Origin of the sequence: Inquilinus sp. KBS0705, assembly GCA_005938025.2 — a bacterium.
Lineage (GTDB): Bacteria > Bacteroidota > Bacteroidia > Sphingobacteriales > Sphingobacteriaceae > Mucilaginibacter.
Genome location: VCCI02000004.1, coordinates 173,015 through 230,685 on the forward strand (window position 1 = coordinate 173,015; position 57,671 = coordinate 230,685).

At 42.0% G+C, this 57,671-nt stretch carries 67 protein-coding genes and 1 pseudogene (2 of these 68 running past the window's edge); 18 read left to right on the forward strand and 50 right to left on the reverse strand.

From position 1 onward, the window contains the following. From hemL to hemC, 3 genes are all read right to left on the reverse strand, one after another. A protein-coding gene (gene hemL, locus FFF34_017385; protein TSD63368.1) for a glutamate-1-semialdehyde-2,1-aminomutase crosses the window boundary here: on the reverse strand, positions 1–428 show its 5' portion. 883 nt of this gene lie to the left of the window's left edge; the window shows 428 of its 1,311 coding nt (coding positions 1–428); its start codon is at positions 426–428; its stop codon lies beyond the left edge, outside the window. 126 nt (positions 429–554) lie between these two features. Then, positions 555–1,526: a porphobilinogen synthase gene (gene hemB, locus FFF34_017390; protein TSD63369.1), complete on the reverse strand. Its 972-nt coding sequence runs from the start codon at positions 1,524–1,526 to the stop codon at positions 555–557. A gap of 99 nt (positions 1,527–1,625) precedes the next feature. Beyond that, complete coding sequence (hemC, locus tag FFF34_017395) at positions 1,626–3,200, reverse strand: hydroxymethylbilane synthase (GenBank protein TSD63370.1); 1,575 nt, start codon at positions 3,198–3,200, stop codon at positions 1,626–1,628. Between the two features lie 197 nt (positions 3,201–3,397). On the opposite strand from hemC, the gene FFF34_017400 reads away from it, so the two are divergent. After that, positions 3,398–3,946: a transposase gene (locus FFF34_017400; protein ID TSD63371.1), complete on the forward strand. Its 549-nt coding sequence runs from the start codon at positions 3,398–3,400 to the stop codon at positions 3,944–3,946. A gap of 90 nt (positions 3,947–4,036) precedes the next feature. Here the strand turns inward: FFF34_017400 and hemA are convergent, their stop codons facing one another. Continuing rightward, positions 4,037–5,263: a glutamyl-tRNA reductase gene (gene hemA / locus FFF34_017405; protein ID TSD63372.1), complete on the reverse strand. Its 1,227-nt coding sequence runs from the start codon at positions 5,261–5,263 to the stop codon at positions 4,037–4,039. 167 nt (positions 5,264–5,430) lie between these two features. Here hemA and FFF34_017410 point away from each other — a divergent pair, with 167 nt between their 5' ends. The 7 genes and pseudogenes from FFF34_017410 to trxA all read left to right on the forward strand — a co-directional run bounded on the left by FFF34_017410 (position 5,431) and on the right by trxA (position 11,271). Beyond that, positions 5,431–5,802: a DoxX family protein gene (locus tag FFF34_017410; GenBank protein TSD63373.1), complete on the forward strand. Its 372-nt coding sequence runs from the start codon at positions 5,431–5,433 to the stop codon at positions 5,800–5,802. A gap of 117 nt (positions 5,803–5,919) precedes the next feature. Continuing rightward, positions 5,920–7,446, forward strand: coding sequence for a GNAT family N-acetyltransferase (locus FFF34_017415; protein TSD63526.1), 1,527 nt, complete (start codon positions 5,920–5,922; stop codon positions 7,444–7,446). A gap of 35 nt (positions 7,447–7,481) precedes the next feature. Continuing rightward, a complete protein-coding gene (locus FFF34_017420; GenBank protein TSD63374.1) occupies positions 7,482–7,934 on the forward strand; it encodes an RDD family protein in 453 nt (150 codons plus the stop codon). 2 nt (positions 7,935–7,936) lie between these two features. After that, positions 7,937–8,767, forward strand: coding sequence for an alpha/beta hydrolase (locus FFF34_017425; protein ID TSD63375.1), 831 nt, complete (start codon positions 7,937–7,939; stop codon positions 8,765–8,767). A gap of 76 nt (positions 8,768–8,843) precedes the next feature. Then, positions 8,844–9,838, forward strand: a pseudogene (locus tag FFF34_017430) (MBL fold metallo-hydrolase). Positions 9,839–9,866: 28 nt separating this feature from the next. Then, the gene (locus FFF34_017435; GenBank protein TSD63376.1) at positions 9,867–10,742 is read left to right on the forward strand and encodes an alpha/beta hydrolase; all 876 of its coding nucleotides are present in this window, start codon (positions 9,867–9,869) and stop codon (positions 10,740–10,742) included. A 232-nt stretch (positions 10,743–10,974) separates the two neighbouring features. Continuing rightward, positions 10,975–11,271 (forward strand): thioredoxin, encoded by a 297-nt coding sequence (gene trxA / locus FFF34_017440; protein TSD63377.1) that lies wholly within the window; start codon positions 10,975–10,977, stop codon positions 11,269–11,271. On the opposite strand, the gene FFF34_017445 is transcribed toward trxA, so the two are convergent. The 32 genes from FFF34_017445 to FFF34_017600 form a co-directional block, all read right to left on the reverse strand. Further along, entirely contained in the window at positions 11,268–11,933 is a 666-nt protein-coding gene (locus FFF34_017445) for a phosphatase PAP2 family protein (protein ID TSD63378.1), read from the reverse strand. The genes trxA and FFF34_017445 overlap by 4 nt on opposite strands. 3 nt (positions 11,934–11,936) lie before the next feature. Beyond that, on the reverse strand, positions 11,937–13,676 hold the full coding sequence (locus FFF34_017450) for a ubiquinone-dependent pyruvate dehydrogenase (GenBank protein ID TSD63379.1): 1,740 nt from the start codon (positions 13,674–13,676) through the stop codon (positions 11,937–11,939). 950 nt (positions 13,677–14,626) lie between these two features. Then, the gene (locus FFF34_017455) at positions 14,627–15,220 is read right to left on the reverse strand and encodes a 50S ribosomal protein L17 (GenBank protein TSD63380.1); all 594 of its coding nucleotides are present in this window, start codon (positions 15,218–15,220) and stop codon (positions 14,627–14,629) included. Between the two features lie 87 nt (positions 15,221–15,307). Then, positions 15,308–16,300: a DNA-directed RNA polymerase subunit alpha gene (locus FFF34_017460; GenBank protein ID TSD63381.1), complete on the reverse strand. Its 993-nt coding sequence runs from the start codon at positions 16,298–16,300 to the stop codon at positions 15,308–15,310. Positions 16,301–16,396: 96 nt separating this feature from the next. Then, complete coding sequence (rpsD, locus tag FFF34_017465; protein TSD63382.1) at positions 16,397–17,005, reverse strand: 30S ribosomal protein S4; 609 nt, start codon at positions 17,003–17,005, stop codon at positions 16,397–16,399. A gap of 65 nt (positions 17,006–17,070) precedes the next feature. Then, the gene (rpsK, locus tag FFF34_017470) at positions 17,071–17,460 is read right to left on the reverse strand and encodes a 30S ribosomal protein S11 (protein ID TSD63383.1); all 390 of its coding nucleotides are present in this window, start codon (positions 17,458–17,460) and stop codon (positions 17,071–17,073) included. 136 nt (positions 17,461–17,596) lie between these two features. After that, complete coding sequence (gene rpsM, locus FFF34_017475) at positions 17,597–17,974, reverse strand: 30S ribosomal protein S13 (GenBank protein TSD63384.1); 378 nt, start codon at positions 17,972–17,974, stop codon at positions 17,597–17,599. A gap of 72 nt (positions 17,975–18,046) precedes the next feature. Then, a complete protein-coding gene (locus FFF34_017480) occupies positions 18,047–18,163 on the reverse strand; it encodes a 50S ribosomal protein L36 (GenBank protein TSD63385.1) in 117 nt (38 codons plus the stop codon). Between the two features lie 8 nt (positions 18,164–18,171). Next, positions 18,172–18,390, reverse strand: a complete 219-nt coding sequence (infA, locus tag FFF34_017485; protein TSD63386.1) for a translation initiation factor IF-1 — start codon at positions 18,388–18,390, stop codon at positions 18,172–18,174. Between the two features lie 63 nt (positions 18,391–18,453). Beyond that, positions 18,454–19,245 (reverse strand): type I methionyl aminopeptidase, encoded by a 792-nt coding sequence (map, locus tag FFF34_017490; GenBank protein ID TSD63387.1) that lies wholly within the window; start codon positions 19,243–19,245, stop codon positions 18,454–18,456. Positions 19,246–19,254: 9 nt separating this feature from the next. Then, entirely contained in the window at positions 19,255–20,598 is a 1,344-nt protein-coding gene (secY, locus tag FFF34_017495; GenBank protein TSD63388.1) for a preprotein translocase subunit SecY, read from the reverse strand. A 6-nt stretch (positions 20,599–20,604) separates the two neighbouring features. Continuing rightward, positions 20,605–21,051 (reverse strand): 50S ribosomal protein L15, encoded by a 447-nt coding sequence (locus tag FFF34_017500; GenBank protein TSD63389.1) that lies wholly within the window; start codon positions 21,049–21,051, stop codon positions 20,605–20,607. A gap of 4 nt (positions 21,052–21,055) precedes the next feature. After that, a complete protein-coding gene (gene rpmD / locus FFF34_017505) occupies positions 21,056–21,235 on the reverse strand; it encodes a 50S ribosomal protein L30 (GenBank protein ID TSD63390.1) in 180 nt (59 codons plus the stop codon). Between the two features lie 6 nt (positions 21,236–21,241). Then, a complete protein-coding gene (locus FFF34_017510) occupies positions 21,242–21,760 on the reverse strand; it encodes a 30S ribosomal protein S5 (GenBank protein TSD63391.1) in 519 nt (172 codons plus the stop codon). Positions 21,761–21,772: 12 nt separating this feature from the next. After that, a complete protein-coding gene (locus tag FFF34_017515) occupies positions 21,773–22,117 on the reverse strand; it encodes a 50S ribosomal protein L18 (protein TSD63392.1) in 345 nt (114 codons plus the stop codon). Between the two features lie 5 nt (positions 22,118–22,122). Then, positions 22,123–22,680 (reverse strand): 50S ribosomal protein L6, encoded by a 558-nt coding sequence (locus tag FFF34_017520; GenBank protein ID TSD63393.1) that lies wholly within the window; start codon positions 22,678–22,680, stop codon positions 22,123–22,125. A gap of 16 nt (positions 22,681–22,696) precedes the next feature. Then, entirely contained in the window at positions 22,697–23,095 is a 399-nt protein-coding gene (rpsH, locus tag FFF34_017525) for a 30S ribosomal protein S8 (GenBank protein ID TSD63394.1), read from the reverse strand. Positions 23,096–23,248: 153 nt separating this feature from the next. Next, complete coding sequence (gene rpsN, locus FFF34_017530; GenBank protein ID TSD63527.1) at positions 23,249–23,518, reverse strand: 30S ribosomal protein S14; 270 nt, start codon at positions 23,516–23,518, stop codon at positions 23,249–23,251. Next, positions 23,511–24,080, reverse strand: a complete 570-nt coding sequence (gene rplE / locus FFF34_017535; GenBank protein TSD63395.1) for a 50S ribosomal protein L5 — start codon at positions 24,078–24,080, stop codon at positions 23,511–23,513. Before rplE ends, rpsN begins: the two co-directional genes overlap by 8 nt. Beyond that, entirely contained in the window at positions 24,080–24,424 is a 345-nt protein-coding gene (locus tag FFF34_017540) for a 50S ribosomal protein L24 (protein TSD63396.1), read from the reverse strand. Before FFF34_017540 ends, rplE begins: the two co-directional genes overlap by 1 nt. Before the next feature lies 1 nt (position 24,425). Beyond that, positions 24,426–24,794 (reverse strand): 50S ribosomal protein L14, encoded by a 369-nt coding sequence (rplN, locus tag FFF34_017545; GenBank protein ID TSD63397.1) that lies wholly within the window; start codon positions 24,792–24,794, stop codon positions 24,426–24,428. A gap of 1 nt (position 24,795) precedes the next feature. Continuing rightward, positions 24,796–25,050, reverse strand: a complete 255-nt coding sequence (rpsQ, locus tag FFF34_017550) for a 30S ribosomal protein S17 (GenBank protein TSD63398.1) — start codon at positions 25,048–25,050, stop codon at positions 24,796–24,798. A gap of 18 nt (positions 25,051–25,068) precedes the next feature. Further along, positions 25,069–25,272, reverse strand: coding sequence for a 50S ribosomal protein L29 (locus FFF34_017555; protein ID TSD63399.1), 204 nt, complete (start codon positions 25,270–25,272; stop codon positions 25,069–25,071). 87 nt (positions 25,273–25,359) lie between these two features. After that, entirely contained in the window at positions 25,360–25,782 is a 423-nt protein-coding gene (gene rplP / locus FFF34_017560) for a 50S ribosomal protein L16 (GenBank protein TSD63400.1), read from the reverse strand. 53 nt (positions 25,783–25,835) lie between these two features. After that, positions 25,836–26,726: a 30S ribosomal protein S3 gene (gene rpsC / locus FFF34_017565; protein ID TSD63401.1), complete on the reverse strand. Its 891-nt coding sequence runs from the start codon at positions 26,724–26,726 to the stop codon at positions 25,836–25,838. 6 nt (positions 26,727–26,732) lie between these two features. Then, the gene (locus tag FFF34_017570; GenBank protein TSD63528.1) at positions 26,733–27,125 is read right to left on the reverse strand and encodes a 50S ribosomal protein L22; all 393 of its coding nucleotides are present in this window, start codon (positions 27,123–27,125) and stop codon (positions 26,733–26,735) included. Between the two features lie 42 nt (positions 27,126–27,167). Next, positions 27,168–27,434, reverse strand: coding sequence for a 30S ribosomal protein S19 (gene rpsS / locus FFF34_017575; GenBank protein TSD63402.1), 267 nt, complete (start codon positions 27,432–27,434; stop codon positions 27,168–27,170). A gap of 2 nt (positions 27,435–27,436) precedes the next feature. Continuing rightward, positions 27,437–28,264 (reverse strand): 50S ribosomal protein L2, encoded by an 828-nt coding sequence (gene rplB / locus FFF34_017580; GenBank protein TSD63403.1) that lies wholly within the window; start codon positions 28,262–28,264, stop codon positions 27,437–27,439. Positions 28,265–28,273: 9 nt separating this feature from the next. Beyond that, positions 28,274–28,564, reverse strand: a complete 291-nt coding sequence (locus tag FFF34_017585; protein ID TSD63404.1) for a 50S ribosomal protein L23 — start codon at positions 28,562–28,564, stop codon at positions 28,274–28,276. A gap of 2 nt (positions 28,565–28,566) precedes the next feature. Continuing rightward, entirely contained in the window at positions 28,567–29,199 is a 633-nt protein-coding gene (gene rplD, locus FFF34_017590) for a 50S ribosomal protein L4 (protein TSD63405.1), read from the reverse strand. Between the two features lies 1 nt (position 29,200). Then, entirely contained in the window at positions 29,201–29,818 is a 618-nt protein-coding gene (locus tag FFF34_017595; protein TSD63529.1) for a 50S ribosomal protein L3, read from the reverse strand. Between the two features lie 377 nt (positions 29,819–30,195). Next, complete coding sequence (locus FFF34_017600; protein TSD63406.1) at positions 30,196–31,455, reverse strand: prephenate dehydrogenase; 1,260 nt, start codon at positions 31,453–31,455, stop codon at positions 30,196–30,198. A 227-nt stretch (positions 31,456–31,682) separates the two neighbouring features. Here FFF34_017600 and FFF34_017605 point away from each other — a divergent pair, with 227 nt between their 5' ends. The 3 genes from FFF34_017605 to FFF34_017615 all read left to right on the forward strand — a co-directional run bounded on the left by FFF34_017605 (position 31,683) and on the right by FFF34_017615 (position 33,377). Next, positions 31,683–32,435 (forward strand): hypothetical protein, encoded by a 753-nt coding sequence (locus tag FFF34_017605; GenBank protein ID TSD63407.1) that lies wholly within the window; start codon positions 31,683–31,685, stop codon positions 32,433–32,435. 3 nt (positions 32,436–32,438) lie between these two features. Further along, positions 32,439–32,888, forward strand: a complete 450-nt coding sequence (locus FFF34_017610; protein ID TSD63408.1) for a hypothetical protein — start codon at positions 32,439–32,441, stop codon at positions 32,886–32,888. Between the two features lie 69 nt (positions 32,889–32,957). Next, the gene (locus FFF34_017615) at positions 32,958–33,377 is read left to right on the forward strand and encodes a hypothetical protein (protein TSD63409.1); all 420 of its coding nucleotides are present in this window, start codon (positions 32,958–32,960) and stop codon (positions 33,375–33,377) included. Between the two features lie 68 nt (positions 33,378–33,445). Here FFF34_017615 and FFF34_017620 read toward each other — a convergent pair whose 3' ends face one another. From FFF34_017620 to FFF34_017650, 7 genes are all read right to left on the reverse strand, one after another. Further along, the gene (locus FFF34_017620; GenBank protein ID TSD63410.1) at positions 33,446–33,652 is read right to left on the reverse strand and encodes a hypothetical protein; all 207 of its coding nucleotides are present in this window, start codon (positions 33,650–33,652) and stop codon (positions 33,446–33,448) included. A gap of 14 nt (positions 33,653–33,666) precedes the next feature. After that, positions 33,667–35,664: an ATP-binding protein gene (locus FFF34_017625; protein TSD63411.1), complete on the reverse strand. Its 1,998-nt coding sequence runs from the start codon at positions 35,662–35,664 to the stop codon at positions 33,667–33,669. A 112-nt stretch (positions 35,665–35,776) separates the two neighbouring features. Beyond that, the gene (gene rpsJ / locus FFF34_017630) at positions 35,777–36,082 is read right to left on the reverse strand and encodes a 30S ribosomal protein S10 (GenBank protein ID TSD63412.1); all 306 of its coding nucleotides are present in this window, start codon (positions 36,080–36,082) and stop codon (positions 35,777–35,779) included. 162 nt (positions 36,083–36,244) lie between these two features. Next, positions 36,245–38,356, reverse strand: coding sequence for an elongation factor G (gene fusA / locus FFF34_017635; GenBank protein TSD63413.1), 2,112 nt, complete (start codon positions 38,354–38,356; stop codon positions 36,245–36,247). A gap of 97 nt (positions 38,357–38,453) precedes the next feature. Beyond that, entirely contained in the window at positions 38,454–38,921 is a 468-nt protein-coding gene (gene rpsG, locus FFF34_017640) for a 30S ribosomal protein S7 (GenBank protein ID TSD63414.1), read from the reverse strand. A gap of 19 nt (positions 38,922–38,940) precedes the next feature. Beyond that, complete coding sequence (locus FFF34_017645; protein TSD63415.1) at positions 38,941–39,354, reverse strand: 30S ribosomal protein S12; 414 nt, start codon at positions 39,352–39,354, stop codon at positions 38,941–38,943. Positions 39,355–39,610: 256 nt separating this feature from the next. Further along, positions 39,611–41,263, reverse strand: a complete 1,653-nt coding sequence (locus FFF34_017650; protein ID TSD63416.1) for a serine hydrolase — start codon at positions 41,261–41,263, stop codon at positions 39,611–39,613. Positions 41,264–41,596: 333 nt separating this feature from the next. Here FFF34_017650 and FFF34_017655 point away from each other — a divergent pair, with 333 nt between their 5' ends. Further along, entirely contained in the window at positions 41,597–41,848 is a 252-nt protein-coding gene (locus FFF34_017655; protein ID TSD63417.1) for a hypothetical protein, read from the forward strand. Positions 41,849–41,868: 20 nt separating this feature from the next. On the opposite strand, the gene FFF34_017660 is transcribed toward FFF34_017655, so the two are convergent. Continuing rightward, positions 41,869–43,047: an acyl-CoA dehydrogenase gene (locus tag FFF34_017660; protein TSD63418.1), complete on the reverse strand. Its 1,179-nt coding sequence runs from the start codon at positions 43,045–43,047 to the stop codon at positions 41,869–41,871. Between the two features lie 169 nt (positions 43,048–43,216). On the opposite strand from FFF34_017660, the gene FFF34_017665 reads away from it, so the two are divergent. Beyond that, positions 43,217–43,735 carry a DinB family protein gene (locus tag FFF34_017665; protein TSD63419.1) on the forward strand — a complete coding sequence of 173 codons (519 nt, stop codon included), beginning with the start codon at positions 43,217–43,219 and terminating at the stop codon, positions 43,733–43,735. Positions 43,736–43,866: 131 nt separating this feature from the next. Here the strand turns inward: FFF34_017665 and FFF34_017670 are convergent, their stop codons facing one another. Together FFF34_017670 and FFF34_017675 are read right to left on the reverse strand one after the other, a co-directional pair. Next, entirely contained in the window at positions 43,867–45,168 is a 1,302-nt protein-coding gene (locus FFF34_017670) for an alpha-L-fucosidase (GenBank protein TSD63420.1), read from the reverse strand. A 9-nt stretch (positions 45,169–45,177) separates the two neighbouring features. Then, positions 45,178–45,507: an L-rhamnose mutarotase gene (locus FFF34_017675; GenBank protein TSD63421.1), complete on the reverse strand. Its 330-nt coding sequence runs from the start codon at positions 45,505–45,507 to the stop codon at positions 45,178–45,180. Between the two features lie 119 nt (positions 45,508–45,626). Between FFF34_017675 and FFF34_017680 the strand changes: the two genes are divergently transcribed. Beyond that, positions 45,627–46,142 (forward strand): GNAT family N-acetyltransferase, encoded by a 516-nt coding sequence (locus tag FFF34_017680; protein TSD63422.1) that lies wholly within the window; start codon positions 45,627–45,629, stop codon positions 46,140–46,142. A 65-nt stretch (positions 46,143–46,207) separates the two neighbouring features. Beyond that, positions 46,208–48,772 carry a phospholipase C, phosphocholine-specific gene (locus FFF34_017685; protein ID TSD63423.1) on the forward strand — a complete coding sequence of 855 codons (2,565 nt, stop codon included), beginning with the start codon at positions 46,208–46,210 and terminating at the stop codon, positions 48,770–48,772. A 222-nt stretch (positions 48,773–48,994) separates the two neighbouring features. Here FFF34_017685 and FFF34_017690 read toward each other — a convergent pair whose 3' ends face one another. Next, positions 48,995–50,659, reverse strand: coding sequence for a glycosyl transferase (locus tag FFF34_017690; GenBank protein ID TSD63530.1), 1,665 nt, complete (start codon positions 50,657–50,659; stop codon positions 48,995–48,997). A 139-nt stretch (positions 50,660–50,798) separates the two neighbouring features. Here FFF34_017690 and FFF34_017695 point away from each other — a divergent pair, with 139 nt between their 5' ends. From FFF34_017695 to FFF34_017705, 3 genes are read left to right on the forward strand one after another with little or no spacing between them, the layout of a single operon-like run. Then, positions 50,799–51,656, forward strand: coding sequence for an esterase family protein (locus FFF34_017695; GenBank protein ID TSD63424.1), 858 nt, complete (start codon positions 50,799–50,801; stop codon positions 51,654–51,656). A gap of 51 nt (positions 51,657–51,707) precedes the next feature. Further along, entirely contained in the window at positions 51,708–52,604 is an 897-nt protein-coding gene (locus tag FFF34_017700; GenBank protein TSD63425.1) for an MBL fold metallo-hydrolase, read from the forward strand. A gap of 14 nt (positions 52,605–52,618) precedes the next feature. After that, positions 52,619–53,335: a hypothetical protein gene (locus tag FFF34_017705; GenBank protein TSD63426.1), complete on the forward strand. Its 717-nt coding sequence runs from the start codon at positions 52,619–52,621 to the stop codon at positions 53,333–53,335. A 95-nt stretch (positions 53,336–53,430) separates the two neighbouring features. On the opposite strand, the gene FFF34_017710 is transcribed toward FFF34_017705, so the two are convergent. The 3 genes from FFF34_017710 to FFF34_017720 all read right to left on the reverse strand — a co-directional run. Then, entirely contained in the window at positions 53,431–53,916 is a 486-nt protein-coding gene (locus FFF34_017710) for a hypothetical protein (GenBank protein ID TSD63427.1), read from the reverse strand. Positions 53,917–53,979: 63 nt separating this feature from the next. Then, positions 53,980–55,866, reverse strand: coding sequence for a DUF3857 domain-containing protein (locus tag FFF34_017715; protein ID TSD63428.1), 1,887 nt, complete (start codon positions 55,864–55,866; stop codon positions 53,980–53,982). Positions 55,867–55,917: 51 nt separating this feature from the next. Beyond that, positions 55,918–57,671: the 3' portion of an acylase gene (locus tag FFF34_017720; GenBank protein ID TSD63429.1), read on the reverse strand. It continues 433 nt past the right edge of the window; 1,754 of the gene's 2,187 nt are visible here — the last part of the coding sequence; the start codon falls outside the window, past its right edge; it ends in the stop codon at positions 55,918–55,920.

Sequence of the window (57,671 nt, forward strand, 5' to 3'; positions counted from 1 at the left end):
ACTTTATCTCGTTTGGTATAGCCCCTTGCCAGCCTTATGGCCGACATTACCGCCTCGGTACCCGAGCTTACAAAACGTATTTTTTGAATGAATTTATTGTTACCCAATATCAGTTCGGCCAATTCATTTTCCAGTGCTGTTGGTGCACCAAACGACATGCCATTTTGCATCACCTCGGTTACCTTGTTGCGTACCGCGGGGTGGTTATGCCCTAAAATAAGCGGCCCCCACGAGCAGCAAAAATCTATAAACTCGTTACCATCAGCATCCCAAATATGGCTGCCATCACCCTTTTCAATAAACAGCGGCGTGCCGTAAACAGATTTAAAGGCACGCACCGGCGAGTTTACCCCACCCGGAAAGTACGTTTTGGCTTTTTCGTATAATGCTGCAGATTTTACTCTGCTGATATCAGGTACTTGTGTCATTTGTCTTTATTCTTTATCCTGCCGTCATTGCGAGGCACAAAGCAATCTCCCTTTAAGCATATCGGTTATGCATAGTTTTGAGATTGCTTCGTACCTCGCAATGACGCTTTATTAGCTTAAGCTTGCTTACAACCACTTATTCAATAACACTTCTTTAGCGTGATAAGTCAATATCGCGTTTGCCCCTGCCCTGCGTATGCTGGTAAGCACCTCGGTAATGGCGCGCTGCTCGTTTAACCAGCCTTTTTGTATGGCTGCCTTTATCATGGCATACTCACCGCTTACATTGTAGGCCGCTACGGGTAGCTGGGTATTATCCTTTATCAGTTTTATTACATCAAGGTAAGGCAATGCCGGTTTTACCATTAAAAAGTCCGCGCCTTCAATTTCGTCTAACCTGGCCTCAATTAAAGCTTCGCTTTGGTTGGCGGGGTTCATCTGGTAAGTTTTTTTATCGCCGAACTTAGGGGCCGAGTTTAAGGCATCCCTAAACGGGCCATAAAAGGCACTGGCATATTTGGCCGAGTACGACATGATAGATACACCGCTAAAGCCATTATCATCTAACACCTTGCGTATATAGCCCACCCTGCCATCCATCATATCTGATGGGGCAATAATATCGGCACCGCTACGGGCATGGGCCAGTGCCATTTTCCCCAATATCTCCAGTGTCTCGTCGTTCAGTATTTCGCCATTCTCTACAACGCCGTCGTGTCCGTCGCTGCTGTAGGGGTCCATGGCTACATCGGTTATTACACAAGCTTCAGGGAATTCCTTTTTTACGGCACGTATGGCACGCAGGTACAGGCTTTCGTCGCGATAGCTTTCGGTAGCGTATTTATCTTTTAAGGCTTCATCGATATTAGGGAAAAGATCAAACGAATTTAACCCCAGTTTAAGACAGCTCTCTACCTCGCGCAGCAAATTATCTACAGAGTATCGGTAAATGCCCGGCATTGATGCCACTTCGCTCTTTTGGTTATCGCCATCGATAATGAATAAAGGAAATATCAGGTTTGCCGCACTCACATGCGTTTCCTGCACCATTTGGCGTATCACTTCACTTTTCCGGTTTCTTCTTGGTCGTTGTAACATGTTTTAGTTCATTAGTTCACTGGTTCATCGGTTTATTAGTTTAAAGCGGGCTATAAAAGCGACACCAATGAACTAATGAGCAAATGAACCAATGAACGTCTATAGTCCAAACACTGCCTCTGCTAATCCCACCTCATCGGGCGAGAATGGCAGGGTATATTTAACACCCATTTCATCAAATTTGCTACCTGTTGATTTACCAATGGCAACAACCTTTTGGTTGGGTTCTAACAAATTATCTGCAAAATAAGCCTCTACGTTTGATGGGCTGGTGAACACCACCACATCCGCACCTGTTGGCTCTACATCCTCTTCCAGTACGGTCTCGTAAACCGACAGGTCGATGATCTTCGTATCGGCCGATAAGCCTTTTTGTATACTGCGCATTGAACCTTCGGCACCGGGGAAACAAACTGTTTTACCATTGGCCAGGGCCGCAAATTCGGCAGCTACTTCAGCAGTATCAACGCCTTCGCCCACGTAATTGGTAAAGTAGCCTTTACGGCGCAGCATTTCTTCAGATCCGCTGCCCATCACGCCAAACTTTACGTTTTTAGAAAATTGAGGGTTCAGTTTAAAAAAGTACTCTACCGCGTTTTTGCTCGAGAAAAATATCCAATCGACATTACGCAGTATATAAGAGTCTAATTTGGTAATAACAGGCACGGTGCGTATCAACGAGCGTGCCTCTATGGTAATATTATGCTTTTCGAGCGCTTTGCGGAAGTAGCTTTGCTCAGATAATTCGCGGGTTATAAATACGCTTTGCGGATACTTACGGGCCTTATCAAATTTAGCCACTACCTTTTGGGCCATGCCTTCGGTAGTCTCGGCTTCTATAAACAGCCTGTCTGGGAATTGATCACCCTCATCGGCCTTTGAGGTAAACACCTGGAACTTGCCATCATCCTTACGGCAATAGCAGCCCAATGGCAAGTGGCATCCACCGCCAAACAGTTTTAGCACGGTACGTTCTACCGCTAATTCCTCGGCAACATCCGGGTGGTTTAAGGCCTGTAAGGCTTCAAACAATTCGGTATTGTTTTCCTGTATCTGTATAGCCAATACGCCCTGTGCAGGCGCAGGTATCAATTCGTTTGGTGTAAGTACTTCTACGTGCAGGTCGCTCAAATCTAACCCTAAACGGCTTACACCAGCTTTGGCTATCATAATAGCGTCGTAATTCTCGTCGCGTAGTTTATTGATGCGGGTAGGCACATTACCGCGCAGGTCCTGTATCTCCAGGTCGGGGCGGTAGGCCAACAGCTGCGCCTTACGCCTGTTAGATGATGTACCCACAATAGCGCCATATTTTAAGGATAGCTTTTGGTGCACATCCACGCAATCTTTCAATATCAGTAATAACTCAGATGGGTCTTCCCTTTCAGATACAGCTGCTATGATCAGTCCCGGCGGGTTCTCGGTAGGCAGGTCTTTATGCGAATGTACGGCAAGGTCAATGGTACCCGCCAGCAATTCTTCCTCCAGCTCTTTTGTAAAAAAGCCCTTTCCTTCCAGTTTATCAAAACTTAGGTTAAGTATCCGGTCGCCTTGTGTTTTTATAATTTTTAGTTCGGCGGTAATACCAATGTTTGCCAGGCTATCCTTTACAAAGTTAGCCTGCCATAAGGCTAATTCGCTGCCACGCGTTCCTATAATTACTGTTCTATCCAAAGGGGTATGAGTTTACACTGCAAATTTAATTTTTTATGCTGATGATAGTAACATCAATAAATCTAATTGCAACTAAATGACCTAATGAACTTGCATAATTAAAAAAAGAGATGCTGCCGCGAGTTTAGCGCAGCGTAACTCGTGGTGTAGCATAGCTAAAGCTTTCAGCTTTACTACCAATTTACTAATTTACCGCAATGAGCCGTAACTATAAATTCCACGACCAGCAACGCCCTTATTTTGTAACATTCTCTGTAGTAAGATGGATAGATGTATTTACCAGGCGTGAATACAAAGACATACTTATTGATAGCCTAAAATATTGTATTGAACATAAAGGCCTGCAATTATACGCATGGGTTATTATGAGCAACCACGTACACCTGACAATTGGCACTAATAATAAACCAATGCAAGATATTTTAAGAGATATAAAAAGGCATACTTCAAAGCAAGTTACAAAAGCAATTAGTGAGAATACCCAAGAAAGCAGGCGGGAATGGATACTATGGTTTTTTGAGCGGGAAGGCAAAGGGAACCCTAATAACGAACAATATCAATTTTGGCAGCAGGGAAGTCATCCTATTGAGCTATGGAGCAACGATGTTATAGACCAAAAATTGGATTACATCCATAACAATCCGGTAAAAGCTGGATGGGTTGATGAGCCCGAACATTACCTATACAGCAGCGCACGTGATTACGCGGATGGTAAGGGATTGCTGGATGTTTTATTATTGATTTAGTGTAATGTAAGCTGAAAGCTTACCTTGTGCTTTACCACGAGTTACGCTATGCTAAACTCGCGGCAGCTATTAGGGGAAGTACGCTTGCGCCTAATTATTATTGATCAATATATCCTTTGCCATTATCATGGGCACGCTGATATATTTTTTCTCCATGTAGTTCATCACCTTTTCAAGTATCTCACGCGATTCTTTATCAAGGCTTTGCACTTCATCGGCAAATACGGTATTTACTGCGTTGTTGCGTATCTCTTTTATCTTTTCGGGCACCTGGCGCATCGCCAGTTCAATTTTGCGCTGTTTAAGCATCACCAAAAACTCGGCAATATTTTGCTCTATAATGGTTTCGGCATGTACCAATTCCTGGTAGCGCTCCTGCAGGTTCTTTTTAGCTATTTCGTTAAGCGAGTGTACCTCAATAAAGTTTACCTCAAATTGCTCCAATACTTCGGGTGCGGTATCGTTTGGTATAGCCAGATCCACAATAGTTTTGCGATCGGTTTCGCCGTTTAATAAGGAGGTGTAAATTTCGGGAGTAATAATAGGTTCTGTTGCCGATGTACAGGTAATAATAGCATCGAAACCTTTTTTGTAATTTTTAAGCTCGGCAAGTTCAAAAGCTTCTCCGCCTAAATCGCCTGCCAATTGTTGCGCCTTTGATATAGTGCGGTTAAATACCGAAAAGTTAGAAAACTTATGCTTTTGCAGATATTTAGATATATTCTTGTTGGTTTCGCCTGCACCAATTATAAGGATGCGGGCGTTTGAACATAACTTAAGGTCCTTTAATTTACGATAGGCTAATGACACTACCGAAATAGGATTTTTTGAAATATTGGTATGAGTATAAACCTCTTTAGCGGTTTTTACTACGCAATCCATCACCACGCGCAGGCAATCGCCGGTTAAGCCCGCCTGGCGGCCATCTTCGTAAGCTTTACGCAATTGGGCTAAAATTTCTTTTTCGCCAACTATCAGGCTTTCTAAGGAGCATGAGGTGCGCAGCAAATGATTCATAGCATCCTGCCCGCTGTATATAGATGCAGCGTTTAAAAAAATATCGGTGGAGTGCGAGCAAAGGCCAATTTCTAAAGCCTGTATAAAGCGATGTGCAAATTCTTTATCAACTGTTTGCTGGGTCGACATAACAAATTCAACCCGGTTACATGTAGCCAAATAAAATATTTCCGAGATACCAAAATTGGCTTTCACCTCACGAAGCTTATCAGTCAGATTTTCCTGGCAAATTACCAATCTCCCTAATTCCTTCAGCTCAATCTGTTTATGCGTAAAAGCTATTACCTTTAAATACTTCAAAGCAGTTTTTAATTTGACCCAACAAAAATAAGATACCAAACAGCATGCAATGTCAAGGCTTTGTCAAACAGGCGCATTTAGAATGATTATAAATAATGATAAAAATTGAATTAATAGCTCTGTTTGTTAGCAAAATATCGTTTTTATAAGCAAATATTCAACATAAAATGCAAATATTAAAAAAGATAAGCTTAGTGACTATAGTCATTTTATACTTTTTAGCCGGATTAAACCATTTTATACATCCTACAGGTTACGTTAACATCATTCCGCATTATTTGCCCTATGTTGCTATATTAAACATATTGGCAGGCATTGCCGAAATATTGTTTGCCCTTTTGCTGATACGCTCAAAAACGCGTAAGGTTGCCGCATGGGGCATAATTTTAATGCTTATCGCTTTTTTACCCGTGCATATTACCATGCTTGCCAACGCACCTTTTAAATTGGGCAATTTGCTGGTTACACCAACCATAGCCTGGGCCAGGCTGGCATTACAACCGGTATTAATGCTGTGGGCGTGGTGGCATAGAAAGTAGCGGCAAGTTTAGTATAAGTGCAAGTTAAATTTCTATTCAAAAAACTTGATACTTACATTAAATATTTGCTACTTGGTACTATTACAAACATTTATAAAAAATACGGGTTACAGGAAAATGGATCTGCAAAGTATTGAATTACGCACGCTGGAAGTACAGGATTACCAGGAGTTGAAAAAATCGATGAAATCGGCTTACCTGGATATGGAAGACGACCATTGGGACGCCGGATCGATAAAAAAACTGATAAAACTTTTCCCCGAAGGGCAGGTTTGCGTTGCCGTTAACGGCGAAGTAGTAGGCTGCGCACTAGCCATTATTGTTGATTATAAAAAATTTGGCGATAGCCATACCTATAAGCAAATAACCGGTAGCGGCACCTTTAAAACACACGACGAAAATGGCGATACGCTTTATGGTATCGAGATATTTGTACATCCTAAGTATCGCGGCCTAAGGCTGGCACGCCGCCTATACGAGGCCCGCAAGGCGCTTTGCGAAAAGCTGAATCTAAAAAGCATTATAGCAGGTGGCCGTATACCCAACTATCAAAAATACCAAAATGACCTTACCCCAAGGCAGTATATAGATAAAGTAAAGTATAAAGAAATATACGACCCTACCCTGTCTTTCCAGTTAGCTAACGATTTTCACGTGCGTAAAATACTGCGCAATTACCTGCCCGAGGATGCCCGCTCAAAGGGTTTTGCTACGTTGATAGAGTGGAACAATGTATACTACGAAGAGGTAAGCACATCCATCAATAATAAAACTGTGGTGCGCATTGGTTTGGTGCAATGGCAAATGAGGCCATACAATAATATAAGCGAGCTAATGAAGCATGCCGAGTATTTTGTGGATGCCGTGAGCGATTACCAGTCGGATTTTATACTATTCCCCGAGTTGTTTAATACGCCCCTAATGGCCGAGTATAACCATATGGATGCAGCAAAGGCCATGCGCGAGCTGGCCAAATACACCGGGCCCATTACCGAAGCGTTTGCCAAGCTGGCGGTATCGTACAACGTAAACATTATTGCAGGCAGTATGCCAAAGATAATTGACGATTCGTTGTACAACGTCTCTTTTCTTTTCAGGCGCAATGGCAGCATGGAAGAAACCATAAAAATACACCCCACGCCTTCCGAAATAAGCTCGTGGGGTATGCGCGGCGGTAGCGATGTCAGGGTTTTTGATACGGATGCCGGGCGCATTGGTATTTTAATATGTTACGATGTAGAGTTTCCGGAACTATCGCGCATACTGGCCAGCCAGGATATGGATATATTGTTTGTACCCTTTTTAACCGATACCCAAAATGGTTATAACCGGGTTAAGTTTTGCGCGCAGGCCCGCGCTGTCGAGAATGAGTGTTATGTGGCCATTGCGGGCTGTGTAGGTAATTTACCTAATGTAAATAATATGGATATCTCTTACGCGCAATCGGCAGTGTTTACGCCCTCAGACTTTGGTTTTCCGATGAATGGCGTACAATCAGAAGCTACGCCAAACAGCGAAATGATAGTAATTGCAGATGTGGACCTATCAGTTTTAAGCGCCCTGCACGAGTATGGTAGCGTACAAAACTTAAAAGACCGCCGCACCGATCTGTATGGTATCATGTTTAATGGGAAGAAAGTTTAATATCAATTGATACATTTTGTGTATAATTGATAGTAATGAAGTTTTATACTATTGAGCCTAAACCGCATATTAAATTAAGGATTATTGCCACATTGATAGATTATGGCATTTACTTTATCTTTTTATTTATATTTCTATATGTATTTGACGAGGACCCACAGGAAGGTAAAATGCAAGTAACAGGGTCGCTCACCCTTGTACTTCCTATTGTTTGGTTTTTGTACTTTGTGATATTAGAATCAGCTAATCAGGCCACTCCAGGGCACGATATAGTTAAATTAAAAGTATATACTTTAGATGGTCGTAAACCAACATTCTCCGCTTGTTTAAAACGTCGATTGTTAGACCCTTTCGATATATTCATGTATGGCATTCCTGCTTTAGTTTGCATTTCAAAAACAGCCAGACACCAAAGGTTGGGCGATTTGTGGGCAGATACCATCATTGCAAAAAACAATGATATAACTGAGAAAGACGTTATATTTTAACCATGATCGCTAAGCAACATTATTCCATCCCCGGTGCAAAAGGCCGCGGTATGGCCGCCGATATCACCTTTGATACCCTTAACCCTTATGCGCCGCTTGTGGTATTTGCACATGGCATACGTGGTTTTAAAGATTGGGGAGCGCACGACATGGTGGCCAGGCACTTTACCCAAAATGGTTTCCGTTTTCTAAAATTCAACTTTTCGCACAACGGTACTACGGCCGAAAAACCTACCGAATTTGCCGACCTGATAGCCTTTGGCGACAACACCTTTTCTATTGAGCTTGACGACTTGAAGTCGGTTATCGATTTTGCCTGCAGCGGCTCGGCCATTCCGGCGGTTAAAAGCATATACCTTATTGGCCATAGCATGGGCGGCGGTATCAGCATCATTAAAACAGCCGAAGACACGCGTATTAAAAAACTGGTTACGATGGCTGCTATATCCGGCTTTCATAACCTATGGCCCAAACAGGCCGAAGAGCAGTGGCGGCTACAGGGTGTAATGTATATGGTAAATTCGCGTACAGGCCAAAATATGCCCTATAAAGCTGCCTTGTTGGACGATCTATACACGCATCCACTACGCTTAAACATACCGCTTAAAGCAGCCGAAATAACACAACCCTGGTTAATTATACATGGCGATGCCGATACCAGTGTTCCGCTAAGCCATGCCGAAGCGCTACACAAGGCCCAGCCCAACGCGGAGTTAATGGTGATTGCAGGAGCCGACCATACATTTAACGCGGTACACCCATACTTACAACCCAACCTGCCTGCCCAGCTTTTAGCCTTTTGTGATGCTACGATCGCCTTTTTCAAAAAATAAAATTGTTTAAACATCTGTAATGAAAGTTTTACCGTATTGTGGTATATAATAGATAAACAAGTTTTATAATTGCTATATGAGTTTAGCCGGAGCCAAAAAAAATGGAAACAAGTTTTTAAACCCAATACCTACAGACGAAGCCGGTTTCGATAAAATGGTTCCTATTTTAAAGGAATACTATAGTAATAAAGCCGAAAACACGCCTAAAAAAACTTTAGGCCCGTTTAAAACCGATAGCAGTATCTACCAAAAAGACCCTGCAAGCGGTTTACGCATTACATGGATAGGGCATTCGAGTTTATTAATAGAAATTGACGGCATACGCATTTTAACCGACCCTGTTTGGGGCGAGCGTGCTTCATTCTCCTCCTTTTTTGGCCCTAAACGCTTTTTTAAGGCCCCGCTGCCATCAGATGAAATTCCTGAACTTGACCTGGTGATCATATCGCACGATCATTACGATCACCTGGATAAAAGCACCATGAAATTTTTTGCAGGTAAAACCATCCCCTTTATTTGTCCATTAGGGGTTGGCGATATTCTGCAGGACTTTGGTATTGTGAGAAATTATATCCACGAAGTAGACTGGGGCGATAGCGTAATGATAGGCGATTGCAATATTACCTCTACCCCATCAAGGCATTTTTCGGGCAGGGGGATAGTTAACCGTAATACTACGCTATGGTCGTCCTTTGTAATTAAAGGGCCGGATCATAACATATATTTTGGTGCCGATTCGGGCTGGTTTCCGGGTTTTAAGGAAATAGGCGATGCCTTTGGTCCGTTTGACCTAACCATGCTGGAGGTTGGCGCTTATGGCCAGCACTGGGCAGATATCCATATGGGTCCCGATAATGCTACAACGCGCATATAGCCCTTAAGGGCCAAATAATGATGCCTATACACTGGGGTACATTTAACCTGGCACCCCACGCCTGGTTCGAGCCTGCCGAAAGGTTGTTAAAGTTTGCAGAAGATAAAAATATTAAGTTATTTTTACCTGAGCCGGGTCAGCCTACCGAGGTAAAAGGCCCGTATAACTCGTTATGGTGGAAACCATTCATGAGTTAATAAACTAAACGACCTAATTTACCAACCGATGAAAATAATCAAACAAGCGGCTTATACCTTAGCCATGCTAATGCTGTGTGTTAGTGCAAATGCGCAAACTGTAATTCCGCTATGGGCAAATGGTGCACCCGGCTTTGAAAGACGCCGTAACGAACCGGAGCAAGCTAAAGATTATTGGGTAAAAAACATTCACAATCCATCGGTAACGGTGTATGCCCCGCCTGCAGATAAAGCCAATGGCGCAGCTGTTATAGTTTGCCCCGGCGGCGGCCACCGCTTGCTGGTTTACAATGCAGAAGGTGTTGCACCTGCCAAGTTTTTTAATGATTTAGGCATTACCGTTTTTGTATTAAAGTACCGTTTAGGCCGCGATACCCTATCGCCCTATAAAGTTGATATACACCCTAAGCAGGATGCACAGCGTGCTTTGCGCCTGGTACGCAGCCGCGCAGCCGAGTGGGCTATTGATACTAACCGCATTGGCCTGATGGGCTTTTCGGCAGGTGGTGAGGTGGTTGATATGGTGGCATTTACAGACGGAAAAGGCGACCCAAAAGCCCCCGACCCGATAGACCACGCTACGGCCAAAGCCAACTTTATTATACAGGTTTACCCCGGCCCCGGCTTTGTGCCCCAAACTATTCCTGCTGATGCCCCACCTGCATTTCTGGTAGCAGCTAACGATGATGCCTGCTGCTCGTTACCCTTAATTCAGCTTTTACAGCGGTATCGCGAGGCTAAAGTGCCGGTAGAGATGCACATGTATGCCCGCGGCGACCATGCCTTTAACATGGGCACCAACCGCAAGCTAAAGTCCATCAATAACTGGCCACAACGCCTTGCCGACTGGCTGGAAGACAGCCACTATTTAAAACCAGAATTGAAAAAGGTGATGCATAATTAGCTGTTGCAGGTCACAGCTAAAATATTCGTTATTATTAGTTTTAATTTGGATTTATAGGTGAGATTTTTTCACTTTTTTGTTGGTGTCCAAAACCATAATTTACAAAAAAATCAGCATAAAAACAAGCGGATTTAGAGGTATATTCATTTAAGTGCGCAACAGTTGGCTTATTTTTCTTCGGATATAAAAACGTATCGCCGGTTTAATCGTTATAAATAAAAGCAGAAAACCCATGGCAAACTTTCAGGATATTATAGCTTCGGACAAACCCGTCTTAGTCGATTTTTCGGCAGAGTGGTGCGGGCCATGTAAAATGATGGCACCTATATTAAAACAAGTGAAAGACGCCCTTGGCGATAAGGTAAGCATCATCAAAATTGATATTGATAAAAACCCGCAGGCGGCCAATGCACTGCATGTGCAAAGCGTGCCTACTTTAATGATATTTAAAAACAGCGAAACTAAATGGCGCCAAAGCGGCGTAGTGCAAGCCAGTCAGCTGCAACAGATCATTCAGCAGTATATTTAATGGGTTTCAGCATGCGGTGCTTCCTTGCTATCTGCACGTTTGCGCAGGTATAACCACGATAGCAGGTACAGGCAAAGCAGGCCCAATAAAAAGCCGCCCAATACATCGGTAAACCAGTGTGCGCCCATGTAGATACGCGAGATGGGTATCATCAAAATCAACAAAGCGCTTATTGTCCCTACCATCCATCGTATAACCTTAGGGACACCCTCCAGCTGATACATCAGCACTATTAAAAAACCGAAAAACACCACATAAAATAACATATGCCCGCTTGGGAAACTTTGCTGGCTGGTTTTTATAACAATGCGCACTATGGTATCTGAAGGGCGCGGGCGGTTAATAACCGACTTGATAACCGTACTTACCAGGCCGCATAAGGTGGTAAGCAACACGTAGCCTGCTGCCTTTTTATACTTAAATAAAAACAGAATAATACTTGTAAGCCCTATCATAATCGGTGCCTCGGGCATGTAGCCGGGGCAGCTTATTAAATACATCACCTCGTCTATAAACGAGTTTTGGTGCTCCTGAATTTCGCGGCTAAACATCAAATCAATACCCGATGTTGGGTATAGATGCACCAATAAGGTAAGCACTATAAAACCAAGCGTAATTATGGTTAAGGTAAGCAGCAGTATATGCTGCCTGTATTTGTTCATCAATTATATCAGGTCTTTTAAATGTTTGTAGTTGGCTTTTACAGTGTCTATCACTTCGTCCATTCGGCCGTTTAGCATTAATTTGGTCATAGATACGGCCATACCCTTTACTTGTCCTAACTCTACCCTTGGCGGCATAGCTAATGCGTTAGGATCAGTAAATATATTAACCAAAGCAGGGCCGTTATATATAAACGCCTCGCGCAGGCCTTGCTTTAACTCATCAGGATCAGTAACAGTGATACCTTTTATACCCATTGCCTGCGCTACCAGGGCAAAATCGGGGTTATGCATATCTGTTTGCCAATCGGGCAAGCCGGCCACTTCCATCTCCAGTTTTACCATCCCTAACGAGCGGTTGTTAAACACAATTATTTTTACAGGCAGTTTATATTGTGCAATAGTTGCCAAATCGCCCATCAGCATAGATAGCCCCCCATCGCCGCATAGGGCTATTACCTGCCTGCCCGGGAATGCCAAAGCTGCGCCTATTGCCTGCGGCATGGCATTAGCCATTGAACCATGGTTAAACGAGCCTATCATTTTACGCTTACCGGTTGCGTTAATATAACGCGCGCCCCAAACGCATGACATGCCCGTATCCACTGTAAATATAGCATCATTGGTGGCTAATTCATCAATCATACTGGCTACATACTCGGGGTGTATATTTTGCTTTTTGCCGGTATCCTCAACATAGGTTTGCATGTTGCTTTTTACATGGGCGTAAAACTCCAACTGGGCTTTTAAAAAGCTTTCGTTATCCGTTTTTTGTTCAACCAATGGCAGCAATGCGGTTAGTGTATCCTTTACCGACCCACATAATCCAATATCAACCTTTGCCCTTCTGCCTATGCGTTCGGGTTTAATATCTACCTGCACTATTTTACAATCGGTAGGCATAAACGGTGTGTAAGGGAAATCCGTACCCAGTAATAGTAACAGGTCGCTTTCGTGCATGCTATGATAGGCCGAAGGCAGCCCAAGCAAACCTGTCATACCAACCTCGTTAGGGTTATTATACTGGATATCCATTTTAGAGCGAAATGAATAGGCTACAGGCGCATTTAGCTTTTGCGACAAGGCAACTACCTCGTCATGCGCATCGGCAGCTCCTATGCCGCAAAAAAGCGTTATTTTTTTATGCTGATCAATCAACGCCGCCAGTTGGTTTAGGTCATAGTCCGATGGGCGAATAACAGGCTCAGGCTTGTAGTTTTGGGTGGAGGTTAACACCTCTTCCGAATCCATACTGGTTAAATCGCCGGGTAAACCTATTACGGCTACCCCTTTGCGGTGCAATGCCGCTTGTATACCCGCCTGTAGCATGCGCGGTAATTGTTTGGCTGTATTGGCTACCTGGTTGTAATGGCTGCAATCGTCAAACAGTTTTATGGTATTGGTTTCCTGAAAATACTCGGTCCCATACTCAAAACTTGGTATAGTTGAGGCGATAGCTATAACCGGTGCCCCCGAACGGTGAGCATCATACAATCCGTTTATTAAATGCACGTGCCCGGGGCCACTGCTGCCGGCGCAGCAAGCCAAATTACCTGTTAGCTGGGCTTCGGCACCGGCTGCATAAGCACCGGCTTCTTCGTGGCGTACATGTATCCATTGTATAGTGCCCTCGCGCCTAACCGCGTCGTTCACTTCGTTTAAGCTGTCACCTGTTACAGCGTATATCCTTTTTATCCCTGCGTTTACCAGCATTGCTACCAGTTGGTCTGCTACGTTTGCCATATAAGTATGTTTATACTTACTTAACTTTATAAGTGCGAGCGGGTTTTAATTTTTAATAATTTAGCTTAAACATTAAATTTGGGGGCGAGTTGTAATTAAAATAAAGCAGCAACGTAAGGTTGCAACTATGGCGCAAAAATGATCTTGTCAATTTTTCTACAAAGCGGTAGCTCCTCCGGAGCATCGGGATGTGACTTCCGCGCTGTTGTTCCCGAAACCCTTAATAGCTTGCTAAGGGTAGCCACCTACGGGGCAAAGGTATATTCTGTGATATTATGCTACAAAGCGGTAGTTCCTACGGAACATGATGGTTTGCTATTTTTGAATAAGGCTTGATTAATAAAAAAATATCCCGTAGGCAATGTCCTTATTTAAGGAATTTGGTTAATCGGAATGCGTCGTAGACGCAAAAGGTTGGTAGAAAAGGCAATAAATAATGGCTGCATGCCGTAGGTATGCCACTTCGAGTATCGTACCTACGGCACGGTTGTTCTCTTTTGTTTTTTTCTACCAACCTTTAACTCCTATGGAGTTTCCTAACTTTCTGGCATCTCCCGCTAGGGAGTATCGCTTTGTAGCTAAACGTATACTAATAATTTGTGCCCTGTAAGGGCTACCCTTAGCAAAGCGAAAGGTGGCAGTATACCGATCACTACCATGTGAGATCCTGTATTGCCACTATAGATGTTCGGAAGACTTTTTAATTCCCTCCTTGGGGAGGGGTGCGGTAAGAAATGAGCGTAAAGGCAGGGAGGGGTTTATATAAGCGATGGGTTACATTTGCTTGAACGCCTGATTTAACCCCTACCTCCTCCTTCCCCAGGGAAGGAATCGCACATTCCCGGCACTATTTTAATCTCCGAACAGTTATGATGCTTTCACCAAAAATGTACCAAACAAAAAGCCCCGGTTAAATAACCAGGGCTTTTGTATTTTAAAAGGAGCAAAAATTACTCGCCTTTTTCAGCATTTTCTTCTTTGTCATCAGCTGCAGGAGCTTCAGTCGCAGGAGTTTCTTCTACCGCCGGAGCAGCTTCAGCAACCGGAGCCTCAGCTACAGTTTCTTCGGCTACAACAGGTGCAGCAGCAACAGGTGCAGTAGTTTCTGCCTTAGCCTTTGAAGCACCACCACGACGACGTGTTGATTTTTTCTCGGTTTTAGCAGCTACGTCTTTACCGTAAACAGTATTGTAATCAACTAATTCAATGATAGCCATTTCAGCGTTATCGCCTAAACGGTTCTCTAACTTAACAATACGTGTGTAACCACCCGGGCGGTTAGCAATTTTCTCAGCAACTTCACGGAACAGGATGTTCACAGTGTCTTTGTCTTGTAAATAGCTAAATACGGTACGGCGTGAGTGTGTTGTATCGTTTTTTGACTTAGTTAACAAAGGCTCAACATAACCACGCAGGGCTTTTGCTTTTGCCAATGTTGTTGTAATACGCTTGTGTAGTATAAGCGAAGATGCCATGTTAGCCATCATCGCTTTGCGATGGCTATCTGTACGGCCTAAATGGTTTACTTTTCTTCCGTGTCTCATTTGTTTGTTAATTTTTGCACGTGCATACCGTTGGGCGACTCATTAATCAAGCCCGCGGAATTATGCCCTCGCTTACAGTTATTATTATTATTCTTCGTCTAACTTAAATTTAGACAGGTTCATACCAAAAGATAATCCTTTTGATTTAACCAGGTCCTGAATTTCAGTTAATGATTTTTTACCAAAGTTTCTGAATTTCAGCATATCGGCAACATCGTACGATACTAAGTCGGCCAGGCTGCGGATATCGGCAGCTTTAAGGCAGTTTAGCGCACGTACAGATAAATCAAGATCAACCAATTCGGTTTTAAGGATCTTACGCATGTGTAAAATTTCCTCGTCAACTTCTTTAGTTTCTTCTTTAGCCTGTGCTTCAAGCATCATGTTCTCGTCAGAGAACAGCATGAAGTGCTGGATCAAAATTTTAGCTGCTTGTTTCAAAGCATCTTCCGGATGAATTGAACCATCGGTAGAGATATCAAGGATCAGTTTTTCGTAATCCGTTTTTTGCTCTACACGGTAGTTTTCAAGCGTATATTTTACATTTTTTATAGGCGTAAATATCGAATCGATAGCTATCACACCTACGTTTGCATCAGGATTTTTGTTTTCCTCGTTGCTGATGTAACCACGGCCTTTAGCAACTGTAAGCTCAACTTCAAGCGTTACAGATGAATCCATGTTACAAATAACTAAATCAGGGTTTAATACTGTAAAGTTGTTTGAAAACTTAGTAATATCACCTGCTTTAAAAGCATCCTGACCGTTAATGATCACAAATATTTTCTCATTATCGCCCGACTCACCTGTTTTTTTGAAACGAACTTGTTTAAAGTTCAGGATGATCTCGGTTACATCTTCAACCACACCTTTGATGGTCGAAAACTCATGCATAACACCTGATATACGTATAGATGTGATTGCATAACCTTCTAATGAAGAAAGTAAGATACGACGCAGAGCATTACCAATGGTTACACCGAAGCCTGGTTCTAACGGACGAAACTCAAACGTGCCATCAAAATCATTTGATTTCTGCATGATAACCTTGTCTGGTTTTTGAAATGCTAAAATTGCCATTTATATCTTTTGTTTATTGTTTACTAATTTGAATTGAATATAACCACGAAAATGATTGACAGAATATGCCAACCATTTTGTGGATAAGTATCGTTATTATTTTGAGTATAACTCCACAATAAGGTTTTCCTTAATGTTTTCAGGTATCTCATCACGATTTGGATAGTTAAGGAATTTGCCTGTTAATTCGGCAGCGTCCCATTCTAACCAGCTATATTTATTTACTTTACGGCCGGCTACTGAATTAGTAATGGCTTCAAGTGATTTTGATTTTTCGCGTACTGCAATAACGTCGCCTGCTTTTAATGCATATGATGCAATGTTTACAACCGAACCGTTAACAGTAATGTGCTTGTGGCCTACTAACTGGCGTGCACCCGAACGTGTAGGAGCGATACCTAAACGGTATACTGCATTATCTAAACGTGCTTCTAAAAACTTTAATAAGTTTTCGCCGGTGATACCTTCTTTAGCAGAAGCTGTGTGGAATAAGTTTTCGAACTGACGCTCTAATACACCATAAGTGTATTTAACTTTTTGTTTTTCCATTAACTGTACCGCGTACTCAGATTGCTTTCCTCTTCTTTTTGAAGCGCCGTGCATTCCGGGCGGATAGTTTTTTCTCTCTAACGCTTTATCCGGACCGAAGATCGGCTCGCGGAACCTACGCGCAATTTTTGATTTAGGGCCTGTATATCTTGCCATTTTTGTGTGTTTTAAAGTATCAAACAGCCCGCAGCTGCCGAATCTTAGCTTTAAAAATTAATTGATTAAACTCTTCTTCTTTTTGATGGACGACAACCGTTGTGCGGAAGTGGGGTAATGTCCTTAATGGTAGTTACCTCGATACCTGTTGTTTGCAGGGTACGTATTGCAGACTCGCGGCCTGAACCCGGACCTTTAACAAATACCTCAACCTTACGTAAACCTAAGTCGTAAGCTACTTTACCGCAATCGGCAGCAGCCTGACCGGCAGCATAAGGGGTGTTCTTTTTAGAACCTTTGAAACCCATTTTACCTGCAGAAGACCATGATACAGCCTGTCCGCTTTTGTTGGTAAGGGTAATAATGATGTTGTTAAAAGTAGCGTTGATGTGTGCTTCGCCAACAGGCTCAACAATAACAACACGCTTTTTGGTAACTTTTTTGCTTTTAGCCATTTTCTTAATTATTGAATTAATGAATTATTGGGTTAGTGATTAACCCGGACCCATTAACCGTTTTTTATAATTTATATTCCAAATGATATTTGAATTGAGAACAAATCTCTATTCTCCAATCACTTATCACTATTTACTATTTAGTAGCTTTCTTTTTGTTAGCAACTGTTTTACGTTTTCCTTTACGGGTACGTGAGTTGTTTTTGGTGCGCTGGCCACGTAATGGTAAACCTTTACGATGACGGGTGCCCCTGTAGCAACCAATATCCATTAAACGTTTGATGTTAAGTTGAACTTCTGAACGTAAAGCACCTTCAACCTTAATTTGATCGTTAATGATAGTACGGATAGCAGTTAACTGCTCATCTGTCCAATCCTGAACTTTAATATTAACGTCGATGCCTGCTTCAGCTAAAATGTTCTGAGCGGTTGAGCGTCCAATTCCGTAGATGTAGGTTAAACCTATCTCGCCTCTTTTATTTTTTGGTAAATCAATACCGGAGATCCTTGCCATATTTTTTGTTTGTTTTTTAACGTAATACCGAACGGCGGGCCACCGTTGTGCGGATTATTACAAATTTTTTTATTATCCCTGACGTTGTTTAAACTTCGGGTTCTTTTTGTTTATCACATAAAGTTTCCCGTTACGGCGGATGATCTTGCAATCAACGCTACGTTTTTTAATGGATGCTCTAACTTTCATCTCGTTTGTTATTTATATCTATAGGTTATTCTTCCTTTTGTTAAATCATACGGGCTCATCTCCAGTTTAACCCTGTCGCCAGGTAAAATTTTGATGTAGTGCATCCGCATTTTTCCGGATATGTGTGCAATAATCTCGTGGCCATTTTCAAGTTCAACCCTAAACATTGCGTTAGACAATGCTTCCCGAATTGTTCCGTCTTGCTCAATCGAAGATTGTTTTGCCATATTTTATTGATTATTACTTAATTATCCACCCCAAAACCGGGATGCAAAATTAATAAAAATTATTTACTTTTTATTTTTTTCTTCTAAAACTTTATCAATGTATGAAAACGTTGATAAAACATCTGGTTTTCCCTTTTTTACAGCTACCGTATGCTCGTAATGTGCCGATGGCTTTTTATCAACCGTTGATACGGTCCATCCATCATCCCAAAACTTAACGCCGGCGCGGCCTGCATTTATCATTGGCTCAATGGCAATCACCATTCCTTCTTCCAATTTAATACCTGCACCACGTTTACCGTAGTTAGGCACCTCGGGCTTCTCGTGCAGGCGTGTACCTACACCATGGCCAACAAGTTCTTTTACCACGCCAAAACCATGCTTCTCGGCATGCTCTTGTACCGCGTAACCAATATCGCCAATGCGCATCCCTACAACAGCTTTTTCTACACCAAGGTCTAAACACTCGCGGGTTACGCGCATCAGGGTTTTGGTAGCCTCGTCAACCTCGCCAATGGCAAAGGTAAAAGCCGAGTCGCCGTAGTATTTGTTTAATATCACACCGCAATCAACCGATACCAGGTCGCCTTCAACCAAAGCATTTTTGCTTGGAAAGCCGTGTACTACCTGGTCATTTAGCGATATGCACAATGAGTAAGGGAAACCGTTATAATTTAAAAATGCCGGAACACCACCATTATCACGGATAAATGTTTCGGCAAGTTTATTTAATTCAAAGGTTGTAACACCGGGGCCTATAATCTTTGCTATTTCCCCGTGTGTTTTGGAAACAAGTAAAGAACTTTCTCTTATCAGTTCTATCTCCTCGACAGACTTATAAATGATCTTTGACATTGTTATTAATTAGATAACTGGTGGCGTAGCACCCGCAGCCGCAGGCACGCTTGAGCGGCCTTTGATCCTGCCTGTTTTCATCAATCCATCGTAATGACGCATTAACAAATGGCTTTCTATCTGCTGTAAAGTATCTAACACCACACCCACCAGGATGATCAATGATGTACCACCAAAAAATCTTGCAAATAAGCTGCTTACACCTACCATACTGGCCAACGCCGGTATAATAGCGATGATAGCTAAGAATATAGAGCCCGGTAGTGTTATCTTAGAGATAACGCCATCAATGAACTCTGCAGTAGTTTTACCTGGTTTAACACCCGGTATAAAACCACCGTTCTTTTTCATATCATCAGCCATTTGATTTGGATTAACCGTAATAGCTGTGTAGAAGTATGTAAACAATATGATCAATACCGCAAACACCAGGTTATGTTCCCACGAGTTATAGTTTGATAATGCAATTAAAATTCCGTTTGATGCAGCATTAGGGAAAAACTGCGCTACTGTTGCTGGTATAAACATTAATGCCTGGGCAAATATAATTGGCATAACACCTGCAGCATTTACCTTTAAAGGTATATACTGGCGCACACCGCCATATTGTTTGTTACCTACAATACGTTTTGCGTACTGTACAGCAATTTTACGTGTTCCCTGCACTATTAGTATGGTAAACATTACCACGCCCAGTAAAGCAACAATCTCTGCAATAAACGTAATTAAACCGCCGGCACCTGTGGTGCGCGCATAAAATTCAGTTGATAATGCTGCAGGCAGCTGGGCTATGATACCCACCATAATGATCAATGATATACCGTTACCAATACCTTTATCGGTGATTTTTTCGCCCAACCACATTACAAATAGTGTACCTGCGGTTAATACAAATGTATTAAGGATGATGAACCATGGGTTACCAATCAGCATAGCCTCGGGGCTTACCTGCGATTTTAAGTATCCTATAGCCTGCAATGCAGTAATAGCTATGGTTAGATAACGTGTCCATTGGTTTAGCTTGTTACGGCCGCTTTCGCCCTCTTTTTGTAATTTGGTAAAATAAGGCACCGCTATACCAAGCAGTTGTACCACAATTGAAGCCGAAATATAAGGCATAACACCTAATGCAAAAATAGACGAACGTGAGAACGACCCTCCTGCAAACATGTTTAATAAGCCTAAAAGTCCTTCTTTAGCTTTGGCAGCGTTTAATGTAGCCGCGTTTACACCCGGTAATACTACAAACGAACCAACACGATATATTAAAAGAAATAAGAGTGTGTTGGTTATACGCACTCTCAGATCTTCAATTTTCCAGATATTGGATAATGTGGTGAAAAATTTCTTCATTGAAACTTACAACTTAACTATGGTACCACCTGCTGCTTCAATTGCTTTTTGGGCAGTAGCAGTAAACGCGTGTGCTTTAACTTCTAATTTAGCTTTTAATTCGCCACGACCTAATATTTTTACTAAGCCATTTTTGGATACCAAGCCGTGTTCTTTTAGTGTATCAAAATCAACTGCTGTTAATGTATATTTTTCAGTTAATGCTTGTAACACATCAAGGTTAACACCAACGTACTCTACACGGTTAGGGTTTTTAAAACCTACCTTAGGTACACGGCGCTGTAATGGCATCTGGCCACCTTCAAAACCTACCTTAGTAGATGTTCCTGAACGTGAACCGGCACCTTTATGGCCACGGGTTGATGTACCGCCACGGCCACTACCTGTACCACGGCCAATTCTTTTTCTATTTTTAGTAGAACCTTCTGCAGGTTTAAGATTACTTAAATTCATGATATTAAATATTTTCTACTGCTACCAGGTGGTTAACTTTTCTAACCATTCCAATAATAGCCGCAGTGGCTTCAACTTCCACGCTGTGGTTAATTTTCTTAAGGCCTAAAGCCTCAACAGTTTTTTTCTGGCGCTCGCTTCTGTCGATAACGCTTTTAATTTGTGTTATTTTAATTTTCGACATGACTGATTATCCGTTAAATACTTTACCTAAACTAATACCGCGTTGTTGCGCTACGGTAACCGCATCGCGCAGTTGCGATAATGCAGATACTGTTGCTTTAACCACGTTGTGCGGGTTTGATGATCCTTTTGATTTTGCCAATACGTTATGCACGCCGGCGCTTTCTAATACTGCACGCATTGCACCACCAGCTATTACACCAGTACCATTTGCTGCAGGTTTTAAGAATACAAAACCACCGCTAAATTTACCTATTTGCTCATGCGGGATAGTGTTGTTAATAATTGGAACTTTTACCAAGTTCTTTTTAGCATCATCAATACCTTTTGCAATAGCTTCGGTAACCTCTTTTGCTTTACCTAAACCGTAACCTACAACACCGTTCTCGTCGCCTACTACCACAATGGCACTAAAGCTAAATGTACGGCCACCTTTGGTTACTTTGGCTACACGTTGTATGCTAACCAGGCGATCTTTTAATTCGATCTCGCTGGTTTTTACTCTTTTTATGTTGATTGTTGACATTTCCTGTTTCGATTAAAAGTTTAAACCACCTTCACGTGCACCTTCAGCCAGTGATTTAACACGGCCATGATACAGGTAACCATTTCTGTCAAAAACCACATCTTTAATACCTGCGGCGATAGCTTTTTCGGCTACCAGTTTGCCTACGGCTACTGATTGGTCAGACTTTGTACCATTTGCTGTAAAATCTTTTGACAAAGATGAAGCAGATACAATGGTTTTTCCTGTTACATCGTCAATGATCTGAGCGTATATGCCTTTGTTGCTTCTGTATACAGATAAACGTGGGCGGGCTGTTGAACCTGAAAGGCGTTTTCTGATGCCTTTTTTAATTCTGTCTCTTCTTGATAATTTCATGACGATTATTTTTTAGATGCTGATTTACCTGCTTTTCTTCTCAATACTTCGCCAACAAACTTGATACCTTTACCTTTGTAAGGCTCTGGTTTACGTAACGAGCGTATTTTTGCCGCTACCTGACCGATCAATTGCTTGTCGTTTGATTCCAGGATGATGGTTGGGTTTTTACCCTTCTCAGCAGTAGTTGTAACTTTAATTTCTTTTGGCAATTCAAATACGTAGTGGTGAGAAAAACCCAACACTAAATCTAATGTGTTACCTGTATTGGTTGCGCGGTAACCTACACCCACTAACTCTTGCTGTATAGTGTAACCTGTAGTTACACCAACAACCATGTTGTTTATAAGTGAGCGGTATAAACCGTGCAGCGCTTTGTGACGTTTTTGGTCAGAAGGGCGTTTAACCAATAACTGGTCGCCTTCTTGCTCGATGATGATATCTCTATCAACGGCCTGTTGCAATTCACCTTTAGGGCCTTTTACTGTAACTACATTATCTGCAGATACGGTAACAGTTACGCCGCCGGTTAGTGCTATAGGTGCTTTTCCTATTCTTGACATTGCTTAATTCCTCCTATTAATAAACGTAGCATAAAACTTCACCACCAACATTTTGCTGACGAGCTTCTTTATCGGTCATAACACCTTTAGAAGTTGACAGGATGGCGATACCTAAACCATTTAATACACGCGGCATGGTGTCCATACCTGCGTATTTCCTCAAACCTGGTTTACTAATACGTGAAATGCTGCGTATAGCAGGGATTTTAGTTATTGGGTGGTACTTTAAAGCAACTTTGATGCTGCCTTGCGGTCCGTTTTCCTCAAACTTGTAATTAGCAATGTAACCTTTTTCGAAAAGCACTTTTGTGATTTCCTTTTTCAGATTTGATGCAGGAATTTCAACAACCCTATGGTTGGCTTTAATAGCATTCCTTACTCTTGTAAGATAATCTGCGATTGGATCTGTATTCATTTTTATTGATTATGATAGTGGTTTCCTTCCCGTAACGTCCGGGGCGACCTTCTACCGGTTAATTCTTTTTTTATTGCTTAAAGCGAAAAGCATAAAGCTGAAAAGCCCATGCTTGCCGTTAAAAGTATTTGTTTTTGAGCTATAAGCTCAAGCTTACCAGCTTGCTTTTTTAACACCCGGTATTTTACCAGCCAATGCCATATCACGGAATGTAACACGTGATATACCAAACTGACGCATGTATCCACGCGGGCGGCCGGTTAATTTACAACGGTTGTGCAATTTTACCGGTGATGATGCTTTAGGTAATTTATCTAAACCTACAAAATCGCCAGCTGCTTTTAACGCTGCTCTTTTTTCAGCATATTTTGCTACTAATTTGGCACGTTTTACTTCACGAGCCTTTACGCCTTCTTTAGCCATTGTTAGTTGGAGTTTGATTTTTAAAAGGTAATCCAAATTGTTTCAGTAACTCCAATGCTTCAACATCGTTAGTTGCCGAGGTTACAAAGGTAATATCCATACCCTGAATTTTATTGATCTTGTCGATATTAATCTCAGGGAATATGATTTGCTCTGTTATACCTAATGTATAGTTTCCGCGTCCGTCAAAACCTTTATCGTTGATGCCTTTAAAATCACGTATACGTGGCAGGGCAACAGCAATTAAACGGTCTAAAAACTCATACATTGTATTATCGCGCAAGGTAACACGTACACCAATCGGCATATTTTTACGCAATTTGAAGTTCGAGATATCCTTTTTTGATTTTGAAGAAACTGCTTGCTGACCAGTGATAGTTGTTAATTCGGTGATGGTGTTCTCGATAAGTTTTTTATCGGTAGTAGCACCGCCAACACCTTGGTTAATGGCAATTTTTTGCAATTTAGGAACCTGCATTACGCTTTTGTATTGAAACTTGTCTTTCAACGCAGTGCGAATCTCGTCCTTATATTTTGATTTTAATCTTGGTACGTAAGTCATTACTTAATTTCCTCCCCTGATTTTTTTGAAACTCTAACCAATTTGCCGGCATCGTTTAATTTACGGCCAACACGGGTTGTTTTTCCTGTTTTAGGTTCAACCAGTGCCAGGTTAGATATGTGTATAGCAGCTTCCTGCTTTACAATACCGCCGTTAGGGTTGGCTGCATTAGGCTTAGTGTGTTTTGATATCATGTTGACACCTTCAACAACTGCCCTATTTTTATCAATGATAATTTCAACTATTTTGCCTTCAGAACCTTTAGAGTCGCCGGCTATCACCTTTACTAAATCACCCTTACGGATCTTTAATTTAGCTGGTTTAATATTTTTCTTGTTTTCCATATTACAATACCTCCGGTGCTAATGATACAATTTTCATAAATTGTTTTTCACGCAATTCTCTGGCAACAGGGCCAAAAATACGTGTGCCCCTTGGCTCATCCTGGTTATTTAACAAAACCGCTGCGTTATCGTCAAAACGGATATATGAACCATCTTTCCTTCTAATCTCTTTCTTGGTTCTAACCACTACCGCTTTAGATACAGTACCTTTTTTAACGTTACCTGATGGCAAAGCGCTTTTTACGGTCACAACTATCTTATCGCCAATTGAAGCATACCTTTTACCGGTACCACCTAATACGCGTATTACTAAAACTTCTTTAGCACCGCTGTTATCAGCTACATTTAATCTTGATTCCTGTTGTACCATGTTATTTAGCCCTCTCTAAAATTTGAACTAATCTCCAGTTTTTGTTTTTGCTCAACGGGCGGGTTTCCATAATCAATACGGTATCGCCAACACCACAAGTGTTTGCTTCGTCATGAGCCATAAATTTGGTAGTTTTTTTCACAAACTTACCATAGATGGGGTGTTTCACCTTCCGCTCTACAGCTACTACAATAGATTTTTCCATCTTATTGCTAACTACCAGGCCGGTACGTGTTTTTCTTAAATTTCTTTCCATTTTTTCCGACGCTTAAAATTAATTCGAAGCTGACGCCGCTTTGCGCTTTGTTATTTCAGTATTTAAACGAGCAACGTCCTTACGTACTTTTGTAATACGGGTAGGGTTTTCAATAGCCGAAACCGCATGAGCAAATTTCAGTTTTGTTAACGTAGCTTTTTCCTCGCTGAGCCTTGTTGCCAACTCTTCAGTTGATAGCTCTATAATTTCTGAGTTCTTCATTTTTCTATTTAGTTATTTTGAGTTTTTAGTCCCAAGCTCACTTATCAAACTGATAACTGCAAACTCAAAACCGCTAACTTTTTTTATTTATGCCTCTACGTAATCCCTACGTGTTACAAATCGTGTTTGCACAGGTAACTTTTGTGCTGCAAGGCGTAAAGCCTCTTTTGCAACTTCCAAAGGCACACCTTCTGCTTCAAATATCATTCTGCCGGGGCGTACAACTGCAACCCAGTACTCTGGTGCACCTTTACCTTTACCCATACGTACCTCTGCAGGTTTTTTGGTTACAGGCTTATCAGGGAATATCCTGATCCACACCTGGCCTTCACGTTTCATGAAACGTGTTACAGCAATACGTGCAGCCTCGATCTGGCGGCTGGTAATCCAGGCTGCTTCGAGTGATTTTATACCGAAAGATCCGAATGAAAGCTCGGCGCCACGTGTGGCTAACCCCTTCATTCTGCCTTTTTGCATCTTTCTGAACTTCGTTCTTTTTGGCTGTAGCATTTTATTAAGCTTTTATATCCTCACGGATATGTCTTTTCTACTTATTATTAATATTATCTTCTTCCTGCACCACCTGGACGATTGCCGCCACCCTGGCCACCTGGGCGGTTACCCTGCCCACCCGGACGGTTGCCACCAGGGCCACCTTGTCCGCCTCTGCGATCACCGCCTTGGCCTGGTTTACGATCGCCACGGCGTTCGCCGCCACGTTCGCCACCTCTTGCACCATCACGGCCACCGAAACCGGCTGAACCTTCTGGACGGCCACCTTTACCGCTTGCGCTGCTTGTGCCACCAATGTTTGGAGACAGATCGCGTTTGCCGTAAACCTCACCTTTACAAATCCATACTTTAACACCTATTTTACCATAAGTGGTTAAGGCTTCTGCCAAAGCATAGTCAATATCGGCACGGAAAGTGTGCAAAGGAATTCTTCCTTCTTTATATTGTTCTGTACGTGCCATCTCAGCGCCACCTAAACGGCCTGATGTCATCACTTTAATTCCTTCGGCGCCCATTCTCATGGTAGAAGCAATTGTAGTTTTCATGGCACGACGGAAAGAGATACGTGCTTCAAGTTGTTTAGCAATACCTTCGGCAACTAACTGGGCATCAAGCTCAGGGCGTTTTATCTCGAAGATGTTGATCTGAACATCTTTTTTTGTTAATTTTTTTAACTCTTCCTTGATCTTATCAACCTCGGCGCCGCCTTTACCTATAACAATACCCGGACGGGCAGTGTGTATAGTTACGGTGATGCGTTTTAAAGTACGTTCAATTACTACTTTAGATACACCGCCTTTGTTAATACGGGCTGATAAGTATTTGCGGATCTTTTCGTCTTCAACTAATTTGTCGGAGTAGTTATTTCCACCGAACCAATTAGAATCCCAACCGCGGATGATCCCTAACCTGTTACCTATTGGATGTGCTTTTTGTCCCATTTCAAATTAGTTGTTATCGTTTTTACTATCCACTATCAGTGTTACATGGTTAGAGCGTTTGCGTATACGGAAACCCCTTCCTTGCGGAGCCGGGCGTAACCTTTTTAACTGACGACCGCCACCTACTGAAACTTCTTTTACAAACAGGCCGCTTTCTTCAACACGTTTTCCTTCGTTTTTTGCTTCCCAGTTTTTAATGGCTGATAACAAAAGCTTCTCTACACGTATTGCAGCTTCTTTATTTGTAAATTTTAAGATGTACAACGCTTTTTCAACGTTCTCACCACGTATCAGGTCAACCACTAAGCGCATTTTGCGCGGAGAGGTTGGGCAGTTCTGTAACTTAGCAACCGAAGAGCCACCCACAACGAGTTTAGCCGCTTCTTTTTGTTGCCTGATTAATACAGACTTTTTAATTTTTGTTGTTGCTTCCATTGCCTGTTATTTTTTCTTTTCTGCGTGACCGCGGAATGTGCGGGTTGGAGCAAATTCTCCCAACTTGTGACCAACCATGTTTTCTGTTACATACACAGGGATAAACTTGTTACCGTTGTGTACTGCGAATGTATGACCAACGAAATCAGGAGAGATCATGCTACGGCGCGACCATGTTTTTACAACTGATTTTTTACTTGAATCATTCAAGGTCAGAACTTTTCTTTCCAGGTTATGATCTATGTAAGGTCCTTTTTTAATTGAACGTGCCATTATTATTTCTTCCTTCTTTCAATGATGTAACGATCTGATCCTTTTTTCTTATCACGGGTTTTGTAGCCTTTAGCTAATAAACCTTTACGTGAACGTGGATGACCACCTGAGGCTCTACCCTCACCACCACCCATAGGGTGATCTACCGGGTTCATGGCTACACCACGAACGCGCGGACGGCGACCTAACCAGCGATTGCGGCCGGCTTTACCCAACACTGCATTTGCTTTTTCTCCGTTTGAAACGGTACCAATAGTTGCCAAACAAGTTGACAGTATCATACGTGTTTCGCCTGAAGGCAATTTGATGATGGCATATTTACCATCGCGTGCTGATAACTGAGCGTAAGTACCGGCGCTACGGGCAATAATACCGCCCTGGCCAGGGTTTAACTCTATATTGTGAATGATAGAACCTAACGGGATGTTTTTTAAAGGCATGGTATTACCAACCTCTGGTGCAACATTCTCGCCAGATACAACTACCGTCCCAACTGTTAAGCCTTCCGGAGCTATCATATATCGTTTTTCACCATCAACAAAATGTAACAGGGCTATACGTGCCGATCTGTTTGGATCGTACTCAATAGTTGCAACTTTTGCAGGGATGTCAAATTTATTACGTTTAAAATCAATTAACCTGTATGCTTGCTTATGGCCACCACCCAGGTAGCGCATAGTCATTTTACCGCTGTGGTTACGACCACCAGATCTTGTGTTAGCTGATACAACCAACGATTTTTCAGGAACGTTTGTTGTAATATCTGAGTTAGATACATCAATCCTGAAGCGAGTACCCGGTGTAACCGGTCTAAATCTTTTTACTGCCATGTCTGTATATTATATATTGCTGTAAAAATCTATTACTTCACCATCCTTTAAACTAACGATGGCTTTTTTATACGTAGCGGCACGGCCTGATACTGCACCCGCTTTTGTGTTGCGTGTTTTAAGCTTGCCTACATATTTCATTGTGTTAATGGCTGTAACATTAACACCATACATAGCCTCAATAGCGCCTTTTATCTGAATTTTGTTGGCTCTGTGATCAACTTTAAAAGCATAACGATTTAGCTTCTCGGTTAATTGAGTTATCTTTTCAGTAAGTAAGGGTTTCTTTAAAATTTCCATAATTACTTAGCTAATGCTTCCTCCAAAGTTTTAACAGCGCCTGTAGTTAAAATTAGTTTACCAGCGTTTAACACATCATAAGTGTTTAGCTGCTCAACCGAAATAACTTTTGTTTTTTTCAGGTTCCTGCTTGATAAATACACATTGTTATTTTCAACTCCTGCTAACACTACTAATGTTTTTACATCGGTAACATTAAGAGCAGCTTCCATTTGGATATAAGTTTTGGTTTTGATGGCATCAAAATTGAAATCCTCTAAAACCAAGATATTGTTATCCTGTGCTTTGTATGATAAGGCTGATACGCGGGCCAATGATTTAAGTTTTTTATTTAACTTAAAGCTGTAATCGCGCGGCTGCGGGCCAAACACACGGCCACCACCATTAAATAATGGCGATTTGATGCTACCTGCACGGGCGCCGCCTGTACCTTTTTGTTTATGTAATTTGCGGGTACTACCTGCAATTTCGTTACGTTGTTTTGATTTGTGCGTACCCTGGCGCTGGTTTGCTAAGAACTGCTTTACATCTAAGTAAATTGCATGATCATTTGGCTCTACACCGAATACGGACTCAGGAAGCTGCACCTTGGCACCTGTTTCTTTACCTGATACGTTTAATACGTTAACTTCCATGTTATTTATCCACTATTACGAATGATCCCTTAGCTCCTGGTATGGAACCCTTAACTACGATAAGGTTTTGCTCGCTAAATACTTTAACAACCTCAAGGTTTTGTACTTTAACACGAACGTTACCTGTTTGCCCCGCCATACGCATTCCTTTAAATACACGAGATGGCCATGACGACGCACCTAATGAACCCGGAGCACGTAAACGATTGTGCTGACCGTGAGTTTGCATACCCACACCACCAAAACCGTGACGTTTAACAACACCCTGAAAACCTTTACCTTTTGAAGTACCAACTACATCAACGTAATCTCCGGCTGCGAAAATATCTACAGTAACAGTGTCACCTAAGTTTTTTTCGTCCTCGAAGGATTTAAATTCAACTAATTTACGTTTTGGAGTTGTACCGGCTTTTTGGAAATGGCCTTTTAACGGACCAGAGGTGTTTTTCTCTTTCTTCTCGCCATACGCTAACTGAACAGCAGCGTAACCGTCTGTATCAACAGACCTGATCTGAGTTACTACGCAAGGGCCAGCTTCGATTACTGTACAAGGAATGTTTTTCCCTGTTTCATCGAAAATGCTGGTCATTCCTACTTTTTTACCAATTATTCCTGACATTTTCTTTATTTTATTTGTGCCCATCGAAGCAGTAGGGCTTCGTTCAAGGCATATTATTCCCCCCGAAAGGGACGGCAAAGATAGAAATTTTAGATTAATTGTCAAATACTTAGCAACTTATTTTTTAATATTTATTTACCGAACGATAAAAGTTGGGAAAGTGTAGTTGACGGAGGATTGGTTTTATACAATTTTGGCTATAAACTTTTAAGATAATACCAAAGATTTATAAGATTGATTTATAATTCAAGCACATTGGTTTTGAAGAACATTGGCATATTATTCCTGAGTTTTTATTGCATATCAAGCCTAAAATTAAATTATAATCGGCTTTGTATGAATAAGCCGGCAATTCATTGGATCGTAGTTATATAAACCTACCCCTCCATGAGCCGCCTAATCAACTCGGCGCTTTGCTTGTTACCTTCTTCCAGTCGGCCTTTAAAAAAGGCCTGTACCTCGTTAAAATGCTTTTTGTAGCCCTCCATATCGCCGTAGCCTATAATGGCCGACCATTCTCTTACTGCCGAGTGAAACTCCAGGTCGTCGCCGCGTATAGTTTTATCGTACAGCGCTGTTTCTATCGATTCTTGTAACAGGTCATCGTTTTTAAACAAGTACTCGGCAATGCCTAATCTTAAGCGAAAGGGCGGCGTTTGGCATATCAGGTTATCATATGGGTTTACGCCTAAGTGGTACCAGGCATCAACCATACTTAATATACTCAGATGCGAGTTTGGCTTTTGTTGGTGCGCTTGCTGCGATAGCGAAAATTCCCGCATCACGCTATCATTTAGCATAATAGGCTTGCGGCTTTCGTGGAACACAAAATCGCGGGCGCGATATAGACGCTCTCTGAAAGCGTCGGCCTCCTCTTTTATCATCAACTTAAACAACTCCGATTCGGAATTGGCATACTGCTTTACCTGTAGGCGCGCATAAGGGTTTAATATGGCCAGGCCGGCGTATACGTGGGCCTTATAGCTAAATATACGTAGCGTGGTTAAAATCTTCACGTTATCAATACCACCTATATAAGATGCGTTTTCCCAAGGGAAAAACCCTGCCGATTTCCACGCGGTGCCCATACTTTCAAATCCAACATGAGTTACGGCTTGTGTGTCGGCTACAATTTTATCGTGTTCGTGGTAGTCGGCTATCTCTACGATATCGGTTTCTACGGCGGTAAAAAGATCGAGCATCCGCTTGTAGGAATCCCCGTTATGACGGTGGGGTATCAGTATCAGCTTTTGCCCCTTAGGTTGAAAGCCCGGCCCATGCATGGCGTGGAAGGTAATGATCTGCGCATCGGCGGGCAGGTATTTTTCGAACACAGCTATCTCGGGGTGTTTAACAGATGTTTGGCCGGCTACAATTGCGCCATACTTGGTTGCCGGACCGCACTGTGCAACCACCTGCTCTAACTTATCTGCCTCTACTGAGTAAATGATCAGGTCGCTTACACGCGATACATCCTTACCATCATCCATCAGCTTAATACCAAGCGGATCAAACTCGGCCTCCAGCCTGCTTCGGTTAGCCGGCAAATCGCAGCCACATACTGTATAGCCTGCGCTTGCGAAAGCTTTGGCATATAACCGGCCCATATCGCCTAATCCTATAAAACCTATCTGCATAATTTAAATAAAAAGCCTAATATATGTTTTTGACCATTACACGCACTTTGTGTAGCCACTTTGTTGTACACTTAATTTAACAATGTTACCGATAAAAATAAAATATGGCATATATTTAAAACATTGTTCACTTTGTAAATTGTTAATCAATAAATAAACACAACTTTAAGTTAATTTATAACGTTTAATTAAATACCGATCCGTACAACAACCTAATATATCTTGTGATGAAGCTTAGTAAACTTTATATTTTTGTTTTAATATTATCTGGCAGTATAACCACTGTTTATGCGCAGGATAGTATTAAAAGAGCGGGCGCTGCAAAACCACCTGCTGTTAAACCAACTGTAACACCAATTACACCAGTAAAGCCTAAGTACAATCTTTACAAAAAAGCAACTACACCTGCAACGCAAACACCTGCAGGTGGCACTGTTCAGGTACCTTTATCAACTTCTGTACAGCCGCCTGCCGCGCCACCTTCAAGCCTTTATGGCCAATATGCTTACCTGCAAAGTAAGGTTTATAATTATCAAAGGCCACTGGTAGCTGCATTGTATAAAAATTACATGGATACATTAAGTACCACACGCCGTAAATTAAAAGAAGCGCAGGTTACGCTGGCTGCACAAACCAAAACTATTGATACCTTAAAATCTACAGTTAACAGTAAAGAGCAAATACTAAACAACTCGCAACAAAAAGCGGATGAAATAAGCCTGGTAGGTATTCCATTATCAAAATCAACGTATAACCTTGTTATGTGGGGCCTGGTTATTGGCTTTGGCGCTATAGCAGGTATTGTTATAACCCGTTCGGGCAGTTATAGCCGCGAAGCGCATTACCGCATAAAGCTTTATAACGAACTGGAAGAAGAGCATAAAGCGTATAAAGCAAAAGCTAACGAAAAAGAAAAGAAACTTGCCCGCGAACTACAAACCGAACGTAATAAAGTTGATGAATTGATGGGTAAGGGATAGTACATGACAAAAGCTTACCTTTTCGGTTGGAATCCTATTAAATTTAAATGGGAGGACATTGACGATGACATCAATAAGATTAAGCAAGGTGGCGAACTGGTAGATAACTGGAGTGTTGCCAGTCATAAAACTATACAACCCGGCGATAGGGCTTACTTTGTACGACTTGGAGCGGAGCCTAAAGGCATATTTGCTTCAGGCAATATTGCATCCACACCTTATATAGCCCAACGCAATGGTCGGCAGCACCACCGCATAAACATTGCCTTTGATGTTTTGCTAAACCCCGATAAACAGCCCATACTAACTTTTGATATTTTGAAGACAGGCGATCTGGCTGCCCAAAATTGGACACCGCAGGCCTCCGGCATATCTATAAGGCAGCAACTGGTCGACGAACTGGAAGGCGTTTGGCTCAACTTTTTAAGCAACGACCCGGATTATATAATTTAATTGTTTGTTACTGTAGCGTTCTCCTAAAAGTATCCGTAATAATTAAAAAAAATCCCATTATCATATCCAATGAAAACAATCAAAGCTACCCACCTGCTTATTTTTTCTATCCTGGTATTATTTACTGCCTGTAAAAAAGACAGTGTTGACCATGCGGGCACCAAGTACACTAATAATAAAGGTATAGAAGTATACATTACCAAAAATGAGTGGTACTTAACCCGTAATTCGATGGGTGGAGGTTTTGTAAACTTAAGATTTGCCGGGTCTACCAATGCAGATAAAATATCTATACGTACCGTTGGCGACGGCTTATTAATGGATAACAACCTGCCGCTTACAAATGCAAAATTTAGCGGCGACGGGCCAATATCTTTTACTGCTACATCTGTTCCATCAGGCACGTTTAAAGCCCAAACTATACTGACTGCTCAAAAAGGTGACCAAGTATTTGAAGTGACATTGGTAAGTGAGGATTTGAAATATTGAGTCGGATTTTTTCAAATAAAAAAGCCACCAGTTAATCAGCTGATGGCTTACCATATATTTTTGATTAGCTATTCAGTTGAAAATTTCTTTTTGAACTCATCGAACGAAGTGTAGCGGCCAGCCTCATAGTCTTCCTCACCTTTTTTTATACCCGCTATTACGTGTGGAGGCAATTCTTCTTGATCATCCTTTACAAAGGCTACTTCTAATGCTTTCAAAAAAGCGTTAAGGGCTTTTTCTTGCTCTTCGGTGGGGCTTACTATATAGGTTGCCATAAACAAATTAAACGTTATGCTAAAAACGTATCTACTTTAGATTTTATCCATTCCAATGCTAAAATCAGAATATTTAATGTTTGATCATCTATATCCTTGGCGTGCGCATCTATTCTATATTTATTTACTATCGGCATGTATATTCCGAAGAGTTGTTTGTCACTAAATACCTTTTCGAATTCAACCCAATTTTTTTCTATATATCTTCTTAAATCATCAAAGTACAATTCCGCATGGCCAGAAAACAAATCATCTATTGACATGGAATTAAGTGTGTCTTTTCGCTTTTCAGTTGTGCCAATTATCTTCAAAAATTCATCTTTACCACGAATTGGGCCATGATTTAGCTTTAAAGTCATTTTAACCAACTTTCTCAATTCTAACTCAAGCTTATTCCGTTTTTCAGTTATCAATTTCCATTTATCTTCAATCTTATCAAGTGATTTTGTGACTTTCGTATTTTGTATGATATAATTTTTAACCGCTATAATTCTTATATAGAATTTGGAATCAGATTTCTCAATTATATTATACCCCAAAAGATGTTCGGTTATTTTCTCGTTTTGAAAAACCTGCTTTTCAAAATTCTCATAATCGTCAATCGCAAGCAATTCAATCAAATTGTATTCCTTTGGATACCATCTTCTCAAAACCTCTATGATTAACTCTATGTAATCATTTAAGTGCAAATTAAATTGTTCCTTTTTTTCTTGATAAAAATATTTTGAAACTTTAGTAGGCCGATTATTAGTAACTTCTTGATGGATTTTCGAACAAACTTGTCGAATTAAAAATGGATGGCCCCCAAAATCTTCCGTTAGATAGGTATATATCTCCTCTTCAAAATCAAGCCCCATGTAATTACCAATAGCACTTACCATGTCTTTAACGTTTTTGTTTTCAAAAAACTTCAGATATGTTGGGGTTATCATCCTGTATATAGGATTGTCAAAGGAATTAACTGTTGGCGTCTCAATTGCTTTAGGGTTTACTCCCGCTATCAAATATGAAAATAAATATGGATGCTTTTGAAATACAGCTCTGATTGATTGCCAGAAATAAATAAATTCCTCCCCAGATCGCCAATGCTCAGTTGGTGAAATTTCAAATGTGATGTTTTCAATTTCATCAAAAATTATAAGTATTCTTTTATTTTGAATTACCTTGTAGACTTTGAGTAAATCGTCTTGAAAGTATATTGATGCATCCTTTTCTGTATAGTTTTCATTCAATTTAAAATCTATATTCCTATCCAAAATAGCCTGTACACTTTCAACTAAAGTCTGTATTATAAACTGCAAGCATTCGAACCATCTACGCTTATGAAACGCCGGCTCTTGACAATCGATAAAAACGGGGATTTCATTTCGTAATATTAAATAACGCCCTAAAGCAAATAGGACAGAGGTTTTTCCAATTTTTCTCAGTCCAAATAACCCACAATTTTCTCCTGATTTGTACTTATCATAAAAGAACTGGACAGTTTCAGTTCTCCCATAAAAATATGTATCATTTTGTAATGCTGATTCAAAAGAGAATAAATCCCTTCCGTAGAAAAACTCTTTTAGCCTAATATTTATCAATTCAGACGATCCATTTGCAATGAAGTCGTAATAAGAAAATGGTATAATTATTCGACTTTCAGGATTCTGTTGGGTATGATTTTTAATTTTTTCTTTTACTTTCCTATCTTGACTTACAAATAATACACAAAGTTTATCCAAACGATTTTGAAATTCAAATAGAAGTTTATCAACATAGTCAAATGATCGCGCGTCAAAATCATTATGCCGATTTATTATGACTAAAATTTCATTTTGTAATCGATACTTTTCTTTAAGTTCGGGTGATGGCTTTAAAAAAGCGTAGCAATAGCTCTCGGATTTAAATAGTGAAACTTTAACGAACGTAATTAAAAAGACCTCCGCAAGAACCTCAATGATTTTCCGCTCTTGATAACCGACCTTCCCATATGTTAAATCCACATGATCTAATAGTCCAACTGATTTCATATAATATTTATAATTATTAAAACTACTTATAATATCACAAATAAAAATTAGCCATCAAACAAAAAGCCATTCTTTTTCAAGAATGGCTTTTATTATAGGTCTTCCGGTACTATCACACTTTGATCTCTACTTCAACACCGCTTGGCAATTCAAGCTTCATTAAAGCATCTACAGTTTTTGAGTTTGAACTGTAGATATCCAATAAACGCTTGTAAGAGCATAATTGGAATTGCTCACGTGCTTTTTTGTTAACGTGTGGTGAACGTAAAACAGTGAAAATTTTCTTTTCGGTTGGTAACGGAAGTGGTCCGCTAACTACAGCGCCCGTAGGCTTAACTGTTTTTACGATCTTTTCTGCTGATTTATCAACCAGGTTGTAATCGTACGATTTTAATTTGATCCTAATTCTTTGGCTCATGTTGTTTGTTTTGTGGGATCTCACCGATTTATTGATGATTTCACCGATTTTAATTTGACTGGTTATAAGAGCTATTTATTATAACAAGCCGGTTAATTATCTATTATTTGATTACACCGGTAATCTGTGAAATCACAAATCAATCGGTGTAATCAAAAATATTTATGCGTTTGCAGCAGCTTTTTTGCCACGCGCCTTAGCAACTACTTCTTCCTGTACGTTACGTGGTGCTTCAGCATAGTGATCAAACTCCATGGTTGAAGTAGCACGGCCAGATGTAATGGTACGTAACTGGGTTACATAACCAAACATTTCTGAAAGTGGTACAGTAGCTTTAATTACTTGCGCACCTGCCCGGCTGTCCATACCCAATAACTGGCCACGACGACGGTTCATGTCACCGATAACATCACCCATGTTTTCTTCAGGGGTTAATATCTCAATTTTCATGATCGGCTCAAGCAATACCGGTTTACATTTTGGCAATGCTTCGCGGTAAGCCATTTTAGCAGCTAACTCAAATGATAAAGCATCCGAATCGACAGCGTGGAACGAACCATCTATCAGGCGTACTTTTAAGCTGGTTAACGGGTAACCTGCCAATACACCATTTACCATTGATGCAGCAAAGCCTTTTTCAACAGATGGAATAAACTCACGAGGGATAGAACCACCGCTAATTTCATTCACAAACTGTAAACCTTCTTTACCTTCATCGTTTGGTGATAATACAACTTGTATATCAGCAAATTTACCACGGCCACCGGTTTGTTTCTTGTATGTTTCGCGGTGTTGTATTGTACCTGTGATCGACTCTTTGTAAGCAACCTGTGGTGCACCCTGGTTAACCTCAACTTTAAACTCGCGTTTAAGGCGGTCCATGATGATATCTAAGTGAAGCTCGCCCATACCGCTAATTACAGTTTGGCCCGTCTCTTCGTCAGAATTTACACGGAAGGTTGGATCTTCTTCAGATAATTTACCTAAAGCCATACCTAATTTATCAACATCAGCCTGAGTTTTTGGCTCAATAGCCAAACCGATAACCGGTTCAGGGAAGTTCATCGACTCTAAAACGATAGGGTGCTTTTCGTCGCAAAGGGTATCGCCAGTTTTAATATCCTTAAAGCCTACTACCGCAGCAATATCACCTGCACCTACGTTAGGTATAGGGTTTTGCTTGTTAGCGTGCATTTGGAATATACGAGAGATACGCTCTTTATTGTCTGAACGCATGTTATGCACATACGAACCAGCCTCTAAGTTACCCGAGTACACGCGGATAAAGCACAAGCGACCTACGAAAGGATCAGTTGCAATTTTAAACGCTAATGCTGCAAATGGTTCTTTTTCTGATGGTTGACGAACAATTTCGGCACCAGTTTCAGGGTTAGTACCAACAATACCGTCAACATCTAACGGCGAAGGCAATAACTCCATCACGTAATCAAGCATGGTTTGTACACCTTTGTTTTTGAAAGATGAACCACAAACCATAGGAACTATTTTAGCATCTAACACTGCTTTACGCAATGCATCTAATATCTCGCGTTCGGTGATAGACTCCGGAGCATCAAAGAATTTCTCCATCAATGTCTCATCATAATCAGCCACCGATTCAAGCAATTTCTCTCTCCACTCTGTAGCCTCTTCTATCATATCCTCAGGGATAGGCACTTCAGTAAAGGTCATACCTTTATCGTGCTCATTCCAAACAATACCTCTCCAGTTAATTAAGTCGATAACGCCTTTAAAGTTCTCTTCGGCGCCAATTGGCAACTGAAGCGGAACAGCGTTACTGCCCAACATGCTTTTAACCTGTTTAACAACGTTTAAGAAATCGGCACCGCTACGGTCCATCTTATTAACAAAGCCTATACGGGCTACGTTATAGTTGTTGGCAAGGCGCCAGTTAGTTTCAGATTGTGGCTCAACACCATCAACCGCGCTAAAAAGGAACACTAAACCATCCAGTACACGTAAACTACGGTTTACCTCAACGGTAAAATCCACGTGGCCCGGGGTATCAATAATGTTGATATGGTATTTGTTACCTCTGTATTTCCAATCGATAGTGGTAGCAGCAGATGTAATGGTAATACCACGTTCCTGCTCCTGCGCCATCCAGTCCATTGTAGCTGCACCCTCGTGTACCTCGCCAATTTTATGGCTAACACCCGAGTAATACAATATACGCTCTGTTGTAGTGGTTTTACCCGCATCAATGTGAGCGGCAATACCTATGTTTCTTGTATATTTTAGATCTCTTGACATTCTTATTTTTTTATTGAGTGAATTAGCGAAATAGTGAATTACAGATTAGTATTAAGTTACTAAATCAATAATTCACTAATTCAGTCATTCAATTATTTTAGAAACGGAAGTGTGAGAACGCCTTGTTAGCCTCAGCCATTTTGTGCGTATCTTCTTTCTTCTTCACAGCAGCACCTTCACCTTTAGCAGCAGATATAATTTCGCCTGCTAATTTTTCCATCATGGTTTTTTCGCCACGACGACGTGCATAGCTAATTAACCATTTCATGCCTAAGGCCACTTTACGCTCCGGGCGAACCTCGGTAGGTACCTGGAAGTTAGCACCACCAACACGGCGGCTTTTTACTTCAACAGCAGGCATTACATTGTTTAAAGCTTTTTTCCAGCTATCCAATCCGTTTTCGCTGGTTTTCTTTTCAACAATATCAATTGCGTTATAAAATATAGTATAAGCGGTAGATTTTTTACCGTCAAACATCATGTTATTTACAAACCTGGTTACCAAAATATCATTGAATTTTGGATCAGGAAGAAGGATTCTTTTTTTTGGTTTTGATTTTCTCATTGTTACTATCCTCCTTTAATTATTTCTTTTTACCTTTTGTTGGAGCAGCAGCTGCCTGACCTGGTTTAGGGCGCTTGGTTCCGTATTTAGAACGGCGTTGGTTACGGCCGGCAACACCTGATGTATCTAACGCACCACGGATGATGTGATAACGTACACCCGGTAAGTCTTTAACACGACCACCACGGATCAAAACAATAGAGTGTTCCTGTAAGTTGTGGCCTTCACCAGGGATGTAGGCGTTAACTTCTTTACCATTTGTAAGGCGCACACGTGCAACTTTACGCATTGCTGAGTTTGGTTTTTTAGGGGTAGTGGTATACACGCGTGTGCATACGCCTCTTCGCTGTGGACAGCTGTCCAACGCTGGCGACTTACTCTTGTCAACCATAGCTACTCTACCTTTTCTAACTAATTGCTGAATAGTAGGCATTTACTTGCTTTTTCTTTTTTTGTATTTACAGTTTTGTCCTTATTTTAAGGACTGCAAAGGTAGGCACTATTTTTTGATTTTCAAGGGCTTGAGTAAAAAAGTTTTGTTTTAAGGGGAAGGGAAAGAGTTATGACCTTAAATTATGTGGTTTTGTATGTTTAAATGCAGGGGCATAGGGCTTTGCAGCCAATCAATCAGCCCCGAAACTCTTCGCTTGCAGCGCCTATGTGTACAAGCGCAAAGAAAGATTAGTGTTCTACTCCTTCACCCTTTCCCACACATCCACCGTATTTTTGGTATGTATTAAAATACTGGCCACCTTACCATTAGCATCTTTATTAAACTTCAGCGTAAAGCCGTTTTCATCATTTAAAAATTCTGTTGCCGATACAGGGTAGAACAATGCATCTTTCACACCGCCCGGCACTTCTATAGTAAGGCCTGGCCATTTTGTTTTAACATCCATAAAAATGCCTTCCATTATATTCAGTTTGTATTTACCTGCAAACGCGGCTAACTGGGATTTGGAAATTACCACCTTGCTTTGCAGTGCTTTTATATGGTAGGCTACGTTAGTATTGGCAGTATCTAAAGCATAAGACATCCGGTAGTTTTTTAGTGCTAAGGGCCTATTACCCAGCTTAAGGTATACACTGGCCAGGTTGTTATAAACTGTAGCATCTTTGGGATATAACTTGGCATTTTGATTAAAAACAACCATGCTTTGTGCGGTTTTTCCTTGTTTTAGCAATGTATTTCCAAAGTATTCTATATCTCGTTGGGTAAATTTCAAGCCCCTTTTTTGTAGATCAGCAAACACCAGGCGGGCGTTTGCATAGCCTTGTTTTCTGATAGCTTTATGTAACTGCAGCATAGTTTCCGGCTCGTCATAGCCGAGTTTTAACCATTTGGTTGCCCAGGTGGTTTGTTTACCCAATAGCAGGTTAACTATCTCATTGGCAGCACGCAAACCGGTTATACTATTGGTAAAATACACCAGGCTCTCTTTCTTATCCGGAAATGCGATATAAAAGCTATTAAACGTAACCATTACCGATCCCCAATGCCAAATGGCCTTGCCCTGCTCGTTTTGCTGCAAGCCAACACCCAGGCCCCAGTCTATATATTTATCCGCCTCGGTAGTATCATGCCCCAGCCACTGCGCATTGCTTTGTTTGGTAAACATCTGTTGTGCAGTAGCTAATTCCAATCCTGTATGATTGATAAGTGCCTGTAAGAAAGCATTATAGTCGGCAGCAGTAGTGTATAAGCTAAAGGCGGCATTGGGCTCAAGGTCATCCTCGCCAATTACCTCCGGGTCTGTTTTACTACTCTTAATGTAGCTGCTGTTGCGCATTCCAAGTGGTTTAAAAACCTCCTGTTGCATCATATCCTCTAAAGGCATATTAGTTATCTTCTCTTCCACCACCTGTAAAAAGTGGTAACCCTCGCTGGAGTACGAGAATACCTTACCCGGGTCTGCTACCAGTTTAGATGTGGTATCTCCATAAAACTCCAGTCCGCTGGTATGGCTTAGCACCATGCGGGCAGTTATTTTGGCAAAGCGGGGGTCTTTACTATCAAACCTTTTGTAGGTGCCAATATAATGTAGCAAAGGTGTATCAATATTAATTAAACCCCTGTCTGTCAATCGCATAATCGCGTATTCAAATACTGATTTGCCCAGCGAGCCGGCCCTGAAAATGGTACTATTGGAAATTGTTTTAGCTGTACCTTCTTTAGCCACACCTGTGTTGATGGCCAGTGTTTTACCCTTAGCTGTATATACCAATTGTATGCCGCTCACGCCATTATCATTGATAATATCGCGGATAGCCTGCTGTGTGGTTTGTGCACTTGCCATGTTGCAGATAATGCAAACGACAATAACGAGAGTAAATTTTTTCATATATGGCTTGGCAAGCTATAAAGATATAGATATTAGCTATTAAGCAAAACTAAATTTTGTTTGATGGCGTTTTTTGTAAATAATACAGAATATAATTCGGCATCAAGTACAGGAATGGTATTCACAATAGAAAAGTTTTACTAGCTAATAATTGCCTGTTTAGGCCTGATGAATGGTTGCCGAATAACGAATATTATTAGAATGCCAATATCTGGAAAGTGCTTGTTTTATTTTGAGATTTTTTCGTCGCTGCTGTGTGGCAGATTCCATTAAATTCGTTATTTTTCCACTGTGGTCAATCACCAATATAACAAAAAAACACCATATAAAAAAATGAAAACAGACATTTACACAAAAGTAATACTAACAATTATTGCCGTAGCACTAACGCTTAACCTGGTAAAAAGCACTATTACCCCCGCTATGGCCGACACCAAAAAGTATGTTACCCTGCCGGTGAATGCCGACGGCAGCATCAACGTACACGTAAGCAAATTGGATGGCCCAATGGATGTGAACATCAAAAATGTAGACCCACGTGCCTTCTATTATGTACAGCCAATACCGGTAAAGGTTAATCAGTAAGCGTATACCTTACCCGCTATTTATTTCAGTACCTCACGGCTAATTACTATCTTCTGTATCTCGGAGGTGCCCTCGCCGATGGTACACAGCTTGGCATCGCGGTAGTACTTTTCTACCGGGAAATCCTTAGTATAGCCGTAACCGCCAAATATCTGCACCGCCTCGTTTGCGGTACGCACAGCTACTTCTGATGCAAAGTACTTAGCCATAGCCGACTGCTTGGTAACCGGCAGGTGCCTGTTTTTTAAATCGGCGGCTTGCATTATCAATAGTTCGGCAGCTTCTATTTCGGTAGCCATATCGGCCAGTTTAAAGGCTATACCCTGAAAATTACTGATAGGCTGCCCAAACTGGTGCCGCTCTTTTGAATAGGCTACGGCAGCCTCAAACGCGCCTTTGGCAATACCTAATGACAGCGCAGCGATAGATATTCGCCCGCCATCCAAAACCTTCATAGCCTGTTTAAAACCTTCGCCTTCGGCACCTAACAGGTTCGCTTTGGGCACACGGCAATTATCGAAAATCATTTCGGTAGTTTCGGAGGCGCGCATGCCCAGCTTGTTCTCTTTTTTACCGGCGCTAAAACCCGGTGTGCCGCGCTCTATTACCAGGGCCGATATCCCTTTTGAGTCGCCCTTTTCGCCGGTGCGCACCATTACGACTGCCAAATCGCCCGATTTACCGTGGGTTATCCAGTTTTTAGATCCGTTAACAATATAATGGTCGCCATCTAATACGGCGGTAGTTGCCATACGCATCGCATCAGATCCGGTGTTAGCTTCGGTCAATCCCCATGCACCTAACCACTCGGCAGTAGCCAGTTTGGGTAACCAGCGTTGCTTTTGCTCCTCGTTAGCAAAGGCCAATATATGCCCCGTGCATAATGAGTTGTGTGCGGCAACCGATAACCCGATAGAGCCACAAACCTTGGCTATTTCTACAATAACAGTAACATACTCGGCATAGCCAAAACCCGACCCGCCATACTCCTCTGGAACCAGCACGCCCATCATGCCTTGCTCCCCTAATTGTTTAAACAACTCTAAGGGGAAGTGTTGCTCCTCGTCCCACTGCATTACATTTGGCCTGATATGCTTTTCGGCAAAATCCTTAGCCATTTGCCCAACCATTTTTTGGTTGTCGCTTACAGAAAAATCATAGCCGGCTGTCGGCAGGTTATCGGTTAATAAAGTATCCATTTAATGGGTTTTAATTGGTGCTGTAAAACTAATCATAATAAGTCAATTTACTATGCATGCATAGTAAATAAGTTTTTTACCGCCTTTTTGTTTTTTATATTTTTCTGCTGACATAGGGCTGTCACTACGCGGTGGTTACTTTGGATTATTAACCAAACACGAAAACGTTATGACATTGATCAATTATTTCCTGAAACAACTCAACGAGGAATCAGAAACCACCCGCAAAATGCTACAGATAGTGCCAAATGATAAATACGATTGGGCGCCGCATCCAAAAAGCATGAACATACAAACACTGGCTACCCACATTGCCGAGCTGCCTACCTGGATAACCTTGGCCTTAACTACCGAGGAACTGGATTTTGCAGCCAACGATTACGCCCAGAAAAACGTAAGCGATACAGAGGCTTTACTAGCTTTATTTGAACAGTCGGTAATTGATGGCCGCAGCAAATTGGTACCCGAAAATGAAAGCCTGTTGAACGAAACATGGACCATGCGCAATGGCAACCAGGTTTATATAAAATGCAGTAAGGAAGATCTGATACGCATCACCCTATCACAAATTATTCACCATAGGGCGCAATTGGGTGTATACCTGCGCCTGTTAAATATCCCTATCCCTGGCAGCTACGGCCCAAGTGCCGATGAACAGTTTGAAGTGATAGAAGTGTTGGAGGAATAAAACCTGGCACACGAGTTCTATATCGTCATTGCGAGGCACGAAGCAATCTCCAAACTTTGCTAATCACTTGCATGTGCAGAGATTGCTTCGTGCCTCGCAATGACGGTTAATTACAACATGCGATTAATTGATTAATTCATCGTCAGCTTCACCACTGTATCATCCGGATCGAGTGCCAGGCCCGATGTGTAGATAAACAACCCTTCGGGTACTTGTTTATACTTTACCGCGCTGCCATCGCTTAACAGGGCTGCTTTGGCAACCTTGCCTTTTAACTGCGGTATAAAAATATACGGCTCGCTTTGCGGTTGGGTAATGTGGGCGTACATGGTTTTGTTGTTTACCGTAACTACACCCCATGGTTGCGGCGGTATGCCACTGCCGCGTGTGCCATAAATGCTTTCGCCATTCTTTTTAACCCATGCGCCAACAATAGCCAGTGTATCGGTAAACTCACTTTGTATTTTACCATTAGGCATTGGGCCAATGTTAAGCAAAAAGTTGGCATTGCGGCCTGCCGCGTTAACCAGGTAATGGATGATCTGTTTTGATGTTTTAAAGCTTCTGTCGTTAATATTAAAGCCCCAGCTGTTATTTATGGTTTCGCAGGTTTCCAGCGGCAAAGCGCCAATTTTCGATTCGGCACTAAAGCCGGTTGTATTGTTGCCCGGCAGGTCCTTTTCAAACATCTGGAAATCCTCGCCATCCTTAACCGCTTTATGATGGTTATTACCTACCATAATGGCAGGGTTTAACTTATGTATAAGCCCGTAAATTTCATCGTAGTGCCAGTTTACATCTGCGCGCTCCCAATCACCATCAAACCATATCCCTTTTACACCGGGGTATTTGGTTATCAGCTCGGTTAGCTGGTCTTTCATAAATTTAATATAGCTGTCCCAATCTCCTTTTACAGGCTTGCCGTTAACAATAGGGCTGCCAAAAGCATAATCGGGCCTGCCCCAATCCAATAACGAATAGTAAAAATGCAGCTCTATCCCTTCCTTTTCGCACTCCTTTGCCAGCTCCATCAATGGGTCTTTATGGTAAGGCGATGCATCAACAATATTATAAGGCGACATTTTGGTAGCAAACATGCTAAAACCATCGTGGTGGCGCGATGTAATGGTAATGTATTTCATGCCCGCGTTTTTGGCAAAAGCAACCCACTCCTTGGCGTTAAATTCCTGCGGATTAAAAAATCCGGCCAGGCGCTTATAGCTATTATAAGGAATATGCTTATCGTGCATCACCCATTCACCATCGCCCAAAATACTGTATATGCCCCAGTGAATAAACAGGCCAAATTTCATATCCTGAAATTTTTGCCGCTGGGCCAGGTTTTCGGCAGTTGGGGTGTAGGTACCCTGCGCGGCAAGGCGGCTAACGGCAAATACGCCAAACAGTGCAATAAGGATGAGTTGCTTTTTCATATCAGCATGTTATAGTTGAAATATTTTATCCATTAAAACCCACTTTTCGCCGGCAAGCGCACCTTTTACAGGCTGCTGGTATTTCCACATCAGGGTTTCCCATTCCTGTACCTTTGGGTTGGCCGCATCCATTGCCCCTTTTTTCTCGAAGCTAAAATCGGCGGTGGTTTCCATTATCATAAACAGCCGCACATTGTAGCGGTATATTTGCATGCTGCTAATACCTGCGCTGGTAATGCTTTCTAAAATTTCGGGCCATACCGCCTCGTGATAGGCCTCGTATTCGGCTATTAAGGCCTCGTCATCTTTCAGATCAAGCGTTAAGCAATATCTTTTCATAGTAAACAATAGTTATACAAAGAAATAAATGTTTGGCCTAAAAACAATAGTGCCGGGCGTTTAATTTATGGCATATTTTGCTTTAATTGCAGTATGCTTGCCTATATTACCCTTAACCCATGACCGATACGCTATTTGAATCTGCCAGCCTTGCCACTAGGCGTTTTAACACCGGCGATAGTGCCTTTATTTTTGAATTACTGAATACCCCTGCATGGAAAAAATTTATTGGCGACCGCGGCATACACACCATGCAGGATGCTACTGATTATATTATAAACTCGCCGCTGGCCAGTTACGCTAAAAATGGCTATGGCGGCTGGCTGGTTACGCTAAAAGATACCATGCAGCCCATTGGCATGTGCGGTCTGTTTAAACGCGACTACCTGGATGGGCCCGACCTTGGCTTTGCCTTTTTACCCGAGTTTGAAGGGCGGGGCTACGCTTACGAGAGCACCATGGCTGCTATAGCGCATGTGCGCAGCAATTATAATATTACAGGTTTATACGCCACTACCATGCTGGCCAACGCCCGATCGCGCAAATTGCTTGAACGTTGCGGCTTTATGCATAAAGGCACGCTGGCTATACCTAATGTAGATGATTCGAGCATGTTGTACTATCTTAGTTTATAAAAGCGTAACATAACCTTTACCCTGCATATACCATAAGTTAAACACGGTTTGATATTTTTAGCCCCATGTTAAATACCCGCAGAGATTTCTTAAAAAAAGCAGCCTTGTTAACCGGCGCGGCAGGGCTATCGGGCATGTTGCCTGCATCTATACAAAAAGCAATGGCTATTAACCCTGCACCCGGCAGCACCTGGATGGATGCCGAGCATGTGGTGATACTGATGCAGGAAAACCGCTCTTTCGACCATTGCTTTGGCTCGTTAAAAGGAGTGCGGGGCTTTAACGACCCACGAATTATTGATCTGCCTAATAAAAACCCGGTGTGGCTGCAATCAAACCGCATGGGCGAAACTTACGCGCCGTTTCACCTGGATATTAACAACACCAAAGCCACCTGGATGAACTCGTTACCGCATAGCTGGAGCAACCAGGTAAATGCCCGTAATGATGGCAAATTTGACCAATGGCTTAACGAAAAAAGATCGGGCCACCCCGATTATAAGAATATGCCCTTAACGCTGGGCTTCCATAAGCGCGAAGACCTGCCTTTTAACTATGCGCTGGCAGATGCCTTTACCGTGTGCGACCAAAATTTTTGCTCGTCGTTAACCGGCACTACGCCAAACCGCCATTATTTGTGGAGCGGCACCATCCGTAAAGATCAAAATGAAAATTCGAAGGCCAATGTTTGGAACGAGGATGCCGACTTTGGCACTTTAGACTGGACAACCTTCCCCGAGCGGTTAGAGGATAACGGCATATCGTGGAAGTGCTACCAAAACGAGCTATCGGTAGGGGTTGGTTTCGAGGGCGAAGAGGATGCCTGGCTATCCAACTTTACCGATAACAACCTGGAGTTTTTTAAACAGTTTAATGTAAGGCTGCACGATAAGCACGTGGCCTACCGCAAAAAACAGCTAACCGTTTTACCGGGGCAAATAGCTGCAACGCAAGCCAAGATAGATGCCTTGCCTACGGATGATGCCAAATTAAGGCCGCTTAAAAAACAATTGAAACAATTACAGGCCGAACTGGACGATATTAAAAACAACCCCCAGCTATTAGCCGATGGTGCGTTTGACAAGTTGAGTGAGCGCGAAAAAAGCCTGCACCTAAAAGCCTTTAATACCAATAAAGCCGACCCGCATCACCGAACGCTGGCTACGCTAAAATATAACGACAATGGCGTAGAGCGCGAAATGCAGATACCCAAAGGCGATGTTTTATATCAGTTTAGGGATGATGTAGAAAGCGGGGCCTTGCCAACCGTATCGTGGCTTACCGCGCCCGAAAACTTTTCGGACCATCCCGGCGCGCCATGGTATGGTGCCTGGTATGTATCAGAGGTGTTAGACATCCTTACCAAAAACCCCGAGGTATGGAAAAAAACCATCTTTATTTTAACCTACGACGAGAACGATGGCTATTTTGACCACATCCCGCCGTTTGTTGCGCCACACTCGCATAAACCGGGCACAGGTAAGGTATCTGACGGTATTGATACCCGTGTAGAGTTTGTAACGCTTGAGCAGGAACTGGCCCGCGAAGGCTTCCCTACCAAGTATAACCGCGAAAACGCCATTGGCCTGGGCTTTAGGGTGCCTATGGTTATCGCATCGCCATGGAGCCGCGGCGGGTATGTAAATTCCGAAGTGTTCGACCATACCTCTACCCTGCAATTTTTGGAAACTTTCTTGTCTAAAAAAACCGGTAAGCCCATAAAAGAAACCAACATCAGCGATTGGCGCCGTACAGTTTGCGGCGACCTTACATCGGTGTTTCGCCCCTACAACGGCGAAAAAATTACCGTACCAACTTTTTTGCAAAAAGATGAAACGCTGGAGGGTATACACAAGGCGCAATTCAAAAAAGACCCGTCGAATTTTAAAAATTTAAGCGCTGAAGAGATAGAGCAGATCAAAAAAGACCCGTATAGCTCGCCGTATATGCCGCAGCAGGAAAAAGGTATTAAACCCGCCTGCGCCCTGCCTTACGAAATGTATGCCGATGGCAAGTTGAGTGCAGATAGATCTTCATTCGAGATGAAATTTCATAATGGTAACGGGGTATTTGGCAAGCAAACAGCCGGAGCGCCGTTTAACGTGTATGCACCGGGCAAATACGCCGCGTTTAACAACCCGCAAACTATGGAAGATGTGCGTACATGGAGTTATGCGCTTACCGCCGGCGATACCATTACAGACGCATGGCCACTTGCCGAATTTGAAAATAGCCAATATCACCTGCGCACCTACGGCCCCAACGGTTTTTACCGCGAATTTAAAGGCGATGCTAAAGACCCGCTTATAAACACCGCTGTTACCTACCAGGCCATAAATAAAAAACTAACCGGAAACATTGAGGTACAACTGACCCTACCCGATAACAGCCACCAGTACAGCGTTGAGGTGATTGATAACGCCTATAAAAACGGCAGCCACCAGGTAATATTGGCAGGTAACTTAAAGGTTGCCGGGCCGGTATTGCTTAACCTGCATAAAAGCCATGGCTGGTACGATTTCAGCATTAAAGTAAAAGGCTACGGTAATTTTGAGAAACGATATGCCGGCCGTGTAGAAACCGGTAAAGACACCTACACCGACCCATTAATGGGTGGGGTTATCGTTTAAAAATAACGCATCCACCCGCTATAACCTTTTTGCCGCGCTGATAATGAATTACCAGGTATTCATTATCAAGTGCGTTTTTTGTTTTAATCACTAAACGTTGTCAAAAAAGCTAACAGCCGCGGATGAATGCGCCTCATAAGATCAGGCAGTCCTTATCCTCACCTTAAATATATTACGGCACAAGGCTTGTAAGTGCTACAGCTAAACCTAAAAAATATCCAATTATTTAATTATAACTACCTGCATAATAGTTACTTGTTTGGCGCGCGTAGCCTTGTTTAAAAAATCGACACTAAGCCGCGATATCCAATACCGTTCAAACTGCGCAAGGTGTTCAACAGGGCGGCCTTTGGCAACAGCCGACACAGCATCCTTCGGGCCGTAAAATATAAAGGGCGTGGCGGGCAAGGGGCCTGTTCCGTCTGCATTAAGCATGGTTAGCGGGGTGTTTAAATAAAACTCCATGGGGTATGGGTTATCATCCTGACTTTGTACTACGGGTAGTCTGGCAGGGTTATGCCTGTTTATATATACGGCGGCCTCGCTTCCGGCCTGGTATTTAAGCAGCGACGGATAAAAGGCCAGGTTAAGGTACAGGTTAACAATTACGGCTACGATCGCCGTGCGGAATGCCGTTTGGCGGAAATCTGTATCAGCAAAATTGCCAGGTATAATAAACAACAGGGCCAGCCATATAGCCAGTGTAAGCCCCACATGCCAGGTAAACTCGTCTGCCCTAAAGTAGTATTGCAGTACTGCTATAATAATTATTAACAAGCCGGCTATTATCAATTGCATCCACCTTATTATCCTGATGTTCTTTACGGATTGTAAGCCGTATAGATATTGCGCGGTTATAATGGCAAAAAACGGGAACACGATATTCAAATAATGCGGTAACTGAAACTTTGAGGCCGAAAACAGCAAAAAAGTAAGCAGTCCGCCGCTTATGCACAACCACTCGCGGCTATTTACATTGCGGATGCCTGTTCTTATAAATTGGTAAACAGCCGCAAACAACAGTAAGGACCATGGCAAAAAGGCCCACAACGTAGTATGTATAAAAAAAAACGGATCGCCATTGCCTTTAATGGGGCCGGTATTAAAAAACCGCCCAAACTGGCTGTCCCAAAAAAAGAATTTGATACCCGATACCGCTTTTTGCCCAAATACCACCTTTTCGGGGTGTGCATCAAACTGTTGGTACAGGCAATAAATTTCGGGTAGTATAAATATACCTATGAGTATTGCTGCCAATAGCCAGCTCAGGTTAAAAAGTGTCTTCCATTGCTTGGTAATGGCCAGGTGCCCTACTATGGCACCGCCAATAGGCACTAATGCAAACATTCCCTTTGTCATGATAGCGCAGGCGGCAAACAAGCTGCCTAATACCAATTGCATCAAATTATTACGGATATAGGCATTATAATAATAATATACCGATGCGATAATGAGGCCTGTTAAATACGGTTCGGCGCGTACATCGTTGTTAGATAAGATGATGTGCTGCGCGGTAAGCAATATCAATACCGCCCATAAAGCGATTTCTTTGGTATACAATTTTTTGGCAAGCAAATAGGTATAGGCAGCACCCATCAGCATAAATAAAATACCGGGCAGCTTATAAGCCCATGTTGTAATACCAAACACCTTAAACGATATTGCCGACATCCAAAACGGGAAATGCGGTTTATCCAGCCAGTCGGTTTGGTGTACAAATAGTTGCACATAGTCGTTGCGAAGCACCATGGTTTTGGCAATGGTAGCATACAAAGCACCGTCGGGGCCTATAATTGGGATGAACAGGGCTGTAAAATTGAGCAGCACAGCTACACCTATAAACAGGTAAAGCCATTTGATGCGGTAAATTTGAGGTGTAGCGCCCATGTATTTGGTAAAGTTAAACAGATGCATAAATAATTTATCCGTCTGCTTAAAAAAAGCTGAAAGGCATTTCGTTTTTTATTCTTAAATTTATCCTGCTATGCAATAAACCCCAATTGCACTTAACCAAATAAACCCTTTCATGAAAAAATTAGTAATTGTATTGCTGCTGCTATGCCCCGTTGTTATGCTTGCGCAAACCGGTAAGGTATACGATAATTTAACGCTAAACAGTAAAATTTTAAAAAGCGAACGCAAGTTTGCTATTTACCTGCCGCCCGATTATGAAACATCGGGCCGCAGTTACCCGATACTGTACCTGTTACATGGCGCCGGCGACGACCAAACCGGCTGGGTGCAGTTTGGCGAGGTGTTAAATATAACCGACAAGGCCATTAAAGATGGCACTGCAACCCCTATGATAATTGTTATGCCCGATGCCAATACAGGCACCCGTGGTTATTACAACGATATAAAAGGCAACTGGAACTACGAAGATTTCTTTTTTACGGAGTTACTGCCTTATGTTGAAAAGAAATACCGTGTAAAAAGCGAAAAGCGTTTCCGCGCGGTGGCAGGGCTTTCTATGGGCGGCGGCGGCAGTTTTATATACGCGCTGCATCACCCGGAATTGTTCTCGTCTGCATGCCCATTGAGTGCGGCAACAGGCTTTTTAACGCTTGATGATGCCCGTACTGCCATAAACAAAAATAACCCCGGCCTGGCAGATAGTACCATAACCAACTATTATAATAAGTACAGCGTATTACCTTTAATAAATGCCATGCCCGATGCGCAAAAGAAAGCCGTGCGCTGGTTTATGGATGTGGGTGATGACGACTTTTTATACGAAGGCAACGGCTTGGTGCATAACCTGATGCGTAAAAAAGAAATACCGCATGAATACCGCGTGCGCGATGGTGCCCATAACTGGACCTACTGGCGCACATCGTTGCCGGTAGTGCTGGAGTTTGTTACGCAGGCATTTCATCAGTATTGATAGTATTTTAACTTCACCAATGATCATCCAACATCAATTAATATACAAATTATGGAACGCAGAAAATTTTTAACCAATACCGCTATAGCCGCGGGCTCGTTGGCCCTGTTAAGCAATAAAAGCTTTGCAAGTATGCTTAGCATGCCCGACTATAAATTAACCCCGCTACGTAACAACGTAGGTATTTTTACCGAACAAGGCGGCACAATAGCCTGGCTGGTAAATAAAGAAGGTATTGTTTGTGTTGATGCCGAATTCCCTGACCCGGCCGCGCACTTAATAGCAGAACTAAAAAAGCAATCGGACAAGCCTTTTGAGTGGCTGATAAATACCCACCACCACGGCGACCATACTGCCGGGAATATATCGTTTAAAGGGGTTGCCAAAAAAGTTGCAGCACATGCCAACTCGTTAACCAACCAAAAGGCATCGGCGGCGGCGCAAAAATCAGAAGATAAGCAGCTTTACCCCGATACCACCTACACCGATAAATGGAAAATCAAGGTGGGCGACGAGCATATATCTGCCCATTATTTTGGCCCTGGCCATACTAACGGCGATAGCTTTATCCATTTTGAAAATGCCAATATTGTGCATTGCGGCGACCAGGTATTTAACCGCCGCTACCCTTATATTGACCGTAGTGCAGGCGCATCATGCAGGCATTGGATAGTAGCTTTAGAAAGCGCGCAGAAACAGTTTAATAAAGATACCCTGTTTGTTTTTGGCCATGCCTACGACCCTGTAAAAGTTACCGGTAATATGGCCGATGTAAAGCTGATGCAAAACTTTATGGAAAACCTGGTAGCCTTTGTTGAAAGCAGCATAAAGGCCGGCAAAACCAAAGAGGAAATATTGGGTACAAAAGCTATCCCCGGCGTAACCGAGTGGCAGGGGGATGGTATTGAGCGTGGCTTAACCGCAGCATATGAAGAATTAACCGCCTGATAAACACCCCGACAATGAAAATATTTCCTTTTGCCCTGCTTGTGTTATTTAGCTTTTCGCCACCAAAAGGGCTCACCTCGACAGAAGTGGTAAAAAAGATGTATAACCGCTATCATGGTAAGTGGCATACATCATTGGCGTTTAACCAAACTACGGGTCGTTACCGTAACGATAGCCTTATACGCACCGAAACCTGGCACGAGCGCATTATTTATCCCGATTTACTGCGGATAGATTTCGGAGACGAAACATTAGGTAATGGTGCAATTTACAAGGGCGATTCGTTGTTTGTATTTCGCAACCATAAGGTACTGCAGGCCACTAAGGGCGAGAATGAATTGATCTTTTTTTTAGGCGGCATTTATTTTAAGCCTTACGAGCAAGTGATCAGTCATTTTGCCGATCTGCACATAGACCTGGCCAAGTTTCATGAAACTACCTGGAAAGGCAAGGCTGTATACGTTTTAGGAGCCGATGCCGATGGTGATAAACTTACCCAGCTTTGGATAGATAAAGATATGCTGGTGCCTGTGCGTTACTTTAAATACGACAAGGACCTTAAAGAAGAGGTGACTTTTGAGGACCAGCAAAAGCTAAATAATGGCTGGAGCGAAACCAATTGCAAGTTTTATATTAATGACAAGCTGCTGCAAACCGAAAGCTACCATAATTTGGTTACTAACCCGGTTATTGACAAAAGCGTGTTTGATGCAAAACTAATAGGGAAATAATTATATCCGCCTCGTTAAATTCAGAATTTTGACGAGGCGGTATATACAATCGATGTCTTTATTTAAGGGATAATGCTTTAACAGCGTTTTGGCACTTAATACCCTACAAATTCTTTTTGTTTTACCTCTACTGATGCAGTGTTTTCGGTAGTGCTGATGTACATAGATACGTGGTAAAATTCGTTATCAAAAACGTAGATGTTGTTAGTGGCATCCATCCCCTGGAATTTCATTATTAACCGGCTACGGCGTGCCTGGCCTATCATATTTACCACATGTTGCGGGTCGCGTGTGGTATAGCTTACTGTGCGCAGTATGGTGCCGTTGGCCAACTTAATGTTTTTGCCTACCGTAACCGTTTGCTCGGCCACCTTAGGGTTTAGCGTTTTAAAATGTTCAATTTTGTTGCCGTCTATTTCCTGTATGTATAGTTGCTTAAAATTGCCACCAAGGGTAAGGTAGTTGTGCGCCTCTCCATCGCTAAGGTTAGTTAAGTTGGTAAGATCAAAAAACGATATATTTTGCGCGTTAGCGGCTAAGCGAAGGCAAAAGAACAGCAGGAGTAAAAAATACTTTTTCATTATGTTGGGGTAAAGCAAATATAGGCTTTTATGTTATTTTTTTCAACATCCTAATTATCAGCCTTATCCTTTCTTTAAAACTATTTGTTCGTTAAGCATTTCGTACATCTTTTTATAAAATGCGCGCAGTTCGGGGTATTCGTCCCTTGTGTACTTGGTTTTTTTAAAATCTATAATATAATGCATAACTACCGCTCCTTCCATTTCGCCAATTACCCGCTTAAACGAAATGCTGTTATCGCCCATAACCACATTAAGCGATTTTGGCAGCACATCAACCTTATAACCTGCCGGCACTTTATACCTGGCGTTTATAGAATATATATTAGGGAAAATAAAGTCGATATCTGACAAACGTTTTTCGCTTAAAAAAGGATTTACACTTAAGCCTGTAAACAAATTGCTACTTAAAAAAATATAATTCTCATCCGAGCCTGTTAATTCCAGTTTAAATTTAAAATCTTCGCGCAATGGCAGGGTGTCAACCTCCATATTCATCATTTTATAGGCGCTTATATCCAGGTTATTATTGTTCTCTTTAATCGTCTCGTCAAGGTACTTTTTCTCACCAAGTTTATCATATGTAACCAGCTTTGAAATTCGCTTATAATTAGAGCTGCTTAATTGCACATCCCCCTCTAACTTACCATCTGGCTTAATGTCGCCATTTATTAAAACAAACTCCTTAGATGCTACCCCTGTTTTAAATTTAAGCAAACCCGAACTCATGTAACCATCTTCTATTGGTAACATATTTAGGCCTAATAGTTCATAAGGTGTATCCGAGTAGGTGTTATATTTACCTGACGCATCCAGTATATAAAAATTGAGCGAATCAATAGCTACCCGCACTACACTTTTGTTAATTCGTCCAAAACTTGGGTTATCAGTTTCAAGTTCGCCGTTATCGCGGGTGCCTAAAGCAAGTAAAGTAGGCTTTACATCAGCGCGTTTTAAAAAATGATATAGCAGCAGGTTTATTTCGGTGGAGTTACCGGTTTTCTTTTGCCATACTTTTTTAAGGCCCTCGTTACTATACCATTGATCGATGTTGTTCCACTTTATAGTGTTTTTAATAGTATTGAACAAAAAGGCTATTTTCTCATCTTTCGTGCTTAATTCGTTTGCATCATTAATTAATTGAGCCTCATTGTCAAGTGGCAAATCCAATTGTTTGCCATAATCTTCATCAGCCAACATCCGGAGAGCCACGCCTGTCCATGAAAAATATGAGGTATTTGGCCTGAAATATACACTTTGCAAGTTATCTTCAATAGAGTTCATATATGCCTCTAATCTGAACCCTGGTATTTTGGTTAAAACCCATTTATGATATATATCGCCTGCTTTATAAGTGGTGTCAATAACAGGATGCTGAGTTAGCTTTCTAATAATATTAAAGTGATAGTTATATATGAAAGCGCCGTTAAATGCGCTATACCGGGTTGGTATCATATCCTGAAACACCCAGTTAGGGTAATTATAAGGCACCGATGTTTTCCAGGTATATTTAACCTCGATAACAGAACCTGACTTTACGTTTGGGAAAGCAAAAATAATAGCCCGTGTATCCTTATCTACCTTTTGAGAGTACATCAGTTTTTTATCTATAACCGTACGTTCAATTTTGTTACCGTTTAAGTTGATGGTTTCTGCCTCTACATCTTTAATATCTTCATAACCCTTTAAAAAGGTAAGTTTTACGTTGGCAAGTTCCAGGCTTTTATCGTTGAATATCTTTACCCTTTTATGCCGCTCCATTACAATATCAAACCGATTATTATACTTGACGGTAGCTACATTAAACAGCACCATTGCATTTGCTTCTTTTTCAAAATCGCAAGCAGTCATTTTTAGGTCGGCGGTATCGATTTGGCCGAATAAAGCCGTTTGAGCTTTAACATTAATAGTTAGGCCAACCATTAAAAGCAGGAAGTAAAGTTTCTTCAAATCAATAAGATTAACAGGTGCACTAATTTATAATAATTAGCTGCAATAAATTTATGGATGATAAGTTTTTTCGGCGTGTTTTAATACATCTGCTTTATAAAATAGTACATCTTTAAACTTGCCATCTATATATCCCTGTGCCTGGTCGGTAAAGTGCTTGGATGCTGCATTAAAAGAGCTGCCGCCGGTAACAATTGTTTTGGCAATTACCTTCGGCCCAAACTCAACAGCCGCTATAAAGCTATTCCCCGAGAAGCCATAGCGCTTTTGCGTACCCGGCATCACACGGCTTTGATATGATGGCAATTGCCCAAATAACGATGAGGTAGACCCTACAGGCAAACTTGGTGCTTTATCATCAAAGGTTTGCCCATCGGCCGGGCGTTGGTAGCGGTTAATATCGCCCCATTGCACCTGCCATGTGCCATAGCGCTTAGTTAAGCCATCAACAGCCTGTTTAAGAAACAACAGCGTAGCCTTATCGGGCATATCTTCCAGCATTTCGCGTACACGTTTTACTTGGTAGCTGGCTTCCTGCGGCTTACGTGGCGCAGGTACTGTACGAAGCATTAATGTACCCCACTCTACCGCCAGGGTTGTTGCTACCGAGTTTGCTGCCGAATGCTTGTCCCAACTTTCCAATAAGGCAACGGGCTGTGCCAGTTGTTGCCGCAGGCTATCGGGCGCATTGGTATAGGCATTAATAAGCGGTGGCAGCAGGTCGTTAAAAATGCTCAGATATTTATCATAGCCTTTGGCTATCAACTCGTCAAGCGTTAAGTTTTTAGCGTTTTTTAGCAGGTTTATGGCGTTTATACCTCTATAATTTTCGCCGTCGGGTGCCATATAGGCCGGATAACTATCCTTATCGGGGCTGGCCGATCCTGAAGATGTGAATGGGGTTGAATTACAGTTTTGTATCCACCCGGTTGCAGGGTTGTATACATGCACTATCTCGTCAAGCGAATGCACGCCTTTCCATTCTGTGGCAGATGTTGTACCATCAACAGGAAGCGCCCAATTGTATTTTACATCTCGTTTAGGCATAAAGTTACCGTTCCAAAAAGCGATGTTGCCTTTATCGTCAGCATAAACCGTGTTATTACTGGTGTTTGATAATAAATTCATCGCCTTTTTGTATTCATCAAAGCTATTGGCCTTGGTGATTAACCACGACTCCAGCAAAGCTTTGTACGAGCGGTTGTTATGCTTAAGCGCCAGCCATTTACCGCCTTGCGCGGCTATTACCGGGCCATGTTGTGTATAATAGCCGGTAATGTTTTGTTCTGTTAATTTCCCATTCTGGTTAACTTTCATTACCAGCTTACGGGTAGTAACCGGTTTTAGTTGGCCGTCATATTCGTAAAACCAGCTGCCGTCCTTTTTAACTATTTTTTCGGCGTACAGGTCGCCTACATCGGCATAGCTGCTGGTATGCATCCAGCCGCAATTCGCGTTAAAGCCCTGGTAAATAAAAAACTGGCCCCAGGTAACCGCCCCATAGGCATGCAGGCCCTCATCGCTATTTAAGCCTACTTCGCTGCGGAAATAAAAGGGAACATGCGGATTGATATACAGCATTGCATGCCCCGTTGCAGATTTTGATGGTGCAATGGCAAAGCCATTTGAACCAATTTCACGTTCCTGCATATTATCAATCACAGGTGCCGATTGATGTATACTACCTAATTTCTCGCTCCCGCCATTGTAAAATGCCTTGGTCTGATCGGGTGTGATGTTGCCTGTTTCGGTAGCTGCAACGCTGCCATCGGTAAACATAAGGGCAAACCAGGGCTTAAACCGTT

Coding starts and splice junctions, on each gene's coding strand:
- hemB (TSD63369.1), bottom strand. CDS start 1,526: ATGTTACAACGACCAAGAAGAAACCGGAAAAGTGAAGTGATACGCCAA.
- FFF34_017400 (TSD63371.1), top strand. CDS start 3,398: ATGAGCCGTAACTATAAATTCCACGACCAGCAACGCCCTTATTTTGTA.
- FFF34_017410 (TSD63373.1), top strand. CDS start 5,431: ATGCAAATATTAAAAAAGATAAGCTTAGTGACTATAGTCATTTTATAC.
- FFF34_017415 (TSD63526.1), top strand. CDS start 5,920: ATGGATCTGCAAAGTATTGAATTACGCACGCTGGAAGTACAGGATTAC.
- FFF34_017420 (TSD63374.1), top strand. CDS start 7,482: ATGAAGTTTTATACTATTGAGCCTAAACCGCATATTAAATTAAGGATT.
- FFF34_017425 (TSD63375.1), top strand. CDS start 7,937: ATGATCGCTAAGCAACATTATTCCATCCCCGGTGCAAAAGGCCGCGGT.
- FFF34_017435 (TSD63376.1), top strand. CDS start 9,867: ATGAAAATAATCAAACAAGCGGCTTATACCTTAGCCATGCTAATGCTG.
- trxA (TSD63377.1), top strand. CDS start 10,975: ATGGCAAACTTTCAGGATATTATAGCTTCGGACAAACCCGTCTTAGTC.
- FFF34_017445 (TSD63378.1), bottom strand. CDS start 11,933: ATGAACAAATACAGGCAGCATATACTGCTGCTTACCTTAACCATAATT.
- FFF34_017450 (TSD63379.1), bottom strand. CDS start 13,676: ATGGCAAACGTAGCAGACCAACTGGTAGCAATGCTGGTAAACGCAGGG.
- FFF34_017455 (TSD63380.1), bottom strand. CDS start 15,220: ATGAGACACGGAAGAAAAGTAAACCATTTAGGCCGTACAGATAGCCAT.
- FFF34_017460 (TSD63381.1), bottom strand. CDS start 16,300: ATGGCAATTTTAGCATTTCAAAAACCAGACAAGGTTATCATGCAGAAA.
- rpsD (TSD63382.1), bottom strand. CDS start 17,005: ATGGCAAGATATACAGGCCCTAAATCAAAAATTGCGCGTAGGTTCCGC.
- rpsK (TSD63383.1), bottom strand. CDS start 17,460: ATGGCTAAAAGCAAAAAAGTTACCAAAAAGCGTGTTGTTATTGTTGAG.
- rpsM (TSD63384.1), bottom strand. CDS start 17,974: ATGGCAAGGATCTCCGGTATTGATTTACCAAAAAATAAAAGAGGCGAG.
- FFF34_017480 (TSD63385.1), bottom strand. CDS start 18,163: ATGAAAGTTAGAGCATCCATTAAAAAACGTAGCGTTGATTGCAAGATC.
- infA (TSD63386.1), bottom strand. CDS start 18,390: ATGGCAAAACAATCTTCGATTGAGCAAGACGGAACAATTCGGGAAGCA.
- map (TSD63387.1), bottom strand. CDS start 19,245: ATGTCAAAGATCATTTATAAGTCTGTCGAGGAGATAGAACTGATAAGA.
- secY (TSD63388.1), bottom strand. CDS start 20,598: ATGAAGAAATTTTTCACCACATTATCCAATATCTGGAAAATTGAAGAT.
- FFF34_017500 (TSD63389.1), bottom strand. CDS start 21,051: ATGAATTTAAGTAATCTTAAACCTGCAGAAGGTTCTACTAAAAATAGA.
- rpmD (TSD63390.1), bottom strand. CDS start 21,235: ATGTCGAAAATTAAAATAACACAAATTAAAAGCGTTATCGACAGAAGC.
- FFF34_017510 (TSD63391.1), bottom strand. CDS start 21,760: ATGTCAACAATCAACATAAAAAGAGTAAAAACCAGCGAGATCGAATTA.
- FFF34_017515 (TSD63392.1), bottom strand. CDS start 22,117: ATGAAATTATCAAGAAGAGACAGAATTAAAAAAGGCATCAGAAAACGC.
- FFF34_017520 (TSD63393.1), bottom strand. CDS start 22,680: ATGTCAAGAATAGGAAAAGCACCTATAGCACTAACCGGCGGCGTAACT.
- rpsH (TSD63394.1), bottom strand. CDS start 23,095: ATGAATACAGATCCAATCGCAGATTATCTTACAAGAGTAAGGAATGCT.
- rpsN (TSD63527.1), bottom strand. CDS start 23,518: ATGGCTAAAGAAGGCGTAAAGGCTCGTGAAGTAAAACGTGCCAAATTA.
- rplE (TSD63395.1), bottom strand. CDS start 24,080: ATGACTTACGTACCAAGATTAAAATCAAAATATAAGGACGAGATTCGC.
- FFF34_017540 (TSD63396.1), bottom strand. CDS start 24,424: ATGGAAAACAAGAAAAATATTAAACCAGCTAAATTAAAGATCCGTAAG.
- rplN (TSD63397.1), bottom strand. CDS start 24,794: ATGGTACAACAGGAATCAAGATTAAATGTAGCTGATAACAGCGGTGCT.
- rpsQ (TSD63398.1), bottom strand. CDS start 25,050: ATGGAAAGAAATTTAAGAAAAACACGTACCGGCCTGGTAGTTAGCAAT.
- FFF34_017555 (TSD63399.1), bottom strand. CDS start 25,272: ATGAAGAACTCAGAAATTATAGAGCTATCAACTGAAGAGTTGGCAACA.
- rplP (TSD63400.1), bottom strand. CDS start 25,782: ATGCTACAGCCAAAAAGAACGAAGTTCAGAAAGATGCAAAAAGGCAGA.
- rpsC (TSD63401.1), bottom strand. CDS start 26,726: ATGGGACAAAAAGCACATCCAATAGGTAACAGGTTAGGGATCATCCGC.
- rpsS (TSD63402.1), bottom strand. CDS start 27,434: ATGGCACGTTCAATTAAAAAAGGACCTTACATAGATCATAACCTGGAA.
- rplB (TSD63403.1), bottom strand. CDS start 28,264: ATGGCAGTAAAAAGATTTAGACCGGTTACACCGGGTACTCGCTTCAGG.
- FFF34_017585 (TSD63404.1), bottom strand. CDS start 28,564: ATGGAAATTTTAAAGAAACCCTTACTTACTGAAAAGATAACTCAATTA.
- rplD (TSD63405.1), bottom strand. CDS start 29,199: ATGGAAGTTAACGTATTAAACGTATCAGGTAAAGAAACAGGTGCCAAG.
- FFF34_017595 (TSD63529.1), bottom strand. CDS start 29,818: ATGTCAGGAATAATTGGTAAAAAAGTAGGAATGACCAGCATTTTCGAT.
- FFF34_017600 (TSD63406.1), bottom strand. CDS start 31,455: ATGCAGATAGGTTTTATAGGATTAGGCGATATGGGCCGGTTATATGCC.
- FFF34_017605 (TSD63407.1), top strand. CDS start 31,683: ATGAAGCTTAGTAAACTTTATATTTTTGTTTTAATATTATCTGGCAGT.
- FFF34_017610 (TSD63408.1), top strand. CDS start 32,439: ATGACAAAAGCTTACCTTTTCGGTTGGAATCCTATTAAATTTAAATGG.
- FFF34_017615 (TSD63409.1), top strand. CDS start 32,958: ATGAAAACAATCAAAGCTACCCACCTGCTTATTTTTTCTATCCTGGTA.
- FFF34_017620 (TSD63410.1), bottom strand. CDS start 33,652: ATGGCAACCTATATAGTAAGCCCCACCGAAGAGCAAGAAAAAGCCCTT.
- FFF34_017625 (TSD63411.1), bottom strand. CDS start 35,664: ATGAAATCAGTTGGACTATTAGATCATGTGGATTTAACATATGGGAAG.
- rpsJ (TSD63412.1), bottom strand. CDS start 36,082: ATGAGCCAAAGAATTAGGATCAAATTAAAATCGTACGATTACAACCTG.
- fusA (TSD63413.1), bottom strand. CDS start 38,356: ATGTCAAGAGATCTAAAATATACAAGAAACATAGGTATTGCCGCTCAC.
- rpsG (TSD63414.1), bottom strand. CDS start 38,921: ATGAGAAAATCAAAACCAAAAAAAAGAATCCTTCTTCCTGATCCAAAA.
- FFF34_017645 (TSD63415.1), bottom strand. CDS start 39,354: ATGCCTACTATTCAGCAATTAGTTAGAAAAGGTAGAGTAGCTATGGTT.
- FFF34_017650 (TSD63416.1), bottom strand. CDS start 41,263: ATGAAAAAATTTACTCTCGTTATTGTCGTTTGCATTATCTGCAACATG.
- FFF34_017655 (TSD63417.1), top strand. CDS start 41,597: ATGAAAACAGACATTTACACAAAAGTAATACTAACAATTATTGCCGTA.
- FFF34_017660 (TSD63418.1), bottom strand. CDS start 43,047: ATGGATACTTTATTAACCGATAACCTGCCGACAGCCGGCTATGATTTT.
- FFF34_017665 (TSD63419.1), top strand. CDS start 43,217: ATGACATTGATCAATTATTTCCTGAAACAACTCAACGAGGAATCAGAA.
- FFF34_017670 (TSD63420.1), bottom strand. CDS start 45,168: ATGAAAAAGCAACTCATCCTTATTGCACTGTTTGGCGTATTTGCCGTT.
- FFF34_017675 (TSD63421.1), bottom strand. CDS start 45,507: ATGAAAAGATATTGCTTAACGCTTGATCTGAAAGATGACGAGGCCTTA.
- FFF34_017680 (TSD63422.1), top strand. CDS start 45,627: ATGACCGATACGCTATTTGAATCTGCCAGCCTTGCCACTAGGCGTTTT.
- FFF34_017685 (TSD63423.1), top strand. CDS start 46,208: ATGTTAAATACCCGCAGAGATTTCTTAAAAAAAGCAGCCTTGTTAACC.
- FFF34_017690 (TSD63530.1), bottom strand. CDS start 50,659: ATGGGCGCTACACCTCAAATTTACCGCATCAAATGGCTTTACCTGTTT.
- FFF34_017695 (TSD63424.1), top strand. CDS start 50,799: ATGAAAAAATTAGTAATTGTATTGCTGCTGCTATGCCCCGTTGTTATG.
- FFF34_017700 (TSD63425.1), top strand. CDS start 51,708: ATGGAACGCAGAAAATTTTTAACCAATACCGCTATAGCCGCGGGCTCG.
- FFF34_017705 (TSD63426.1), top strand. CDS start 52,619: ATGAAAATATTTCCTTTTGCCCTGCTTGTGTTATTTAGCTTTTCGCCA.
- FFF34_017710 (TSD63427.1), bottom strand. CDS start 53,916: ATGAAAAAGTATTTTTTACTCCTGCTGTTCTTTTGCCTTCGCTTAGCC.